Origin of the sequence: Nocardioides sp. CCNWLW216, assembly GCF_037120545.1 — a bacterium.
Lineage (GTDB): Bacteria > Actinomycetota > Actinomycetes > Propionibacteriales > Nocardioidaceae > Nocardioides > Nocardioides lianchengensis.
The window spans coordinates 589,691-645,988 of sequence record NZ_JBBBBJ010000001.1 but is presented as its reverse complement, the minus strand read 5'-3'; the positions used below and the strand labels follow the sequence as shown (position 1 = coordinate 645,988).

The 56,298-nt window shown below is 72.5% G+C and carries 55 protein-coding genes (2 of these 55 only partly in view); 26 read left to right on the top strand and 29 right to left on the bottom strand.

Going from position 1 to position 56,298, the window contains the following annotated elements:
- Window positions 1-497, bottom strand: partial view of a citryl-CoA lyase gene (locus tag V7S47_RS03000; RefSeq protein WP_336560188.1) — the 5' portion only. 298 nt of this gene lie to the left of the window's left edge; the window shows 497 of its 795 coding nt (coding positions 1-497); it begins with the start codon at window positions 495-497; the stop codon falls past the left edge of the window.
- Window positions 494-1,651, bottom strand: a complete 1,158-nt coding sequence (locus V7S47_RS02995) for a CaiB/BaiF CoA transferase family protein (protein ID WP_336560187.1) — start codon at window positions 1,649-1,651, stop codon at window positions 494-496. Before V7S47_RS02995 ends, V7S47_RS03000 begins: the two co-directional genes overlap by 4 nt.
- Before the next feature lie 161 nt (window positions 1,652-1,812).
- Here V7S47_RS02995 and V7S47_RS02990 point away from each other — a divergent pair, with 161 nt between their 5' ends.
- Window positions 1,813-3,258, top strand: coding sequence for an amidohydrolase family protein (locus tag V7S47_RS02990; RefSeq protein WP_336560186.1), 1,446 nt, complete (start codon window positions 1,813-1,815; stop codon window positions 3,256-3,258).
- Window positions 3,259-3,273: 15 nt separating this feature from the next.
- Here the strand turns inward: V7S47_RS02990 and V7S47_RS02985 are convergent, their stop codons facing one another.
- Complete coding sequence (locus tag V7S47_RS02985; protein WP_336560185.1) at window positions 3,274-4,065, bottom strand: IclR family transcriptional regulator domain-containing protein; 792 nt, start codon at window positions 4,063-4,065, stop codon at window positions 3,274-3,276.
- Between the two features lie 68 nt (window positions 4,066-4,133).
- Between V7S47_RS02985 and V7S47_RS02980 the strand changes: the two genes are divergently transcribed.
- Both V7S47_RS02980 and V7S47_RS02975 read left to right on the top strand, forming a co-directional pair.
- Window positions 4,134-5,069 carry a hypothetical protein gene (locus tag V7S47_RS02980; protein WP_336560184.1) on the top strand — a complete coding sequence of 312 codons (936 nt, stop codon included), beginning with the start codon at window positions 4,134-4,136 and terminating at the stop codon, window positions 5,067-5,069.
- A 55-nt stretch (window positions 5,070-5,124) separates the two neighbouring features.
- Window positions 5,125-5,487, top strand: coding sequence for a hypothetical protein (locus tag V7S47_RS02975; RefSeq protein ID WP_336560183.1), 363 nt, complete (start codon window positions 5,125-5,127; stop codon window positions 5,485-5,487).
- Between the two features lie 16 nt (window positions 5,488-5,503).
- Here the strand turns inward: V7S47_RS02975 and ilvA are convergent, their stop codons facing one another.
- Window positions 5,504-6,751 carry a threonine ammonia-lyase IlvA gene (gene ilvA, locus V7S47_RS02970; protein ID WP_336560182.1) on the bottom strand — a complete coding sequence of 416 codons (1,248 nt, stop codon included), beginning with the start codon at window positions 6,749-6,751 and terminating at the stop codon, window positions 5,504-5,506.
- Between the two features lie 34 nt (window positions 6,752-6,785).
- On the bottom strand, window positions 6,786-8,027 hold the full coding sequence (locus V7S47_RS02965; protein ID WP_336560181.1) for a DUF3500 domain-containing protein: 1,242 nt from the start codon (window positions 8,025-8,027) through the stop codon (window positions 6,786-6,788).
- A gap of 99 nt (window positions 8,028-8,126) precedes the next feature.
- On the opposite strand from V7S47_RS02965, the gene V7S47_RS02960 reads away from it, so the two are divergent.
- The 4 genes from V7S47_RS02960 (at window position 8,127) to V7S47_RS02945 (ending at window position 11,016) form a co-directional block, all read left to right on the top strand.
- Complete coding sequence (locus tag V7S47_RS02960; protein ID WP_336560180.1) at window positions 8,127-9,038, top strand: NAD-dependent epimerase/dehydratase family protein; 912 nt, start codon at window positions 8,127-8,129, stop codon at window positions 9,036-9,038.
- Window positions 9,039-9,095: 57 nt separating this feature from the next.
- Window positions 9,096-9,557 (top strand): MerR family transcriptional regulator, encoded by a 462-nt coding sequence (locus tag V7S47_RS02955; RefSeq protein WP_336560179.1) that lies wholly within the window; start codon window positions 9,096-9,098, stop codon window positions 9,555-9,557.
- Window positions 9,558-9,648: 91 nt separating this feature from the next.
- On the top strand, window positions 9,649-10,689 hold the full coding sequence (locus tag V7S47_RS02950) for an NAD(P)-dependent alcohol dehydrogenase (protein WP_336560178.1): 1,041 nt from the start codon (window positions 9,649-9,651) through the stop codon (window positions 10,687-10,689).
- A 57-nt stretch (window positions 10,690-10,746) separates the two neighbouring features.
- Window positions 10,747-11,016 carry a GlsB/YeaQ/YmgE family stress response membrane protein gene (locus tag V7S47_RS02945; protein WP_336560177.1) on the top strand — a complete coding sequence of 90 codons (270 nt, stop codon included), beginning with the start codon at window positions 10,747-10,749 and terminating at the stop codon, window positions 11,014-11,016.
- A gap of 61 nt (window positions 11,017-11,077) precedes the next feature.
- Here V7S47_RS02945 and V7S47_RS02940 read toward each other — a convergent pair whose 3' ends face one another.
- The gene (locus V7S47_RS02940) at window positions 11,078-11,476 is read right to left on the bottom strand and encodes a nuclear transport factor 2 family protein (RefSeq protein WP_336560176.1); all 399 of its coding nucleotides are present in this window, start codon (window positions 11,474-11,476) and stop codon (window positions 11,078-11,080) included.
- A gap of 17 nt (window positions 11,477-11,493) precedes the next feature.
- Between V7S47_RS02940 and V7S47_RS02935 the strand changes: the two genes are divergently transcribed.
- The gene (locus V7S47_RS02935) at window positions 11,494-12,093 is read left to right on the top strand and encodes a GNAT family N-acetyltransferase (protein WP_336560175.1); all 600 of its coding nucleotides are present in this window, start codon (window positions 11,494-11,496) and stop codon (window positions 12,091-12,093) included.
- 12 nt (window positions 12,094-12,105) lie between these two features.
- On the opposite strand, the gene V7S47_RS02930 is transcribed toward V7S47_RS02935, so the two are convergent.
- The 3 genes from V7S47_RS02930 to V7S47_RS02920 all read right to left on the bottom strand — a co-directional run bounded on the left by V7S47_RS02930 (window position 12,106) and on the right by V7S47_RS02920 (window position 15,222).
- On the bottom strand, window positions 12,106-12,906 hold the full coding sequence (locus tag V7S47_RS02930) for a resuscitation-promoting factor (protein ID WP_336560174.1): 801 nt from the start codon (window positions 12,904-12,906) through the stop codon (window positions 12,106-12,108).
- Between the two features lie 275 nt (window positions 12,907-13,181).
- The gene (locus V7S47_RS02925) at window positions 13,182-14,354 is read right to left on the bottom strand and encodes an acyl-CoA dehydrogenase family protein (protein ID WP_336560173.1); all 1,173 of its coding nucleotides are present in this window, start codon (window positions 14,352-14,354) and stop codon (window positions 13,182-13,184) included.
- Between the two features lie 16 nt (window positions 14,355-14,370).
- Window positions 14,371-15,222 (bottom strand): 3-hydroxybutyryl-CoA dehydrogenase, encoded by an 852-nt coding sequence (locus V7S47_RS02920; protein WP_442945328.1) that lies wholly within the window; start codon window positions 15,220-15,222, stop codon window positions 14,371-14,373.
- A gap of 79 nt (window positions 15,223-15,301) precedes the next feature.
- Here V7S47_RS02920 and V7S47_RS02915 point away from each other — a divergent pair, with 79 nt between their 5' ends.
- Window positions 15,302-15,979, top strand: a complete 678-nt coding sequence (locus V7S47_RS02915; RefSeq protein ID WP_336560171.1) for a TetR family transcriptional regulator — start codon at window positions 15,302-15,304, stop codon at window positions 15,977-15,979.
- On the top strand, window positions 15,976-16,383 hold the full coding sequence (locus V7S47_RS02910) for a CoA-binding protein (RefSeq protein WP_336560170.1): 408 nt from the start codon (window positions 15,976-15,978) through the stop codon (window positions 16,381-16,383). Before V7S47_RS02915 ends, V7S47_RS02910 begins: the two co-directional genes overlap by 4 nt.
- A 51-nt stretch (window positions 16,384-16,434) precedes the next feature.
- Here the strand turns inward: V7S47_RS02910 and V7S47_RS02905 are convergent, their stop codons facing one another.
- From V7S47_RS02905 to V7S47_RS02875, 7 genes are all read right to left on the bottom strand, one after another.
- Window positions 16,435-17,553 carry a heparan-alpha-glucosaminide N-acetyltransferase domain-containing protein gene (locus tag V7S47_RS02905; RefSeq protein ID WP_336560169.1) on the bottom strand — a complete coding sequence of 373 codons (1,119 nt, stop codon included), beginning with the start codon at window positions 17,551-17,553 and terminating at the stop codon, window positions 16,435-16,437.
- A gap of 5 nt (window positions 17,554-17,558) precedes the next feature.
- The gene (gene purE / locus V7S47_RS02900; RefSeq protein ID WP_336560168.1) at window positions 17,559-18,080 is read right to left on the bottom strand and encodes a 5-(carboxyamino)imidazole ribonucleotide mutase; all 522 of its coding nucleotides are present in this window, start codon (window positions 18,078-18,080) and stop codon (window positions 17,559-17,561) included.
- 1 nt (window position 18,081) lies between these two features.
- The gene (locus V7S47_RS02895; RefSeq protein WP_336560167.1) at window positions 18,082-19,242 is read right to left on the bottom strand and encodes a 5-(carboxyamino)imidazole ribonucleotide synthase; all 1,161 of its coding nucleotides are present in this window, start codon (window positions 19,240-19,242) and stop codon (window positions 18,082-18,084) included.
- A 2-nt stretch (window positions 19,243-19,244) separates the two neighbouring features.
- On the bottom strand, window positions 19,245-19,562 hold the full coding sequence (locus V7S47_RS02890; RefSeq protein WP_090850227.1) for a winged helix-turn-helix domain-containing protein: 318 nt from the start codon (window positions 19,560-19,562) through the stop codon (window positions 19,245-19,247).
- A gap of 106 nt (window positions 19,563-19,668) precedes the next feature.
- The gene (locus V7S47_RS02885; RefSeq protein WP_336560166.1) at window positions 19,669-20,664 is read right to left on the bottom strand and encodes an adenylate/guanylate cyclase domain-containing protein; all 996 of its coding nucleotides are present in this window, start codon (window positions 20,662-20,664) and stop codon (window positions 19,669-19,671) included.
- Window positions 20,651-21,157 carry a PH domain-containing protein gene (locus tag V7S47_RS02880; protein ID WP_336560165.1) on the bottom strand — a complete coding sequence of 169 codons (507 nt, stop codon included), beginning with the start codon at window positions 21,155-21,157 and terminating at the stop codon, window positions 20,651-20,653. Before V7S47_RS02880 ends, V7S47_RS02885 begins: the two co-directional genes overlap by 14 nt.
- Window positions 21,158-21,195: 38 nt before the next feature.
- Window positions 21,196-22,002, bottom strand: coding sequence for a biotin--[acetyl-CoA-carboxylase] ligase (locus V7S47_RS02875; protein ID WP_336560164.1), 807 nt, complete (start codon window positions 22,000-22,002; stop codon window positions 21,196-21,198).
- A 78-nt stretch (window positions 22,003-22,080) separates the two neighbouring features.
- Between V7S47_RS02875 and V7S47_RS02870 the strand changes: the two genes are divergently transcribed.
- The 4 genes from V7S47_RS02870 to V7S47_RS02855 all read left to right on the top strand — a co-directional run bounded on the left by V7S47_RS02870 (window position 22,081) and on the right by V7S47_RS02855 (window position 26,256).
- The gene (locus V7S47_RS02870) at window positions 22,081-23,700 is read left to right on the top strand and encodes an acyl-CoA carboxylase subunit beta (protein WP_090850219.1); all 1,620 of its coding nucleotides are present in this window, start codon (window positions 22,081-22,083) and stop codon (window positions 23,698-23,700) included.
- Entirely contained in the window at window positions 23,700-23,915 is a 216-nt protein-coding gene (locus tag V7S47_RS02865; protein ID WP_090850217.1) for an acyl-CoA carboxylase subunit epsilon, read from the top strand. The genes V7S47_RS02870 and V7S47_RS02865 overlap by 1 nt, the downstream gene beginning before the upstream one ends.
- A gap of 86 nt (window positions 23,916-24,001) precedes the next feature.
- Entirely contained in the window at window positions 24,002-25,486 is a 1,485-nt protein-coding gene (locus tag V7S47_RS02860) for a glycosyltransferase family 2 protein (protein ID WP_336560163.1), read from the top strand.
- 47 nt (window positions 25,487-25,533) lie between these two features.
- Window positions 25,534-26,256 (top strand): hypothetical protein, encoded by a 723-nt coding sequence (locus V7S47_RS02855; RefSeq protein WP_336560162.1) that lies wholly within the window; start codon window positions 25,534-25,536, stop codon window positions 26,254-26,256.
- Window positions 26,257-26,291: 35 nt separating this feature from the next.
- Here the strand turns inward: V7S47_RS02855 and V7S47_RS02850 are convergent, their stop codons facing one another.
- The 4 genes from V7S47_RS02850 to V7S47_RS02835 all read right to left on the bottom strand — a co-directional run bounded on the left by V7S47_RS02850 (window position 26,292) and on the right by V7S47_RS02835 (window position 31,280).
- On the bottom strand, window positions 26,292-27,323 hold the full coding sequence (locus tag V7S47_RS02850; RefSeq protein ID WP_336560161.1) for a hypothetical protein: 1,032 nt from the start codon (window positions 27,321-27,323) through the stop codon (window positions 26,292-26,294).
- Window positions 27,324-27,531: 208 nt separating this feature from the next.
- A complete protein-coding gene (locus tag V7S47_RS02845; RefSeq protein ID WP_336560160.1) occupies window positions 27,532-28,752 on the bottom strand; it encodes a winged helix-turn-helix transcriptional regulator in 1,221 nt (406 codons plus the stop codon).
- 49 nt (window positions 28,753-28,801) lie between these two features.
- A complete protein-coding gene (locus tag V7S47_RS02840; RefSeq protein WP_336560159.1) occupies window positions 28,802-29,821 on the bottom strand; it encodes a glycoside hydrolase family 6 protein in 1,020 nt (339 codons plus the stop codon).
- 34 nt (window positions 29,822-29,855) lie between these two features.
- Window positions 29,856-31,280 carry an MFS transporter gene (locus tag V7S47_RS02835; protein ID WP_336560158.1) on the bottom strand — a complete coding sequence of 475 codons (1,425 nt, stop codon included), beginning with the start codon at window positions 31,278-31,280 and terminating at the stop codon, window positions 29,856-29,858.
- Window positions 31,281-31,361: 81 nt separating this feature from the next.
- Between V7S47_RS02835 and V7S47_RS02830 the strand changes: the two genes are divergently transcribed.
- Complete coding sequence (locus tag V7S47_RS02830) at window positions 31,362-31,934, top strand: TetR/AcrR family transcriptional regulator (RefSeq protein WP_336560157.1); 573 nt, start codon at window positions 31,362-31,364, stop codon at window positions 31,932-31,934.
- 29 nt (window positions 31,935-31,963) lie between these two features.
- Window positions 31,964-32,569, top strand: a complete 606-nt coding sequence (locus V7S47_RS02825; protein WP_336560156.1) for a Maf family protein — start codon at window positions 31,964-31,966, stop codon at window positions 32,567-32,569.
- Here the strand turns inward: V7S47_RS02825 and V7S47_RS02820 are convergent.
- From V7S47_RS02820 to V7S47_RS02800, 6 genes are read right to left on the bottom strand one after another with little or no spacing between them, the layout of a single operon-like run.
- Window positions 32,508-33,101, bottom strand: coding sequence for a GtrA family protein (locus V7S47_RS02820; RefSeq protein WP_336560155.1), 594 nt, complete (start codon window positions 33,099-33,101; stop codon window positions 32,508-32,510). The genes V7S47_RS02825 and V7S47_RS02820 overlap by 62 nt on opposite strands.
- Before the next feature lie 37 nt (window positions 33,102-33,138).
- Complete coding sequence (locus V7S47_RS25675; RefSeq protein WP_425287096.1) at window positions 33,139-33,240, bottom strand: MFS transporter small subunit; 102 nt, start codon at window positions 33,238-33,240, stop codon at window positions 33,139-33,141.
- Window positions 33,237-34,631 (bottom strand): OFA family MFS transporter, encoded by a 1,395-nt coding sequence (locus V7S47_RS02815; RefSeq protein WP_336560154.1) that lies wholly within the window; start codon window positions 34,629-34,631, stop codon window positions 33,237-33,239. The genes V7S47_RS25675 and V7S47_RS02815 overlap by 4 nt, the downstream gene beginning before the upstream one ends.
- A gap of 51 nt (window positions 34,632-34,682) precedes the next feature.
- Window positions 34,683-35,915, bottom strand: a complete 1,233-nt coding sequence (locus tag V7S47_RS02810) for a glucose-1-phosphate adenylyltransferase family protein (protein ID WP_336560153.1) — start codon at window positions 35,913-35,915, stop codon at window positions 34,683-34,685.
- 28 nt (window positions 35,916-35,943) lie between these two features.
- Window positions 35,944-37,119 (bottom strand): acyl-CoA dehydrogenase family protein, encoded by a 1,176-nt coding sequence (locus tag V7S47_RS02805; RefSeq protein ID WP_090850196.1) that lies wholly within the window; start codon window positions 37,117-37,119, stop codon window positions 35,944-35,946.
- A 32-nt stretch (window positions 37,120-37,151) separates the two neighbouring features.
- Window positions 37,152-37,757 (bottom strand): TetR/AcrR family transcriptional regulator, encoded by a 606-nt coding sequence (locus tag V7S47_RS02800; protein WP_139175378.1) that lies wholly within the window; start codon window positions 37,755-37,757, stop codon window positions 37,152-37,154.
- Between the two features lie 58 nt (window positions 37,758-37,815).
- On the opposite strand from V7S47_RS02800, the gene V7S47_RS02795 reads away from it, so the two are divergent.
- Entirely contained in the window at window positions 37,816-38,994 is a 1,179-nt protein-coding gene (locus V7S47_RS02795; protein ID WP_336560152.1) for an oxygenase MpaB family protein, read from the top strand.
- Window positions 38,995-39,055: 61 nt separating this feature from the next.
- Here V7S47_RS02795 and V7S47_RS02790 read toward each other — a convergent pair whose 3' ends face one another.
- Genes V7S47_RS02790 through V7S47_RS02780 form a run of 3 tightly spaced genes read right to left on the bottom strand, consistent with a single transcriptional unit; the run spans window position 39,056 to window position 43,233 of the window.
- Window positions 39,056-39,946 (bottom strand): GAF domain-containing protein, encoded by an 891-nt coding sequence (locus tag V7S47_RS02790; RefSeq protein ID WP_336560151.1) that lies wholly within the window; start codon window positions 39,944-39,946, stop codon window positions 39,056-39,058.
- Window positions 39,943-41,484, bottom strand: coding sequence for a chemotaxis protein CheW (locus tag V7S47_RS02785; protein ID WP_336560150.1), 1,542 nt, complete (start codon window positions 41,482-41,484; stop codon window positions 39,943-39,945). The genes V7S47_RS02790 and V7S47_RS02785 overlap by 4 nt, the downstream gene beginning before the upstream one ends.
- Before the next feature lie 18 nt (window positions 41,485-41,502).
- Entirely contained in the window at window positions 41,503-43,233 is a 1,731-nt protein-coding gene (locus V7S47_RS02780) for a methyl-accepting chemotaxis protein (protein ID WP_139175377.1), read from the bottom strand.
- A 267-nt stretch (window positions 43,234-43,500) separates the two neighbouring features.
- On the opposite strand from V7S47_RS02780, the gene V7S47_RS02775 reads away from it, so the two are divergent.
- From V7S47_RS02775 to V7S47_RS02735, 9 genes are all read left to right on the top strand, one after another.
- The gene (locus V7S47_RS02775) at window positions 43,501-45,282 is read left to right on the top strand and encodes an acetyl/propionyl/methylcrotonyl-CoA carboxylase subunit alpha (protein WP_336560149.1); all 1,782 of its coding nucleotides are present in this window, start codon (window positions 43,501-43,503) and stop codon (window positions 45,280-45,282) included.
- Window positions 45,283-45,428: 146 nt separating this feature from the next.
- The gene (locus V7S47_RS02770; RefSeq protein WP_336560148.1) at window positions 45,429-46,604 is read left to right on the top strand and encodes a hypothetical protein; all 1,176 of its coding nucleotides are present in this window, start codon (window positions 45,429-45,431) and stop codon (window positions 46,602-46,604) included.
- Window positions 46,601-47,257, top strand: a complete 657-nt coding sequence (locus tag V7S47_RS02765) for a hypothetical protein (RefSeq protein WP_336560147.1) — start codon at window positions 46,601-46,603, stop codon at window positions 47,255-47,257. The genes V7S47_RS02770 and V7S47_RS02765 overlap by 4 nt, the downstream gene beginning before the upstream one ends.
- The gene (locus V7S47_RS02760) at window positions 47,248-48,408 is read left to right on the top strand and encodes a hypothetical protein (protein WP_336560146.1); all 1,161 of its coding nucleotides are present in this window, start codon (window positions 47,248-47,250) and stop codon (window positions 48,406-48,408) included. Before V7S47_RS02765 ends, V7S47_RS02760 begins: the two co-directional genes overlap by 10 nt.
- 41 nt (window positions 48,409-48,449) lie before the next feature.
- On the top strand, window positions 48,450-48,926 hold the full coding sequence (locus tag V7S47_RS02755) for a PH domain-containing protein (RefSeq protein WP_336560145.1): 477 nt from the start codon (window positions 48,450-48,452) through the stop codon (window positions 48,924-48,926).
- Entirely contained in the window at window positions 48,923-50,359 is a 1,437-nt protein-coding gene (locus V7S47_RS02750; protein ID WP_336560144.1) for a PH domain-containing protein, read from the top strand. Before V7S47_RS02755 ends, V7S47_RS02750 begins: the two co-directional genes overlap by 4 nt.
- Before the next feature lie 247 nt (window positions 50,360-50,606).
- Window positions 50,607-53,999 (top strand): pyruvate carboxylase, encoded by a 3,393-nt coding sequence (locus V7S47_RS02745; RefSeq protein ID WP_336560143.1) that lies wholly within the window; start codon window positions 50,607-50,609, stop codon window positions 53,997-53,999.
- Between the two features lie 205 nt (window positions 54,000-54,204).
- Entirely contained in the window at window positions 54,205-55,545 is a 1,341-nt protein-coding gene (locus V7S47_RS02740) for a metallophosphoesterase family protein (RefSeq protein ID WP_336560142.1), read from the top strand.
- Window positions 55,542-56,298: the 5' portion of a GTPase-associated system all-helical protein GASH gene (locus V7S47_RS02735; protein ID WP_336560141.1), read on the top strand. Its footprint extends 296 nt past the window's final position; only the first 757 of its 1,053 coding nucleotides appear in the window; its start codon is at window positions 55,542-55,544; its stop codon lies beyond the right edge, outside the window. The genes V7S47_RS02740 and V7S47_RS02735 overlap by 4 nt, the downstream gene beginning before the upstream one ends.

Genomic DNA, 56,298 nt, shown 5'->3' with positions numbered 1-56,298 from the left:
ATCAACCGCGGGGTGCGCGGGTCGCCGTCCTTGTGGACCGGGTGGCCGAGGCCCGGCACGAAGCGCCCCGCCTCTCGCTGGGCGCGTACGGCGGCCTCGGCGACCTCGTCCCAGCCCGCGTCGTCGGTGGGCGTCCGGTCGAGGCCGGCGAGCACGTCGGCGAGGAACCGGCCGGTGTCCTCGGTGACGCCGAGGAACCGCGAGCCGCCACCGAGCAGGCCGGCCGCGAGGGCGCCCTGGATCGAGTCGGGCGCGCTCAGGTAGGTCAGCCGGGCCGCGATCGCGGTCGGCGTGAAGCCGTGGTCGGCCAGGCCGAGCAGCACCGCCTCGAAGAGCCGCGCCTGCTGCGGGGTCGGACGCTCCAGCGTGATGAGCCAGTAGGCGAGCTCGCCGAACGACACCTTGCCCATCAGGTCGGTGGCGAGGTCCTGGCCGAGGAGCGTGATCGTGGTGCCCTCGGAGGTGCCCAGCGAGGTGGGGAAGGACGGGGTGCTCATGCGGTCTCCTGGGGGAAGCCGAGCCAGGCGCGGACCTCGGCGCCGTGCTCGTCGAGGGCGGGCGGGGGCAGGTCGTAGCGGGCGGGCGAGGCGCTGAGCCGGATGGGGTTGCGCACGGTCGGCACGTCGCCGATCGTCACGACGGGATCGAGCCCCAGCGACTCGGCCAGCTCGACGCCGCCGCGGACGTCGTTGATCGGCCCGCACGGGATCCCGGCGGCGCTCAGCTCCTCGAACCACTCCTGGGCCGTGCGCGTGGCGAGCCGCTCGAGCAGCAGCGGTCGCAGCTCCTCGCGCCGGTCGTTGCGGTCGCCCACCGTGGCGAAGCGCGGGTCGTCGGCCAGCTCGGGCAGGCCCATCGCCTGCACCAGACGGCGGTACTGCCCGTCGTTGCCCGCGGCGATGACCAGATCGCCGTCGCCGGTGGCCAGCGGCTCGTAGGGGAAGAGGCTCAGGTGGGCGTTGCCCATGCGCTGCGGGACCACGCCGCCGGCGACGTACGCCGAGGTCTGGTTGACCAGCGAGGACATCGCGGTGGAGAGCAGGTTGGTCTCGACGTGCTGGCCGGCGCCGGTCTCGTCGCGATGCCGCAGCGCGGCCAGGATGCCGATGACGGAATGGAGGCCGGTCATCACGTCGAAGACCGAGATCCCCGCGCGGTACGGCGACCCCTCCGGGTCGCCGGTGAGGCTCATCAGGCCCGACATGGCCTGGACCAGCAGGTCGTAGCCGGGCAGGTGGGCGCCGCCGGTCGATCCGAACCCGCTGATCGAGCAGTAGACGCTCCGCCGGTTGCGCGCCGCGACGTGGTCGTAGCCGAGCTCGAAGCGATCCATGCCGCCGGGCTTGAAGTTGTGGATGAAGACGTCGGCCCGGGCGGACAGCTCGTGGGCGACGGCGAGGTCGTCGGGGTCCTTGAGGTCGAGCACGATCGAGCGCTTGTTGCGGTTGATCGCCAGGTAGTAGGTGCCGGTGTCGCCGCGCCGCGGCGGGACCCAGTGCCGGGTGTCGTCGCCGGCGGGGCCCTCGACCTTGACGACCTCGGCCCCCAGGTCGGCCAGGAGCATCGTGGCGTAGGGGCCGGCGAGCACCCGGGAGAAGTCGGCGACCAGCACTCCCGACAGCGGTCCGGCGGTCACCTCGTCGGCGTTCACAGCAATCTCCCACCCTTTTGCGGACATGTGTCCGCCACTGTCTCCGGCGCTCGCGCCAGGTGTCAAGCGGTCTGATCGGACCCTTGACACGTGACCGGCGTTACAGCACGCTGGCACGAAAACGGACAGATGTCCGTCACGCCGTCCGGAGGTACGCCGAGATGCCCATGCCCGACCTGACCGCAGCGCCCGCGTACGTCTTCCGCGGAGGCACCGTGCTGACCATGGACGAGCGGCGCACCGTGCTCACCGATGCCGACGTGCTGGTCGTGGGCGACCGCATCGAGGCGGTCGGGCCGGCCCTCGCGGTCCCCGAGGGCACCGCCGAGATCGACGCGACCGGCGGCATCGTGATGCCGGGCATGGTCGACACCCATCGCCACATGTGGCAGACCGCCGTGCGGGGGTACGGCGCGGACTGGACCCTCACGCAGTACTTCGTCTGGAACTACCTCGAGCACGGGCGCAAGTTCCGCCCCCAGGACATCTACGCCGGCAACCTGCTCAGCGGCCTCGAGGCCCTCGAGGCCGGGGTGACCACCACCGTCGACTGGTCGCACAACCTGCACACCGTCGACCACGCCGACGCCGCGGTCGACGCCCTCGAGGAGGTGCCGGGCCGCTTCGTGTTCGCCTACGGCAACATCCAGGCCGGCCCGTGGGAGTGGACGGCGACGCCGGAGTTCCGCGACTTCGTCCAGCGCCGCATGACCCGCTCCGACCGGCTCGGCTTCCAACTGGCCTTCGACGTCACCGGCGACCCGGCCTTCCCCGAGAAGGCGGCCTTCGAGGTGGCCCGCGACCTCGGCGTCCCGGTGACGACGCACGCCGGCGTCTGGGGGGCGACCAACGACGACGGCATCCGACTGATGCACGAGCACGGCTTCATGACCCCCGAGACGGTCTACGTCCACGCGGCGACGCTGAGCGACGACTCCTACCAGCGGATCGCGGCGACCGGCGGCTCCGCCTCGGTGGCCGCCGAGAGCGAGGCGAGCTGCGGGCAGGGCTACCCCTCGAGCTGGTCGCTGCGCCGCCACGGCATCCCGATCTCGCTGTCGATGGACACCAGCGTGTGGATGAGCGCCGACATCTTCTCGGCCATGCGCGGCACCCTCAACGCCGACCGCACCCGCGAGCACCACGAGGCCCACGCCGGCAACGAGACGGTCACGCACCTCGCCGTGCGCTCCGCCGACGTCGTCGAGTGGGCCACCCGCGGCGGCGCCAGGGCGCTCGGCCTCGACGCGAGGATCGGCAGTCTCGAACCGGGCAAGAAGGCCGACGTCGTGCTCATCAAGAACGACGCGTCGCCGGTGATGTTCCCGATCCTCAACCCCTACGGTCACGTGGTCCTGCAGGCGCAGCGCGGCGACGTCCACACCGTCCTGGTCGACGGCCGGGTCGTCAAGCACGAGCACCGGCTCGTCGGTGCCGACCTCACGAAGGCCCGTCGGGCGATCGAGGAGACCGTGTCCTACCTGCAGGACCAGCTCGGCGAGGCCGACTGGGCCGGCGGCATGAGCCCCGACATCCCCGAGTCCAAGGTGCTCGACAACCCGTACACCTACACGGAGTACGCCGACGCCTCGACCCACACCCGCTGAGCCGTGGCCCGTCGTTCAGCCGACCTGCGGTCGGCCCTGCCACAGCGACCAGTCGGCGGCGACCTCGCTGGCCGCGTGCAGCAGCATCGGGAGGTAGTCGCCGGTCAGCGTCTCGACGCTGGTCTCGGCCGCGTGCACGGTGACGTTCATGGCGGCGCGGACCACGCCGTCGCCGTCGCGCACCGGGACGGCGACCGAGCGGATGCCGCGGGCGAGCTCCTCGTCGGCCAGCGCCCAGCCGCGGGCCCGGACGGTGCGGAGCTCGTCGGCCAGCGCCGCGGCGTCGTACTCCGGGGCCGGGAGGCCGGACCGGGTCGGCTCGGCGAGGACCGCACCGCGCGCGTCGTCGTCGAGCGCCGCGAGCAGCACCTTGCCCTGCGACGTGGGGACGGCCGGGAAGCGGGTGCCGATGTCGACGCGCAGCGCGATGATCTTCGGCACGGCCACCCGGGCGACGTAGACGATGTCCGAGCCGTCGAGCTGGGTCATCGACGACGACTCGCCGGTGCGGGCGACCAGCGTCTCCAGGTGGGGGCGGGCCATCTCCCAGAGGCCGAGCGAGGCGGCGTACGCAGCCCCGAGGCGCAGCACCCGCGGCGTCAGCGCGAAGCGACCGTCGCCGGAGCGGACGTAGCCGAGCTCGTCGAGCGTCAGCAGCAGCCGGCGCGCCGTGGGCCGGGCCAGGCCCGTCGCGGTCGCGATCTCGGCCAGCGTCAGCTCGCGCCGGTGGGCGTCGAAGCAGGTGAGCACGTCCAGCCCGCGGGCGAGCGCCTCGACGAAGTCGGGTCCTGTTCCACGGCCGGCCATGGCGCGATGGTCGCACAGCGGACGCTCAGACGACAGACTTCCCGGCAGGTTCGCCGGGATGCGGACAGATGTACGACGTACTCCACGCCGATCGAGAGGGCTGCCTGATGGCGAAGCTGGTGGCGATCCTCGCCACGACCCACCACCCGTTCTTCTACCGGACCAGCCAGCTGCCGGCCGAGGAGGCGCCGCCGTTCGCGGCCGAGTGGGTGCGCAAGGTCGAGGCCTACCGCGAGACCCTCACCCGGGCCCGGCCCGACGTGCTCGTCATGGTCGGCTCCGACCACTTCCACCAGCTGTGGCTCGACAACATGCCGCAGTTCCTGATCGGGAAGGCGCCGTTCTACGACGGCAACTGGGAGAACGAGATGCGGGAGTTCGGCCTCCCGAAGCTCCTCTTCAAGGGCGACGAGGAGCTCTCGGCCTACATGCTGCGCGAGGGCATCGACAAGGGCTTCGACCTGGCCTTCTCCAACGAGCTGCGGGTCGACCACTCGATCACCTGCCCGATCTTCACGGTCCGCCCCCAGAACGACCTGCCGATCGTGCCGATCTACACCAACATCTTCGCGCCGCCCCTCCCCCGGCCCGAGCGCTTCGTGCAGCTCGGGAAGACGATCCGCGAGATCATCGACGCCTGGCCCAGCCACCTGCGCGTCGCCGTGATCGGCACCGGCCACCTCTCGCTCGAGCTCGGGGGCCCGCGCCAGTTCGGCCCGCACGGTCCCGACCCGGAGTTCGACGCGCAGGCCGTGCGGTGGATCGCCGACGGCGACATCGACGGCTGCCTGTCCAGCGTGACCCTCGACAGCCTGCACGCGCCCGGCAACGCCACCCACGGCTTCATGGACTTCATGCTGATGATGGGCATCGCGGGCCACACGAAGGCCGACTACGCCGACAACCTCGACCTCTTCCACACCATGGAGGCCTACTTCACCTGGTATCCCGAGCCGGACCTGCTCGTCGGACCGCCGCTGGCCTCGAAGGGGGCACTGCTGTGAGCTCACCCCACGCCATCGCTCCACGAGCGCTCCACGATCCCGAGGGGACCCCGAGATGAGCAAGTACCTCGTCAACAAGTTCCTCTACACCGTCGACCGCGACACCGAGCTCACCGAGCGCTACCGCGAGGACCCGGTCGGCACCGTCGCGTGGTGGGAGGTGGAGGAGGCCAACCGGATCCTCAACTGCATCACCGCGGAGCGGACCACGTGGCTCGCCTTCACCGACGAGGAGCGCACCGCCCTCGCCACCCACGACCACGTCGCGCTGTTCGGGCTGGGCGCCCACCCGTTCCTCACCCTGACGCTGTGGATCGCCATGTTCGAGCGCGACTTCGACGAGCCGCTGGGCATGCAGCTCGACTACGCCGCCCGGCTCGCCCACCTCGGCCTGCCCTACCCGGACATCGCGACCTGAGGGAGGCCGTCCGCCGCTACTGCACGAAGCGGAAGAGGGGGCTGTCGGGCGAGACCGGCTCGACCCGCAGCGGCGAGGCCTCCATCCGGTCGAGCAGCGGACGGTAGTCGGCGCGGTCCTGCAGCTCGACGCCGACCAGGGCGGGCCCGGTCTCGCGGTTGGAACGCTTGACGTACTCGAAGAGCACGATGTCGTCGTCGGGTCCGAGCACCTCGTCGAGGAAGCGCCGCAGGGCGCCGGGCTCCTGCGGGAACTCGACCAGGAAGTAGTGCTTGAGGCCCTCGTGCACGAGGGCCCGCTCCCACACCTCGGCGTACCGGCTGACGTCGTTGTTGCCGCCGGAGAGCACGCAGACCACGGTCGAGCCGGGCGGCAGGTCGAGGCCCTGGCGCAGGGCGGCGGTGGCCAGCGCGCCGGCGGGCTCGGCGATGATCCCGTCGGACTGGTAGAGGTCGAGCATCTCCACGCAGACCATTCCCTCGGGGACGGTCGTGAGGTCCGGTCCGTGCCGGCGGACGGCCTCGTAGGGGTGGTCGCCGATGCGTCGTACGGCGGCGCCGTCGACGAACGAGTCGACGCTCTCCAGCTCGACCGGCCCGCCCGCCATGACCGCGGCCGCCATCGACGCGGCCCCCGCCGGCTCCGCCCCGAGCACGCGCGTCGCGGCCGCACGCTCGGCCAGCACGACGAGCATCCCCGCGAGCAGCCCGCCGCCGCCGACGGGCACCACCACGGCGTCCGGGGCGGTGCCGAGCTGGTCGAGCACCTCGGTCGCGATGGTGCCCTGGCCGGCGATGGTCCGGGGGTCGTCGAACGCCGGGACCGGGGTGGCGCCGGACTCGGCGGCCCAGGTCGCGCTGGCGAGCGCGGCGTCGTCGTACGTGTCGCCCCCGATGACCACGTCGACCCAGTCGCCGCCGAGCGCGGCGATCCGCTGCCGCTTCTGCCGCGGCGTCGTGCGGGGCAGGAAGATCCGCGCCCGGACACCGGTGCGCGCGCAGGCGAAGGCCACCCCCTGTGCGTGGTTGCCGGCGCTCGCGCAGGTCACCCCGCGCGCCCGCTCCTCCTCGGTGAGGGAGGCGATGAGCGTGTACGCGCCGCGCCCCTTGTAGGAGCGCACCTCGTTGAGGTCCTCGCGCTTGAGCCAGACCTCGAGGCCCGTCAGCGCCGACAGCCGCGCGCTGCGCTGCAGCGGGGTCGGCTCCGACACCTCCTCCAGGCGGGTCGCGGCCCGCTCCACGTCGTCCACGCCCGGCAGGTCCACGGCAGAACCGTACGGCGGGCGCCGCGCGGCGCCGCTACTGCCCGGCGTCGGCGGGCGGCGCACCCCCGTCACCGGGACCCCCGGCGCCGCCGCCCATCCCCGCAGCCGCCTGCTGCGTGACGCTGCCGGCGTAGTCGTTGGACGGGTCGCGGTAGATCGTGTGGACGTGGCCCCACCCCGAGGTGGTGACCCCCTCGACGTCCGCGCCGGCGGACCCCTGCTGGGCCTGGAAGGCGACGTAGACGTCCGGACCGGAGATCGAGAAGCTGATCCCGTCGCCGGTGGACATGTCGTAGCTGGTCTCCCCGGACCAGGCGATGACCGTGTCGTCGAGGGTGGCCTCGATCCCGGCCAGCGTGGTGTCGGTGGTCTGCTCGTCGGCCAGGCCGGCCCAGTTCGCGACCAGCTCGAGCAGCAGCTGTCGCTGCTCGTCGCTCAGGTCCGCGCCGGTGAGCCCGGAGCCGGTGGCGAAGTCGCAGGTGTCACCGGGCGCGCACATGGTGACCTCGCCCGAGGTCAGCGTCGCCTGCTGCTCCGCGGTCAGGCTGTCGAAGAACGCGAAGGCGTCGGTGTAGATGCCGTCGAAGGGCTGGACCTCCTCGCCGTCCTCGTTCGTGTAGACGGCCGGCTGGACCCCCAGGTGGGTCGGGGCGAAGGTGAGGGTGTCGGCCGTCCCGTCCATGGTGGCGTTGATGCCGAGGTGGTGGCCGCCGAACTGCACCTCCCAGGCGTCCGTCGTCGAGGGGTCGCCGAAGAGGGCGACGTAGTACTGCCCCAGGGAGTCCTCGGTCGAGCTGCTGTTCTCGGCGAGGTACTCGTCGCCGCCGATGATGGCCGTCACCGTCGCGTAGCCCTCGTCGCTGAGCAGCGCCTCGAGGACCTCCAGCGCCGCCGCCTGCTGCTCCTCGGTCAGGTCGGCCAGGTTGAGTCCCGCCCGCTGCACGAAGGTGACGGGGAAGTTCGACCACGAGGTCGTCCGGGTCTCGTCGTCGTAGTCGTAGACCACGGCTTCCCGCTGCTCGTCGGACAGCGTGGCCAGGAAGGCCTCGGCGGCGGCCGCGGTGTCGGAGATCGTCCCGGCGGTGGTGGTCGCGTCGGCGGTGGTCGCGGCCGAGGCGGCCGCGTCGGAGATGGTCGTGGCCGCGCTCGTGGAGCTCGACGAGCCGGCGGCGGAGGAGGACCCGGTGGACTCCTCCACGCTGCCACAGCCGGCGAGGGTGAGGGCGCCGACGAGCACCCAGGCGGACAGTGCGGTGAGGGACCTTCGCGTCTTCATGGGAGGAGGCTGGTCGCCGTTCCTGTGCACTCCCGGTGAGGTCCCTGTGCCCGCTCGACGAGTCGTGGGAGCCCACCACGACCGTGCCAGGCTGGCCGCATGAGCCACGAGAGCAGGACCCCGGTCGTCGTCGTCACCGGAGCGAACGGCCTGGTCGGGGCGCGGGTCTGCGCGGCGCTGGCCGCGCGCGGTGCCCGCGTCCGCGCCGTCGTACGACGGGCCGGGACGGCGCCCGCGCTGCCCGGGGTCGAGGAGCAGGTCGGCGAGTTCACCGACGCCGGCTTCGCGGCCGAGGTCGTCGCCGGCGCGGACGCCGCCGTCACCACGGTGCACCCGATGGGCAGCGACCTGGCGACCCAGCGTCGGATCGGTGTCGAGGGCACGACGACCTTCGCGCGGGCCGCCGCGGACGCCGGGGTCGCGCGCCTGGTGCACGTCTCCACCGGAGCCGTCTACGACCGCTCCCCCGGCGTCGGCGACGTCAACGAGGACGCCGCCCTGGTCGGCGACGACGCCGGCGACTACCCGGTGACCAAGCGGGACACCGACGCCGCCCTGGCCACGGTCGACGGGCCGACACGGGTGCTGCTCCGGCCGCCGGCGATCCTCGGCGCCGGTGAGAGCTCGGTCTGGAACACGCTGCGCCCGGAGGCCCTGCGCGACGACTCGGGCCAGCGGCGCGCCGTACCGGAGCAGAGCTTCGCGTGGGTGCACGTCGACGACCTGGCCGCCTTCGCGGCCGACGTCGCGTCGGGCCGGGTCGCGCCGTCGCCCGACGGCAGCACCGGCCCGGTCGAGGGCGCGTGCACCGCGGTCAACGTGGCCGCCGGACCGGCCACGGCCCGCGACTACTACGAGGCCGTGGCCGGTGCCCTGGGGGTCACGATGGACTGGGACGACCGGCCCGCGTGGACCGGCCGGATCGTCGCCGACCGTGCGCACGCCTGGGGCTGGACCCCGCAGGTCGACCTGGCCGCGGCGCTCGACGAGATCGTCGCCGGGCTCCGCTGACCGTGTGACCCAGGAGACCTTTGACTTCGAGCGCTCGAAGTTCTTAGCGTCGATGACGTGACCTCATCGACGACCGAGCGCGGCTACACGATCAAGGAGGCCGCGGCCCTGACCGGGCTGCCGGCCAGCACGCTGCGCTACTACGAGCAGATCGGCGTGATCGCGCCGATCAGCCGCGGCGCGAGCAGCCGGCACCGCGTGTACGACGAGGCCGACCTCGACCAGCTGATGTGGATCGCCTGTCTGGCCGCCACCGGCATGTCGGTCGGCGACATGCGCCAGTACGTCGCCAACGGCAGCATCGGTCCCGCCGCGGCGGCCGAGCAGGTCGAGCTGCTGGAGGAGCAGCAGCGCCGACTGGCCCACGAGGCGCAGCAGGTCGCGCTGCGCCAGCGGTACGTCGCGATCAAGATCGACTACTGGCACGCCGTCGAGGCCGGCGACGGCGCCCGCGCGGAGCTGATCTCCGCCGAGGCCCGCGCCCTCGCCGACGAGCTCCGGGACACCCGGACCCCCTGACCACCACCTGATCCCCGGGCGACCTGCCGGCGGACCCTCGCGGTCCGCGGGCTGCTGCTGCCGCCTGCCACCACCACCCGAAGGAACCCTGATGCGCGTCCACGCCTACGCGGCCCCCGCCGCCGGCCAGCCCCTGGCCCCCACCACCATCGAGCGCCGCGAGGTCGGCGCGAACGACGTCCTCATCGAGATCCGGTACGCCGGCATCTGCCACTCCGACATCCACACCGTCAACGGCGACTGGGGCCCGCAGCCGTTCCCCGTCGTACCCGGGCACGAGATCGTCGGCGTCGTCGCCGAGGTCGGCTCCGCCGTCACCCGGCACGCCGTCGGCGACCGGGTCGGCGTCGGCTGCATGGTCAACTCCTGCGGCAAGTGCGTGAACTGCACCAACGGCGACGAGCAGTACTGCCTCGACGGCATGGTCGGCACCTACGCCGCCACCGACCGCGACGGCACCACCACCCAGGGCGGCTACTCGACCCACGTCGTGGTCGACGCCGACTACGTCCTGTCCGTCCCGGACGGCCTGGACCCGGCCGCCGCCGCGCCGCTGCTCTGCGCGGGCATCACGACGTACGCCCCGCTGCGGCACTGGAAGGCCGGGCCCGGCACGAAGGTGGCCGTCGTCGGCCTGGGCGGACTGGGCCACATGGCCGTCAAGATCGCCCACGCCCTCGGCGCCGAGGTCACCGTGCTGTCGCAGTCGCTGAAGAAGCAGGAGGACGGGCTGCGGCTGGGGGCGGACGACTACTTCGCCACCTCCGACCCGGCCACCTTCGACCAGCTCGCCGGTCGCTTCGACCTCATCATCAACACGGTCAGCGCGAGCATCGACGTGAACGCCTACCTCCGCCTCCTCGCGGTCGACGGCACCCTGGTCAACGTCGGCGCCCCGGCCGAGCCGCTGCCGGTGCACGCGATGTCGCTGATCAGCGGTCGCCGGTCGTTCGCCGGCTCGATGATCGGAGGCATCGCGCTGACCCAGGAGATGCTCGACTTCTGCGCCGAGCACGGGCTCGGCGCCGAGGTCGAGGTGATCGCCGCCGACCAGGTCAACGAGGCCTACGAGCGGGTGCTGGCCTCGGACGTCCGCTACCGGTTCGTCATCGACACCGGCACCATCGCGTGACGACCGTCTCCTGACGCGGCCGAGGTCGAGACGGGCCGGGCGGGTACCGAACCGCTCATGGGCATCATCGGTTTTCTCGTCTTCGGTCTCGTCGTCGGCGCGCTCGCGCGCCTCATCAAGCCGGGTCGGCAGTCCCTCGGCTGGCTCGGCACCCTGCTCCTCGGCGTCCTCGGCTCGCTGATCGGCGGCGTCGTCGCCTCCGCGCTCGGCACCGGTGACGTCTGGGAGCTCAACATCGTGGGAGCGATCGTCGCGATCGTCGCCGCGGTCCTGCTCGTCGGCGTCGTCGAGGGCCTGATGGGCCGCAAGAAGCCCGCGCACCGCTGAGCTCCGTCCACCCGCACGGCCCCGCATCCTCGGTGCGGGGCCGTCGTCATTCCTCGGGCGCTCACCCCGCGTCGTACGACGCCGCGCGCTCCCGCACCAGGTCGAACTGCGCCCCCATCTGCTCCCCCAGCGCCGCGGCGGCGCTCAGCGGCCGCACCATGACCATCAGCTCGGCGATCCGGCCGTCGTCGTCGAGGCGCAGGAAGTCGCAGCCGGTGAGCTGCTTGCCGTCGACGGTCGCCTCGAAGACCAGGGCGTGGTCGACACCCTCGCCTCCGATCTCGCGGACGTAGCGGAAGCCCTCGAACACGTCGACGACCGTGCGCAGGATGGCCAGCGTCATCGCCTTGCCGGCGTACGGCGTGAACGCCACCGGGCTGACGAACACCACGTCGTCGGAGAGGAGCGCCTCGATGGCGCCGAAGTCCCGGGTCTCGACCGCGTCTCGGAAGGCTCGCACGGGCTTACCGTAGCCGGGTGGACGGCACCCGCATCGTGGCCCTCGGCCCGGACACCTGGCCGCTCTTCGCCGACCTGAACGAGCGGCAGGGCGGCAGCCTGTTCAGCCGCTGCTGGTGCACCTGGTTCCACCCCGACTGCGCCGGGCGCGAGCTCGACCCGGACCTGACCGGGCGCGAGGCCAAGGAGCGGCTCGTCCGAGCCGGCGAGGCGCACGCCGCCCTCGTGGTGCAGGACGGGCTGGCGGTCGCGTGGGCGACGTACGGCCCTCCGGAGGAGCTGCCGCGCCTGCACCACCTCAAGGAGTACGACGCCACCCACGTCGGCCCGCCCGCCGACTACCGGATCACCTGCATCCAGGTCGACCGCCAGCGCCGCAAGCAGGGCCTGGCCGAGGCCGCGCTGCGCGGCGCCGTCGAACTGATCGCGGCCGCCGGGGGCGGGCTCGTCGAGGGCTACCCGCACGACCTGGCCGAGAAGAGGGCCGCCGGGAGGAAGACGTCCTCGTCGTTCCTCTACAACGGCACCCGCACGATGTACGAGCGGGTCGGCTTCGCCTACGACCGCCCCAAGGGACTCGGCAACTGCGTGATGCGAAGGGTCGTCGCGCCGGAGTGAGGGGGCCTGCACTCAGAGCAGGCGACCGCAGTTCGGCCACGGCGAACGGCCACGGTCGCGGTAGAGCAGCTGGGCGCGGTGGGTCTGCTCGGCGGAGGAGGCCTGGTCGGCCGTGCCGCTCCCCCCGACGCTGTGCCAGGTGCCGCGATCGAACTGGTAGAGGCCGGCGTAACCCGCGGGGCTCACCGCCCGCGGGTTGCCCGAGGACTCGCAGTCCGCGAGGGCACGCCAGTTCAGGTGCCCGGTGCCGGGCACGGTGCCGAAGCGGGCGCCGACGACGACGCGGCGCGGGGCCGGCGCCTTCAGGACCCGGCGCGCCACCACGTCGGTGTCGACCGGGCGGCCGTTGCGGGACCAGCGGACCACGCGGACCTTGCCGATCCCGTCCCGTCCGCGGGACACGACGCGGCGCTTGCCCGGCTTGAGCTCGCTGCTGGTCCGGACGACGCGGCCCTTGTCGATGCTCACCCGGCGGGTGCCGACCTCGCGCGAGACCCGGATGACCCGGACGACGTCGCCGCTGCGGACGGGGAGCTTGGCCTTGCCGCGCACGACCCGGCCGTCGCGGATCAGGCGCACCCGGTCGTGCGGCGTCACCTTGACCCCGGCGGCGTGCAGCACCCCGACCGGTCGGGTGGCGGTGCTCGCGACCGTCCGGCGGGCCTGCAGGCCGTCCTTGACCTGGACCTGCTGGGCGGCACGCGGGGCGGCCGGTTCGGCGGCGTACGACGGGCCGACGCTCAGCGACGCCGCGGTGGCGGCAGCCGCGGCGAGGGCGACGGTGCGGGAAACGGGGGCAGTACGGAATCGCAAGAGTGAGAACCTCGTGGTGGGGGAACCCGGAACCGGTCCGGGTATCGGTCCCGCGCTGCGAGCGCGGCTGCGCACCTGATCGGCGCGCGTGTGCCCGGCCGACGGCCTCGGCACACGATCATCGACCGTAGAGGACCCACCCAAACCGACCCGGCGCGTCGACCCGGGCGGCGTCGTACCCGGACGGACACAAGTCCGCCCGATCGCATCGCCCCACGCTCAGCGCCGGGACCGCCGGGCGACTTGTGTCCGTCGGTGTACGAGGCGCCGCGACCTCAGAGCTCGCTCTGGACCCCCGCCAGCAGCTGCCGGGCCATCACGATCCGCTGCACCTGGTTGGTGCCCTCGTAGATCTGGGTGATCTTGGCGTCGCGCATCATCCGCTCGACCGGGTAGTCGCGGGTGAAGCCGTAGCCGCCGAGCACCTGGACCGCGTTGGTGGCGACCTCCATGGCGACGTCGGAGGCGAAGCACTTGGCGGCGGCACCGAAGAAGGTCAGGTCCTGGTCGCCACGCTCGGAGCGGCCGGCGGCGGCGTACGTCATCTGGCGGGCCGCCTCGACCTTCATGCCCATGTCGGCGAGCAGGAACTGCAGGCCCTGGAAGTCGCTGATCGGCTTCCCGAACTGCTGGCGCTCCTTCGCGTAGTCGAGGGCGTAGTCGAGCGCGCCCTGGGCGACGCCGACCGCCTGGGCGGCGATGGTGACGCGGGTGTGGTCGAGGGTCTGCATGGCGTAGGCGAAGCCCTTGCCCTCCTCGCCGATGATCCGGTCGCCGGGGATCCGGACGTTGTCGAGGTAGACCTCGCGGGTCGGGGAGCCCTTGATGCCGAGCTTCTTCTCCGGGGCGCCGAACGAGACGCCCTCGTCGGACTTCTCGACGACGAACGCGCTGATGCCCTTGGTCCGGGCGTCCGGGTCCGTGACGGCCAGGACGGTGTAGTAGTCCGAGACGCCGGCGTTGGTGATCCAGCGCTTGGTGCCGTTGAGGACCCAGTCGTCGCCGTCGCGGACGGCTCGCGTCTTCATGGACGCGGCGTCCGAGCCGGCGTCGGGCTCGGAGAGGCAGTACGAGAAGAGCCCCTCGCCGGCGGCGAGCTTGGTGAGGTACTTCTGCTTCAGCTCCGGGGACCCGCCGATCATCACCGGCAGCGAGCCGAGCTTGTTGACCGCCGGGATCAGCGAGGCGGACACGTCGACGCGGGCCACCTCCTCGATCACCAGGCAGGTCGCGAGCGCGTCGGCCCCGGCGCCGCCGTACTCCTCGGGGACGTGGGGGGCGTGGAAGTCGACGGCGCGCAGCGCGTCGGCGGCCTCGTGCGGGAAGCGGGCCTGCTCGTCGACGTCGGCGGCGTACGGCGCGATCTTGGCCTCGGCCACGGCGCGCACGGCCTCGCGGATCGCCTGGTGCTCCTCGGAGAGGCCGTAGAGGGGGAAGTCGTTGCTCATCTGGGTGGGTCCTCGATCAGTAGGTGTAGAAGCCGCGGCCGGTCTTGCGGCCCAGCAGGCCGGCGTCGACCATCCGGTTGAGGAGCGGCGGGGCGGCGTACAGCGGCTCCTTGAACTCCTCGTAGAGCGACTCGGCGACGGCCTTGGTGGTGTCGAGACCGATCAGGTCGGCGAGCGCGAGCGGGCCCTGGGGGTGCGCGGCACCGAGCACCAGGCCGCGGTCGATGTCCTCGGCGGAGGCGAAGCCGGACTCGTACATCCGGATCGCCGAGAGGATGAACGGCACCAGCAGCGCGTTGACCACGAAGCCCGCACGGTCCTGGCAGTCGATCGCCTGCTTGCCGAGGGTGCCCTCGACGAAGGAGCGGGCGCGCTCGGTGGTGTCGGAGCCGGTCAGCAGGCTGGGGACCAGCTCGACCAGCTGCAGCACCGGCACCGGGTTGAAGAAGTGGATGCCCATGACCTGCTGCGGGCGGGTGGTGACCACGCCCAGCTTCATGATCGGGATGGAGGAGGTGTTGGAGGCCAGGATGGCGTCCGGCGCGGCGACGATCCGGTCCAGCTTCTTGAAGAGCTCGACCTTGGCGGCCTCGTCCTCCACGATCGCCTCGACCACCAGGTCGCGGTCCACCAGCTCGCCGAGCGAGGTGGCGACCCGGATCCGGGCCAGGACGTCGGCCGCGCTCTCGCCGTTCGCGATCTTGCCCTTGGCCTCGGCGCGGGCCAGGGACTTCTCCAGCCGGGTGCGTCCGGCGCTCGCCGCGGCCTCGCTGGACTCGACCACGACGACGTCGAGCCCCGCCCGGGCGGACACCTCCGCGATGCCCGCTCCCATCAGGCCGCAGCCCACGACCCCGACGCGCTCCACCATGATCTGCTCCTCAGCTCGGCCACTTGATACCGCAATCATGGCACTCAGTACCATCGGTCCCGACGGAGGAGGTCTCATGACGGTGCGCGAACGGCTCTCGCAGGCCGCGTTCGAGCTGTTCGACGAGCGCGGCTTCGACGAGACGACGGTCGACGACATCGCCGCGCGCGCCGGCACCGGCCGGACGACGTTCTTCCGCGCCTTCGGCAGCAAGGAGGAGGTGGTCTTCCCCGACCACGACGGTCTCCTCGCCTCCGTGCAGGCCCGCCTCGACGCCGCCCGCCCCGGCTCCGAGCCGGCCGCCGTCGCCGAGGCGGCCCGCTTGGTGCTCCTGCACTACCTCGCCGAGGGCGACCTGGCGCGCACCCGCTACCGGCTGACCCGCCGGGTGCCCGCGCTGCGGGCGCGTGAGATCGCCGGTCAGCGGCAGTACCAGCGGGTCTTCCTCGGCTTCGTCCGCCCCTGGTTCCACGAGGGGTACGGCGAGGGCGCGCGGGCCGACCTGCGGGCCGAGCTCCTCGCCGACGCGGTCGTCACCGGTCACAACCACGTGCTGCGCCAGTGGCTCCGCGGCCGGACCGAGACGCCCGAGGCCGACTTCGACGCCGCGATGACCGAGGTGCTCAGCCTCTTCGCACCCGCGTCGGGCGACCCGACCGCGGGCATCGTCGTACTCCGGACCGACCGGGACCTCGACGCCGTCCTGCCGCAGCTGCGACGGGTCCTTGCCCCCGGTGCTTCGATGGAGCCATGACCGACTGGCAGGACCCCGAGGCCGTCCGCTTCATGCTCGACGACTGCGAGACCTGGGCCGTGGTCGGCCTCTCCGGCGACCCGACCCGCACGGCGTACGGCATCGCCCAGCTGCTCCAGGACCGCGGCAAGCGGATCGTCCCCGTCCACCCGGACGCACCGACGGTGCTGGGCGAACAGGGCTACGCGAGCCTGGCCGAGATCCCGTTCCAGGTCGACGTGGTCGACGTCTTCCGCCGCTCCGAGGCGGCCGGCGAGTTCGCCGACCAGGCGGTGGCGATCGGGGCCAAGGGGGTCTGGCTGCAGCTCGGCGTCATCGACGAGGAGGCGTTCGACCGGACGACCGCGGCCGGCGTACCGATGGTCATGGACACCTGTCCCGCGATCGAGTGGCGCCGGCGCTGACCCGTCGATCCGCGCCCGACACGCCGTAGGAACCGGACATTCAGTGACGGGTCAGCGGCGGAGGCGACCGGCGGCGGCCGCCGAGGCGAGGGTGACCACCCGCTCGAGCGGACCGCGGCGACGCAGGGCGGCGTACACCGCACCGATGCCGAGCAGCACCAGCACGTGCCAGACGTACGACGAGGGCTCCTCGCTCGGCCAGACCCGCTCGGTGCGCATGAGCACGTGCAGGCTGTAGAGGGTGAGCGTCATGGTGCCGGCGCCGAACAGCACCCGCACCGCCTCGTGCGGCAGGGCCGGCAGCCGCTCCACGACGAGCAGCGCCACGCCGATCACGAACAGCGAGGACCCGATGGTCTGCGCCAGGTCGAACGGCGTCGAGCTGTGCGGGGCGACCACGAGGAGCCAGGACCAGGGTCCGTCGGCGGGCACGTTGCCGAACATGCCCGTCTCGACCAGCTCGGGCAGCCCGTCGGTCGCCGGCCAGCGGTCGGTGAGCAGGTGCGAGGCCTGGGTGGCGACGACGGCCAGCACCAGGCCGCTGCCGGCGGCCCACGCGGCCACCCGGGCCGAGCCGAGGTCGGCGCGCCCCAGCGCCATCCCGACGAGGAGGTAGGCCAGCCACGGCAGCACCGGGTAGTAGCCGGTCAGCAGCAGCTCCGACACCAGGTGCCCAGGGTGCGCGAGCTGCTCGAAGGCCGGGCTGTCGTAGCCGCGCTCGGGCAGGTGCGGGCGCACCGCACGCGAGAGGACCGGCACCACCACGACCCAGGCCGCGGCGAGCAGCAGCAGCGTCCGGGTCCGCAGCCCCACGAACAGCGCGCCGACGCAGAACAGCACGCCGTAGTAGGTCAGGATCACCGCCAGCCCCGAGTCGACCAGGGCGAGCCCCATCCCCAGCACCGCCACCAGCAGCGCCCGTACGACGATCCCCGCCGTCCGCGCGGCCCGCTCGCGGCCGGCGACCGGCGTCCGGCCGCCGGTGGTCAGGGCCAGCGTCACCCCGGCCAGCACCGCGAACAGCGCGGAGGCCCGTCCGCCGGCCAGCCACTGCCCGAAGGTCAGCCCGCCGTCGGCGCCGCGCTCGTCGAGGACGTGCGTGGCGGCCATGCCCAGCAGCGCCACGCAGCGCGCGACGTCGAGCCCGACGAGCCGGGCCGTCCGGGCCATCGGCGTCAGAAGCCCAGGCGACGCGGCGCGACGTCGTTCCGCACGGCCGCGCCCTTCTCCTGCGCCTGCTGCTTCAACGACGCCTGGAAGTCGACCATCCGCTGCTGCAGCGCCGGGTCGGTGGCGGCCAGGATCCGCACGGCCAGCAGGCCGGCGTTGCGGGCGCCGCCGACGGCGACGGTCGCGACCGGGACGCCGGCGGGCATCTGCACGATGGAGAGCAGCGAGTCCATCCCGTCGAGGTACTTCAACGGCACCGGCACCCCGATCACCGGCAGCGGCGTGACGGCGGCGAGCATCCCGGGCAGGTGGGCCGCTCCCCCGGCGCCGGCGATGATCACCGACAGCCCGCGACCGGCGGCCTCCTTGCCGTAGGCCAGCATCTCCTCCGGCATCCGGTGCGCGGAGACGACGTCGGCCTCGTGGGCGACATCGAACTCGCCCAGCGCCTCCGCGGCCAGCTTCATCACCGGCCAGTCGGAGTCGGAGCCCATCACGATGCCGACCCGGGGTGCAGCAGTGGTCATCTCATTCGCTTTCGTTGCCGAGGTCGCCGCGGAACCAGGCGGCGGCGTGCCGCGCCCGCTCCAGGCAGTCGTCGAGGTCGTCGCCGTAGGCGTTCACGTGGCCGACCTTGCGGCCCGGCCGCAGGTCCTTGCCGTAGAGGTGCACCCGCAGGTGCGGATCCCGGGCCATCGCGTGCGGGAACCCGTCGTACAGACGGCCGACCTCGGGGTGGTCGCCGCCCAGGATGTTCACCATCACCGTCCACCGCGCCCGCGGCGCCGGCGAGCCGAGCGGCAGGTCGAGCACGGCGCGGAGGTGGTTCTCGAACTGCGAGGTGACCGCGCCGTCCTGGCTCCAGTGGCCGGTGTTGTGGGGGCGCATCGCGAGCTCGTTGACGAGGATCCGCCCGTCGGCGGTCTCGAACAGCTCGACCGCGAGGATGCCGGTGACGTCGAGGGCGCCGGCGACCCGCAGCGCGATCTCCTGGGCCTGCCCGGCCAGCTCCGGGTCGAGGTCGGGCGCGGGGGCGACGACCTCGTGGCAGATGCCGTCGCGCTGCGTGCTCTGCACGACCGGGTACGCCGCCGCCTGCCCGCTGGGCGATCGCGCGACCAGCGCGGAGAGCTCGCGGCGGAAGTCGACCAGCTCCTCGGCCAGCAGGCGTACGCCGGCCTCCGCGGCGATCCGGAGCGGCTCGGCGGCCTCGTCGGCGGACCGGACGACCCAGACGCCCTTGCCGTCGTACCCCCCGCGGGTGGTCTTGACGACGCACGGCAGGCCGAACGCCTCGACGTCGGCCACCGACGCGACGATCGCGTTGCGTGGGCAGGGCACGCCCAGCTCGGCCAGCCGCTCGCGCATCACGCCCTTGTCCTGGGCGTGGACCAGCGCGTCGGGCCCGGGGCGGACGGCGATCCCGTCGGCCTCGAGGGCGTGCAGGTGGTCGGTCGGGACGTGCTCGTGGTCGAAGGTGACCACGGCGCAGCCGGCGGTGACCGCGCGCAGGGTGGCCAGGTCGCGGTAGTCGCCGACCTGCTGGTCGGGGATGACCTGGGCGGCGGAGACGCCCTCGGCCTCGGCGAGGAGGCGGAGCGGCAGACCCAGCGCGATCGCCGGCTGCGCCATCATCCGGGCCAGCTGGCCGCCGCCGATGACGGCGAGGGTGGGAGCGTGGTCGGGCACCCTCAGACTCTAGTGGCGGGGGCTTCCGTCTCGAACCGCAGGCCCTTGCCGCGGATGGTGGTGATCAGGTGCGGGTGCCGGCTGTCGTCGCCGAGCTTGCGGCGCACCCACCCCAGGTGGACGTCGATGGTCTTCGAGGAGGTCCAGAACGTCGTGTGCCACACGTCGCGCATCAGCTCGTCGCGGGTGACGATCTCTCCGGCCCGGGCGACGAGGGCGTGCAGCAGGTCGAACTCCTTGCGCGACAGCGCGACCTCGTCGGCGCCCTTCCAGGCCCGACGGGTCGCGGGGTCGATCCTGATGTCCTGCACCTCCAGCACGGCACCAAGGTAGGAGCATCAGAGGGCCTGTGAGAGCGGATGGGACAAAATGACACTGTCCTCTTCGTGCCACTTCTCCCACCGGTGGGACGAGGAAGGAGGCCTCTCAGTGACGCCGTACGGCGAGCGGCTCCACCAGGCCGAACCCGCGGACCGGGCGGGCCGGCAGCCGACGGGTCTCGAACTCCTCGTCCGGCAGCAGCTCAGCGGTCCGCGCGTCGATGATGATCCGGTTGCGGCGGGCGACGGCGGTGAGCCGGGCGGCCATGTTGACCGGGGGGCCGAAGACGTCGCCGAGACGCATCACCACCGAGCCGGTCGCCAGCCCCAGCCGGACGTCGGGCATCCGCGGGTCGCGGCCGATGACGTTGATGATCCCCTCAGCGGTGTCGTAGGCCCGGATCGGGTCGTCGTTCACGAAGAGCACCGAGTCGCCGATGCTCTTGATCACCCGGCCGCGCTGGGCGGCGACGACGTCGGAGCACCGCGACTCGAAGAGCTCGACGAGGTCGCCGATCCGGTCCTCGCCGATCTGGTTCGACAGCGCGGTGAAGCTGACGATGTCGGCGAACCCGACGCTGAGCTGGGTGGTGTGCAGGTCCTCCTCGTTGGCGCCGAGCGCCTCGATCCGGGCGACGGAGGCGGCGAGGTGCCGGCGCCACACGTAGACCAGCAGCTTCTCGAACGGCGCCGAGAACTCCTCGAGCATCCGCATCGCCGAGGTGACCCGGCCGCTGTGGCCGCCGTCGTCGTCCTCGGTCGACATCTCCTCGACGCGGTGCAGCAGCGCGGTGGTCTCCCAGTCCGCGAGCCGGGCCATCGTCTGGCCGACCGCGCGGGTCAGGGTCACCGCGAGGTCGAAGTCGATCAGGCCGCTCTCGACCAGGCCGCTGACGATGCGGACGGCGTCGGTGTCGGCCTTGTTGAAGGCCGTCGCCGCACCGTGCTCCGGGAAGCCCAGCGCCCGCCACAGGCGGCGGGCCTGGTCGACGGTGATGCCGGTCTCGGCGGCCACCTCGGCGGCGTTGAAGACGGGCTCCTCGCCCAGGATCGCGCGCTCGAGGCCCTCGACACCGTCGGGGCCGGAGTCAGATTCCTTCATCGCGCGAGGAGGCCTCCGTGGCCTGGCCGTGGAGCAGCAGGTGCACCTTCCGCTTGGTCTCCTCGGCGTGCGGGATGTCCGGGAGGACCACCCGGCCGTGGGTGCTCGCGTCGCTGATGACCAGGGTGCCGCAGCCGAGCAGGCGGTCGATGACGTGCAGCTCGATCTCGATGTCGCTGACCCGCGAGAGCGGGATGTCGTGGCCGCGCCGGGTGAGGACGCCGGTGCGGGTGATCAGCCGCCGGTCGGTGAACGTGTAGTACGACGTCAGCCAGTCCAGGAACGGCCACACCGTGTAGCGCAGGATGCCGAGCCCGGCGACGATCCATCCGATGAGGGTCACGACCTCCTGGTCGATGAGCACCATGATCGCGACCCCGAGTGCCAGGAAGAGCACGAGCGCGAGGATCGGCAGCAGCAGGGCCTTGGGGTGCGTGCGCGTGCTGACGACGACGCTCTCGCCCTCGTTGAGCAGCTTCGGTGAGATGGGCACGGACGGATCATGTCACCAATGACCGGATGACACGACGCTCAAGCGACAGGTCGTACGTGGACGACGTCGCCCGCACCGACGGGCGTCTCCCCGTCGGGCCCGTCCACGACCAGCCGGCCGCCGGGATCGATCGAGGCGGCCCGGCCGACCAGGGCTTCGCCGCCCGGCAGCTCCACCCGCACGTCGCGCCCGAGCGTCACGCAGGCCGCGGAGTAGGACTCCAGCAGCCGCATCCCCCCGAGGTCGCCGCCGGCCTGCCAGGCGTCGTACGCCTCGCGGAACGTGCTGAGCAGGTCGACCAGCAGGTCGCTGCGGTCGGGGGTCTCCTCCCCCTCCAGGACCAGGGACGTGGCGGTCGGCACCGGCAGCTCGTCGGCGTCGAGGAGCACGTTGAGCCCCACCCCGACCACGGCCGCCGGCCCGTCCGGGGTCTCGACCCGCTCGACGAGGATGCCGGCGACCTTCTTCTCGCCGATCAGCACGTCGTTGGGCCACTTCACGCCGGCGTCGTACCCGCGGGCCTTGAGGGCCTTGTCGACGGCGTACCCGGTCAGGAGCGGCAGCCAGGGCCACGACCGGGTGGGCGCGGTCGGGCGCAGCAGCACCGAGAAGAGCAGGGCGGAGCGCGGCGGCGTCTCCCACACCCGGTCGAGGCGGCCGCGGGCCGCGGTCTGGTGCTCGGCCACGACGACCAGGCCCTCCGGCGCCCCGGCCCGGGCCCGGGCGACCACCTCGGCGTTGGTCGACGTCAGCTCGTCGACGACCTCCACGCTGACCCCCGGCACCCGGTCGGGGGCGAGGGCGCCGAGCAGCGCGCGGTCGAGGGACGGTCGGTCGCGTGACATGTGCCACGTCGGGTCAGGGCTCACGGGCACTACATTGACCCACGGCCCTGCACGGACGCCAGCGAGGAGACACCACCAGTGAGCGCACAGCCAGGCGAAGGCACCGACGTCCCGAAGGACCTCGACCTCCACACGACGGCCGGCAAGCTGGCCGACCTCGACCGCCGTCTCGACGAGGCGGTGCACGCCGGCTCCGCGGCCGCGGTCGAGAAGCAGCACGCCAAGGGCCGCCAGACCGCCCGCGAGCGGATCGAGATGCTCTTCGACGAGGGCTCCTTCGTCGAGCTCGACGAGCTGGCCCGGCACCGGTCGGTGGCGTTCGGCCTCGAGAAGAACCGCCCGTACGGCGACGGCGTGATCACCGGCTACGGCACGATCGACGGCCGCCAGGTGTGCGTCTTCTCCCAGGACTTCACCGTCTTCGGCGGCTCGCTGGGTGAGGTCTACGGCGAGAAGATCACCAAGGTCATGGACCTGGCCATCAAGACCGGCTGCCCGATCATCGGCATCAACGAGGGCGCCGGCGCCCGCATCCAGGAGGGCGTCGTCTCGCTCGGCCTGTACGGCGAGATCTTCCGCCGCAACGTGCACGCCTCGGGCGTCATCCCGCAGATCAGCCTGATCATGGGCAACTGCGCCGGCGGGCACGTCTACTCCCCCGCGGTCACCGACTTCACGATCATGGTCGACCAGACCTCGGCGATGTTCATCACCGGCCCCGACGTCATCAAGACCGTCACCGGCGAGGACGTCTCGATGGAGGACCTCGGCGGCGCGCGGACCCACAACACCAAGTCCGGCAACGCCCACTACATGGCCTCCGACGAGGCCGACGCGCTCGAGTACGTCAAGGCGCTGCTGTCCTACCTGCCGCAGAACAACCTCGACGAGCTGCCGTCGTACGACGAGGTCGCGGACACCGACTTCTCGGACCTGGACCGGACCCTCGACACCATCATCCCGGACAGCCCGAACCAGCCCTACGACATCCGCGACGTCATCACCGTGGTCGTCGACGACGAGGACTTCCTGGAGGTCCAGGAGCTGTTCGCGCCCAACCTCGTGGTCGGCTTCGGCCGGGTCGAGGGCCACCCGGTCGGCGTGGTGGCCAACCAGCCGATGCAGTTCGCCGGCACCCTCGACATCGACGCCTCCGAGAAGGCCGCCCGGTTCGTCCGCTTCTGCGACGCCTTCAACATCCCGGTGCTGACCTTCGTCGACGTCCCCGGCTTCCTGCCCGGCACCGACCAGGAGTGGAACGGCATCATCCGCCGCGGCGCCAAGCTGATCTACGCGTACGCCGAGGCCACCGTCCCGCTGGTCACGATCATCACCCGCAAGGCCTACGGCGGCGCGTACGACGTGATGGGCTCCAAGCACCTCGGCGCCGACATCAACCTGGCCTGGCCGACCGCGCAGATCGCGGTCATGGGCGCCCAGGGCGCGGCCAACATCGTGCACCGCAAGACCCTGAAGGCGGTCGCCGACGAGGGCGGCGACGTCGAGGCGAAGCGGGCCGAGCTGATCGACGAGTACGAGACCACGCTGGCCAACCCCTACATCGCGGCCGAGCGCGGCTACGTCGACGCGGTGATCACCCCCCACGAGACCCGGGTCGAGGTCGTCCGCGCGCTGCGGCTGCTGAAGACCAAGCGCGAGACCCTGCCCGCGAAGAAGCACGGGAACATCCCGCTCTGATGGGCCAGGACGAGAAGGCCCCGCTGCTCCGGGTCGTCAACGCCGACGCCACCCCCGAGGAGGTGGCCGCGATCGTCGCGGTCCTCTCGTCGCTCGGGGGCGCGGCGCCGGCGCCGCGCCGTCCGGTCCGCGCCTGGGCGAGCCCGGAGCGGCAGGTGCGTCGTACCCTCCCGCACGGGCGGGGCGGCTGGCGCTCCAGCGGGCTCCCGGGCTGACCGCCGGACTCATCCTCAAGGGCGTCTTGAGGAGAACTTCAGACAACGCCTGTCACTTCTTGATGGTCAGCCGTCAGGATTGACCCATGAACGCTCAGCACGGCGGGCCCGACGGGTACCAGGCCTCCGCCCCCTCGGATGTCGAGCAGCCCTACGTCCGCACCCAGGACCCGAACCTGGCGGCGTACGCCGACGAGTTCCTCGACGCCGTCGACGAGCTCCCGACGCTGCGGCCCACGGTCGGCTGCATCATCCCGGCGTACAACGAGGCCGAGACGATCGCCGGCGTGCTCGACTCGCTGCTGCAGCAGACCCGGCTCCCGGACGTCGTGCACCTGGTCATCAACAACACCAGCGACGACTCGGTCGAGATCGCGAGCCACTACGCCGGCCCGCACACCCGGATGACCCCGACGGGCGAGCAGAGCACCGTCATCTACGTCCACGACATCGGCAAGAACCCCGACAAGAAGGTCGGCGCGCTCAACTACGGCTACTCGCTGGTCGAGCACATGGACTTCCTGCTCGGCGTCGACGGCGACACCACGCCGGAGCCGGACGCGATCCAGCACCTGGTCGACGAGATCGCCAGCGACGACCGGATCGGCGGCATCTCGGCGGTCTACTCGATCGACGACAGCGCGGTGGACGGGATCGTCCCCAAGTTCCTCATCGCCGGCCAGCGCGCCCAGTTCTCCGCGTTCAACATGCAGAACCTCCTGAAGGGCCGCAACATGGCGGTCCTCGGCGGGCAGTTCTCCATCTTCTCCACCCAGGCGCTGCGCGACGTCATGCGCGACAGCCACCAGCGCACCCCGTGGGTCAGCGACTCCGAGGTCGAGGACTCCCTGCTCTCGCTGCAGATCAAGAGTGCCGGCTACCTCACCAAGATCTCCGCCCGGGCCCGCGCCCACGTCGGCGGCATGGACACCATGCGCTCGCTGGACGCCCAGCAGGTCAAGTGGAACTTCGGCGCGATCGACCTGATGTGGCCCGGCCAGCGCGGTGACACCAAGGGCCAGCCGTTCCACCCCAACCTGCGGCTGCGCTGGTTCGAGCACATGTCGATGGTGCAGAACATCATCACCCGCTTCGCGTTCGTGGTGCTGCTCGCCTGCTCGCTGTCGATCAGCGCGTTCGTGTTCTCGCCGTGGTGGGTGCTGCCGCCGCTGTGCGCGGTGTGGCTGAACTTCCGGGTCGCGCACTCGATGGAGTTCGCCAACCGGCGCGACTACCTGTTCGTGCTGCTGGTCTTCCCGGCGGAGCTCTACATGGTGATCCGGATGGGCCACTTCGCCCGTGCCTGGACCAAGTTCTTCAGCAACCAGCAGACCGACAACTGGGCCGCCCAGGCCAAGGCCGAGCGCGGCAAGGGCATCGCGTGGATGTACCCCTTCATCATCGCGACGTTCTTCTTCCTGGTGTTCATGGTCATCTGGTTCCAGCTGCCCATCGGCGCCAAGTCCGACGTCCTGGCCGCCTGCTGGCCAGTCCTCGGCGTCATCACCGTGCTGCAGACTGCCTGGATGATCATCAAGGCCAGCAAGCGCTACCGCGGCTACAAGGCCTGACCCTCCCCGCCCGCCCCCTCACCCCCCACTCGCACAGGAGACCCCCCATGCACCGCGCCCGCCGTACGCTGGTCGCCGTCGCTGCCGTCGCCCTCTCGGTCCTGCTCACGAGCTGCTCGGCCATCAGCGACCTCACCGGCGGCGGCGACGACCCCGTGCCCGCCGAGACGCCGTCCGCCTCGGCGACCGAGGCGATCTTCGACTCCCAGTTCACCCGCGACGGCACCTACCAGTCGCACGTGGACGTCAACGGCATCGACTTCGTCTTCAACATCTACCCGACGAAGGCCACGCCCCGCACGAACGAGTGGTACCCGCGCGGCAACAAGTTCTTCTCGTTCACCTTCAGCGCCTACGACCTCGACCGCGAGCTCCGCGACCCGTTCAAGACCAAGCGGAAGGTCTACCTCGACCAGGTCCGGGTGACCTCGCGGACCATCCTCAAGGACGGCTCCGAGGGCACCGAGCGTCCCTACGAGCTGAAGTCGGCGGCCAAGAAGATCACCTTCGACCCCGAGCCCGTCTCGACCAAGTACGGCATGCTCATCACCTCGCCCAAGGGCGCCTTCGAGCTGCGCAACCAGAAGATCCGCGAGATGTCGCTCGACACCCGCGGCGTCGAGCTCACCTTCCGCGCCACGGTCTTCTACGAGACGAGCGCCGGCTCGAAGGAGTTCACCAAGACCACCATCGAGCAGAAGGTGCCGATCGCCATCTTCGCCTCCGACAAGGAGACCGCGGTGGCGGACATCCCGGTCAACGCGGGCTGATCCGAGCGGGCGTCGTGCGCTGGCCCCGGGCGGCCTCAGGCCGCGGGACGGCGGCGTCGCTGGACGACGTACGGCGCCAGGTCGCTGATGTCGGTGCCGAAGCGCCGGTCGGTCTCGTCGGCCTCCCGCTGCAGCCGGGCGAGGACGTCCGGCTGTCCGAACGGCCACACGTCCGACCAGGTCAGCCTGCTCATCCCGGTCCCGAAGCCGCCGAGCCAGTCCTGCCGCTTCTTCTCCTCCCACACGACGTCCTCCGGGAGGAGGCCGTCGGACAGGCCGCGGTAGTACTTCAGCCTCCCGTCGAACTCGATGAGGTGCCGTCCCAGCCGGAGGTCGACGAACGCTGTCCGACCGTCCCGCGAGAGCCCGAACTGGGTCTGCGGTCGGCCGCGCCCGAGCTGCTCGGCCATCAGCCTCGACAACGTCTCACCTGACGACTCGGACCCCGGATCCGCAAGATCGACGGCCTGACGGACCGTGCTCACGTGCGGCCAGCACACCATCCGTTCGGGTGCGGCGGCCAGCTCGGCCGGAGTCACTCCGTCTCGCGGGGCCGCATCGGCCGCCACGACGCCCGGGACGAGTCCGTGCTCACGGGCGATGTCGGCCGCGGTCCGGGCGCGTCCCAGGACGCGAACGCCGTCCACCGTCGCCGGCTGGTCGCGGTCGTCGTACGGCGCGAGGTGGTGCTTGGCGCCCGCTCGGTGACGGCTGCGCTGGGGCATGCGGGTGCCGCTGGACGGGAGCGGCACCGTGAAGTGGGTGGTCGGCGCACTGTCGAGCAGCACGGCCATCCCCCACACCACGGCCGCGCTCTCGTGGCTGCGCACGTGCACGAGGGAGGTGGCCAGCGCGGCGGCGTCGTCGTACAGGCGCTGCCGGTCGGCGCGATGCGCCAGCGACTGCACGTGAGTCCGCTCGGCGTACACGCCCCGGCGCACCGCGACCCACTGGCCCCGACGGACCAGGTCGTCTACCTGCCGAGGCGTCATCAGGCACGCCAGCGCGAGCGAGCGCGTGACGAGGTGGGGAGCCGCCCGGAAGGCGGCCGCGATGCGCGGGTGCATGCCGCCACCCTCGGACGGCGCCGGCCGCCGGTGGAGCGGTCGGCCGCGCCCTGTGGACGAGCGATGCCTAGCGGCGGGTTGTGGAGACCTGGTGGCCCGCGCCGCTGCTGTAACGCGATGTTCGCCGCACTAGGTACGCGCTGCAGCGCGTACGGAGTGCGGCGAACATCGCGTTACAGCCGGGCGGACCCCGGGCGGACCCGCGCGATCAGTGCGTCTCGGCCATCCGGAAGCCGACGCCCTTGACGGTCTCGACGAAGCGGGCGGTGGCGCCGTCGTCGCCGAGCTTGCGGCGGATGTTGGCGACGTGGACCTCGACCGAGCGCTTGTCGGCCTCGTTGACGAAGTACGACGTGACGTACTGCTGGCCGCGCATGGTCAGCACCAGGTCGGCCTTGCTGCGCACGCGGCGACCGGTCTCCATCAGCGAGGCGAGCAGGTCGAACTCGGGGCGGGACAGGTCGACGGCGGCGCCGTTGACGGTCGCGATCCGGGTCTCCGGGTTGACCGCGAGGCCGTTGAAGCGCAGCCACCCTCCCCCGGATACGGCCGGCTGGGCGGGCGCCGGGGCCTGGTAGGCCGGCGCGGCCGGCTGGACCGGCTGGGTCGGCGGCGGCTGGTAGGCGGGCTGCGTCGGCGGCGGCTGGTAGGCGGGCTGGGCCGGCGGCGGCTCGTAGACGGGCTGCTGCGGCGGCGGCTGGTACGCCGGGGGCGGCGGTTCATAGACCGGCTGCTGCGGGGGCTGCTGGGCCGGCGGGTGCGGGGCCGGGGGCTGGGTGGCGGGCGGCGCCTCGTACGCCGGCTGCTGGGGCGCGGGCGGCTGGTAGGCCGGGGGCGGCGCAGCGGGGGCGGCCGGCGCGGCGGCCGGGGCCTCGGGCTCCGCGGCCCGACGCTTGCCGGCGCCGGAGTAGGTCCCGGCGGACCCGGAGGAGAGCTCGCGGGCGGCCGCGGCGGCCCAGGACTCCTCCTCGGGCTCCGGCTCGGGGGTGGGGGCCGGCGGCGGGGGCGGCGGGGCGGGCGCGTCGTTGGCGCCGTGCGGGACGTCCTCGCGCGAGCGCGGCCGGCGCAGCATGGAGTCGGCGCGGGCCCGGAGCTCGCGCGGGCGGAACGGCTTGACGAGGTAGTCGTCGGCCCCCGCCTCGAAGCCCTGGACGACGTCGATCTCGTCGCCGAGCGCGGTGATCATGATGAGGTAGGTGTTGCTGAACTCGCGCAGCCGCTTGGCGACCGCGAAGCCGTCCATGCCGGGCATGTTGACGTCGAGGGTGGTGATGAGCGGGTTGTTCGCCCGCACCGCCTCCACGCCCAGGTGCCCGTTCTCGGCAACGACCGTCTTGAACCCGGACTGCGTGAGCACGATGTCGATCAGGTCACGGACGTCCGGATCGTCCTCGATGATTACCGCGGTCCACTCGTTGCCCGCTTCCATGGCTGGAGCCTAACAACGCGGGTCACGTCGTGCGCCCGTGTGGTCAGCCTCACCAGCCCGATGCGGCCGCCAGCTCCTGCACCCGCTGCGCCCAGAACCCACCGGCGGCCGGACCGCCGTTGCACTCGCCGTCGCTCTCGCCGGGCGGCTTCACCCACAGGTAGGCGTCCAGCCGGGTGCTGTCGTCGACGTACCCGGGCTGGTCGCCGAAGGCCCGGCCGGACGGGTTGCACCACTCGTCGGAGGCTCCGTTGCCGTTGCGGCCCCGGTCGATGACGTAGTGGACGTCACCGCCCAGCAGCTCGACGAGCTCGTCGGCGAACGCGCGCTCGTCGGCGTCGGTCTGGAAGTTGGAGACGTTGGTCGCGAACCCGCGGACGGTGTCGACGCCGACCTCCTTCAGCAGCGGCGCCAGGTCCCCGGCGCGGATCCACGAGGAGTGGCCGCCGTCGACGTACGTCGTGACGCCGGCCTCGCGGAGGCTGTCGACCGCCGCCGCGATCAGGTCGACCCGCTCGGACCGGTTGTCGCAGTCGATCGCCGAGGCGAGCGCGTCGGGCTCCAGGACGACGACCGCCGCGTCTCCCCCACCCGCGGCCCTCGCGATCTCGTCGACCCACGGGCCGTAGTCCTCGTTGCTCAGGCCACCGGCCGAGAAGCCACCGGTGCAGTCGCGGTCGGGGATGCCGTAGACGACGAAGACCGGCAGGTCGCCCTCGTCGTCGGCCTTCTTCACGATCTCGGCCACGTGGTCGCCGACCTGGCCGCGCGGGAAGTCTTCCGGGGTCAGCCAGATGCCCTGCGGGACCTTCGCGAGCCGTTCGTAGATGGCGGCGTTCCCGTCGCCGTCGGCGGCCGCCTGGCGGGCGGCCTCGTCGGTGCTGCTGCCGGCCTCGACGTACTGCGGCCGGTCCAGGAACGGGTTGTCGAGCTGCGGGTCCGATGCGAAGGGTCCCCAGTGCTGGGAGCGGGCGGCGGTCACCAGGGCGACCCCGGCGACGAGCACGAGCACCACTGCCCCGGCGAGGAGTCGGGGCAGTCGGGAGGGTCGGCGGTCGGTCCGGTCCACCCCTCCATCATGCCGGGGTGGACCAGACCGCCCGTCAGGCCCGCGTCCGCCCGGGGGCGAACAGGGCGGCCACCAGCGCGACCGCGACCGCTCCCGCACCGGTGAGCAGGGCCGGACCGACGGCGCCGTCGTACCCCGTCGGGGAGATCTCGCCGCCGTACCCGAGGAAGACCGCGGTGAGCAGCGCGACGCCGAGCGCGACGCCGAACTCGCGGATCGTGGAGTTGGCCGAGCTGGCGATCGCGAAGTCGCCGTCGGGCAGGCCCTCGAGGACCGCGGTGGCGCTCGGCGCGAAGGTCAGGCCCATGCCGATCCCGGCCATGGCGAGCGGGACGACGAAGTCGGCGTACGGCTGGCCGTTCTCGGTCAGCCAGGCGAACCAGACCAGCGAGGCCGTCTGCAGCGCCAGGCCGGTCACGAGCAGCGAGCGTAGGCCGGTCCGGGCCGAGATCGCGCCGGCGATGGGGGCGACGACCATCGGCGCCGCGGTCCACGGCAGGGTCCGCAGGCCGGCCTCGAGCGGGCTGTAGCCCTCGACGACCTGGAGGTACTGGGAGAGCAGGAAGACCGCGCCGAACATGCCGATCGTGAAGGTCAGGCCGATGGCGTTGGCCACCGAGAACCCACGGCTCTCGAACAGCCGCAGCGGCAGCACGGCGTGCGCACGCCCGCGGGCCCAGACGAGGTACGACGGGACGAGCAGCGCCGCGACGACCAGCGGGCCGAGCACGGCCGGGTCGGACCAGCCGTCCTCGTTGCCGTGGACGATCCCCCAGATGCCGAGCAGGACCGCGCCGCCGAGCAGCAGCGTGCCGACCGGGTCGAGGCGCTGCCAGGCGCCGCGCGACTCCGGGACCGCCATCAGCAGCAGGGGCACGGCGACCACCGCGACCGGCACGTTCAGCCAGAAGATGGCCTGCCAGCTGACGCCCTCGACCACCGCTCCCCCGACGACCGGGCCGAGCGCGACACCGAGGCCGGACACGCCGCCCCAGATGCCGATCGCGACGGCGCGCATCGCGGGCGGCACCGCCGAGGCGAGCAGGGTCAGCGACAGCGGCATGATCGCCGCGGCGCCGAGGCCCTGGACCGCGCGGGCGGCGATCAGCGCCTCGCTGCTGGTGCTGAGCGCGCTGGCCACCGAGGCGAGCGTGAAGACGGCGATGCCGGCGAGCATCACCCGGCGCCGGCCGAGCCGGTCGCCGAGGGTCGCGGCCGGGAGCATGAACGTCGCGAAGGTGAGCGTGTAGGCGTTCAGGAACCACGACAGCTGGCTCACGCTCGCGTCCAGGTCGGCGCGGACGACGGGCAGCGCGGTCGTCATCACCAGGTTGTCGAGGGTGGCCATGAACATCGGCAGCGAGGCCGCGACGACGGCGACCCAGACGGGGACCCGGCGGCGGGCGGGGGCGACCGGCCGGTCGGCCCCACGGTCGGGGGCGGTGACGGTGGTGGTCATCGGTGGGCTCCTCACCCTTGGAAGGCATTGAATGATTACATACGACGCGACGCTAAGTAATCGAGTGATAATCTGTCAACCATGAACACCCGGATGAGCGCCGACGACCGCCGCGAGCTCGTCCTGCAGGCGGCCACCCGGGCGTTCGCGCAGGGCGGGTACGCCGGCACCAGCACCGACAAGGTGGCCCGCGAGGCGGGCGTCTCGCAGCCGTACGTCGTCCGCATCTTCGGCACCAAGCTGGAGCTGTTCCTGGAGGTCTTCGAGCGCTCGACGCTCCGCATCCGCGACGCCTTCGCCGAGGTCGTCGACGACCCCACCTTCGACCCGACCGCCGAGGACGCCCGCGAGCGGCTCGGCCTCGCCTACACCGCCCTGCTCGCCGACCGGGACCTGCTCCAGGTGATGATGCACGGCTTCTCCAGTGGCGGGCACGAGGAGATCGCCCGCTCCGCCCGCGCCTGCATGGCCCGGATCTTCGAGACGGTCCGTCGGACCGGCTGGAGCGACGACGACGTCCGCGACTTCGTCGCCCACGGCATGCTCATCAACGTCATGATCGCGATGCGCGCCCCCGAGCACGTCGACGAGGACCCGCAGATCGCCGCCCTCGCGGCCTGCGCCTTCGGCGACGCCCTCGAGTTCCTGACGTGAGGGGCCAGCACCCGCCGTACCCTCGGCCCGTGACCACGCTCGTGCTGGCCTCGGCCTCCCCCGCCCGTCTCGCCACGCTCCGCTCGGCCGGGGTCGAGCCGGTGGTGATCGTCTCCGGGGTGGACGAGTCGCAGCTGGTGGGACTGGCGCCGGGCGAGCTCGCGCTCGGGCTGGCCCGGCTCAAGTGCGGGGCGGTCGTGGGGCGCGACGACGTCCCGGCCGGGGCGCTGGTGCTGGGCTGCGACTCGGTGCTGGAGCTGGACGGCGAGGCGCTGGGGAAGCCGGCGGACGCCGCCGAGGCGACCCGGCGGTGGCGGGCGATGCGGGGGCGCAGCGGGGTGCTGCGCACCGGTCACTGCCTGACCGACACCGCGACCGGCCGGACCGCCGCGGCGACCGCGTCGACCACCGTCCACTTCGCCGACGTCACCGACGCCGAGATCGAGGCGTACGTCGCCACCGGCGAGCCGTTGTGGGTGGCCGGGGCGTTCACGATCGACGGCCTCGCCGGGGCGTTCGTCACGGGGATCGAGGGCGACCACCACAACGTGGTCGGGGTCAGCCTGCCGCTGCTCAGGGAGCTGACGGCGGAGCTGGGACACCCCTGGACGAGTCTGTGGTCGTCGGCTCGCTGACCGGCCCGCCGGGCAGCACCCGACCCTCGCCGTCGACCGGCGGCTCGTGGCCGTCCGGCAGCGCGTCCGGCAGGTAGAGGTCGTTGAGGTTGATCGGCCGGCGGAAGACGAAGGTCCGGAAGAGGTAGAACCGCGCGGCCAGACCGAGCACCAGGCCGATCACGTTGGCCGCGATGTTGTCGGAGACCGGGTCGTCGAGACCGAGCACGTCGCGGCTGATCGTCAGGCAGGCGATCGGGAGCAGCATCGTGACCACGTTGATGAGCACGAAGGCGGTCAGGCCGCCGTCGGCGTGCGTCGACGGCCGGTCGCGGAACGCGTAGGTGCGGCTGCCGTGGTAGCTGACGACCATGCCCACGCTGTTGGCCAGGACGTACGCCGGGATGGGCTGGTCGCCCAGCAGCGCGGGGACGCCCGGGAAGAGCCCGTGGACCAGCACGTTGAACAGGAACAGCGCCACCAGCGTGGCCAGTCCGCCGACGGCGAGGAACCGGCCCGCTTCGGCGAGGAGGCGCTGCCACCGGCTGGACACGGGCAAATGCTAACCGTCGCGCTCCTGAGAGCCGTGATCAGCCGGTGAACAGCGTGGCGGCCTTCCGCAGGGTCTCGACCACGCCGTACACGAGCGGGACCCCCACCAGGGCCCAGGCGACGACGATGCGGGCGGTCATGACGTGCTCCTCTCGAGGTCCCGATCGGCCGACGGTTCGTGGAACCGCTCGCTCACCGGTCGGACCAGCAGGTTGGCGACCGAGCCCACCGCGAGCAGCCCGACCATGACGAACAGGGCCGGCCGGTAGGCGTCGGCGGTGAGCTCCCCGGGCGTGCCCTGGGTGTCGAGGATCTGGTTGACGATGAGCGGTCCGGCCACCCCCGCCGCCGACCAGGCGGTCAGCAGCCGACCGTGGATGGCGCCCACCTGGAGGGTGCCGAACAGGTCCCGGAGGTACGCCGGGACGGTGGCGAACCCGCCGCCGTAGAAGGACAGGATGATCGCCGCGAACAGCACGAACAGCACCGTCGAGCTCGCCCCGAGGGTCGCCAGCAGGACGTAGGCGACCAGCCCGGCGCCGAGGTAGAGGACGTAGATCGGCTTGCGGCCGACCACGTCGGAGGTCGAGGACCACACGAACCGGCCGGCCATGTTGGCGATCGACAGCAGCCCCACGAAGCCGCCGGCGGCGGCGGCGCTCACGCTCGACGTCCCGTCCTCGCGGAAGAAGTCCTGGATCATCGGGGCGGCCTGCTCCAGGATGCCGATGCCGGCGGTGACGTTGCAGAACAGCACGACCCACAGCAGCCAGAACTGGGGCGTGCGGATCGCGTTGTTCGCGGTCACGCTGGCCGTGGTCACCAGGTCCTTCTGTGCGACCTGCGAGGGCTCCCAGCCGTCCGGCTTCCAGTCGTCGGCCGGCACCCGCACGGTGAACGCGCCGAACATCATGAAGACCAGGTAGACCGCGCCCAGGGTCAGGAAGAGCAGCATCACCGCGTGGCCGTCGGCGACCGAGGTCGGGTCGGTCGAGTCGTAGGCGTCGTCGTAGAGCGAGAGCAGCCGGCCGCTCAGCGGACTGGCGATCAGGGCACCGCCGCCGAAGCCCATGATCGCCATGCCGGTCGCGAGGCCGGGCCGGTCGGGGAACCACTTGATCAGCGTCGAGACCGGCGAGATGTAGCCGATGCCGAGTCCGATGCCGCCGATCACGCCGTACCCGAGGTAGACCAGCCAGAGCTGCTCGGAGGCGATGCCGAGGGCCGCGACCAGGAAGCCGGTCACCCAGAAGCACGCGGAGACGAACATCGCCGCGCGCGGCCCGTTGCGGTCCACCCAGGTGCCGGCGACCGCCGCCGAGAGACCGAGCATCACGACGGCGATCGAGAAGACGACGCCGACCGCGGTCAGGGTGCTGTCGAAGTGCTTCACCAGGGCGGTCTTGTAGACGCTGGTGGCGTACACCTGGCCGATGCACAGGTGGACGGCGAGCGCGGCGGGCGGGATCAGCCACCGGCTGTAGCCGGGACCGGCGACGGTCCGCTCACGGGCGAGGAAGGACGGGACCACAGGGACACCTCCGAGTCGGGTCTTCGCCCCGTTAACCCGACGTGACCCCACTCACACGGTGCTGCCCGGCTCGAGCCGACTCCCGGCCGCCAGGCGTACGCCGGCGCCGACCGTCGAGTCGCGTCCCAGGATCGTCACCGCGTCCGGGTCGTCCAGCGCGGGTACGGCGGGGTCGCCGACGACCGCGTCCACCTCGATCACGCAGCCGGTGTCGACGATCGCCCACGCCACCGTCGCGCCCGCCCCCACGACCGTGTCGGCGGCGACCACGGAGTCCAGCACGGTCGCCCCCTCCTCCACGACCACGCCGGGGCCGAGCACGCTGCGTCGTACCGTCCCGCCGACGGTGGCGCCGGGGCAGACCATCGCGTCGTCGACGACCGCGCCGCCGAGGACCCGGGCCGGGCTGCGCTGGGGCTGCCGGGTCAGGATCGGCCAGCCCGGCACGCCCAGCACGCCGTGGTCGTCGAGCAGCAGCTCACGGTGTGCCCGCAGGTAGAGGTGCGGCTGGCCGACGTCGCGCCAGTAGCCGTCGTACCGGTGCGCGACCACGCGGCCGCGCTCGAGCAGCCGCGGCAGCAGGTGGTCGCCGAAGTCGCCGAGCCCGGTGTCGCCCGCGGGGCTGTCCGCCGACAGCTCGACGTGCAGCGCGTCGAGCACCTCGACCAGCACCCGCGGGTCGTAGGCCATCACCTCGGCGGCGACCAGGTCGCCGTCCGGGTCGTCGGGCTTGTAGGCGAAGCCGGTCACCCGGCCGTCGTCGTCCACCTGGACGACGGCGTGGTCGGCGGGATCGTCGCCCTCCGGCGCCCGGGTGGTCACGACCGTGCACTCGGCGCCGGCGGCGAGGTGTGTGGCCACTACGTCGTTGTAGTCGAGGCGGTAGACGTGGTCGGCGCTCATCACGAGCAGGACGTCGGGCGCCGCGGCCGCGATCTGGTCGCGGATCCGGTACAGCTCGTCGGCGTTGCCCTGCGCGAACCCGTCCTCGTCGAGGCTCCCCGAGCCCTGCTGCGGCATCAGCAGCCGCAGCCCGCCGTGGTTGCGGTCGAGGTCCCAGGGCCGGCCGTTGGCGACCTGCTCCTCGAGCGTCGAGCCCTGGAACTGCAGGGAGAGCCAGACGTCGGTGACGCCGCTGTGGGCGAGGTTGGAGAGCGGGACGTCGACCAGCTGGAAGACGCCGGCGAGCGGCAGGGCCGGCTTGGCCCGCTCCCGGGTCAGCACGTCCATCCGGCCGCCGGCCCCTCCGGCCTGGATCAGGGCGAGCACACGGTCACGGGGCATGGCTCTCAGTGCCCGCAGCGGCCCGTGCTCACTCGACGGGCAGGCCGAGTCCGCGCGCGATCAGCATCCGCTGCACCTCGGAGGTGCCCTCCCCGATCTCCAGGACCTTGGCGTCGCGGTAGAAGCGGGCGACGGCGTACTCCTCCATGAAGCCGTAGCCGCCGAAGACCTGGGTGGCGATCCGGGTGCCGCTCACCGCCGCCTCGGTGGCGTGCAGCTTCGCGATCGCGGCCGCCTGCTTGAACTGCTTCACGGGCGCCCCCGCGTCCTTCATGGCGGCCGCCTTGTAGGTGAGCAGCCGGCTCGTCTCGAGCATCACCTGCAGGTCGGCGACCTGGAAGGCCACGCCCTGCTTGCGACCGATCGGGCCGCCGAAGGTCTGCCGCTCGCCGGCGTACTGCAGGGTCAGGTCGAGGCAGGCCTGGAGGCAGCCGACGGCCAGCGCGGCGATCGCGACCCGCCCGTCGTCGAGGGTGGCCAGGAACTGGGCGTAGCCCCGCCCCCGCTCCCCGAGCAGGTTGGCCTCCGGCACGCGCACGCCCTCGAAGGACAGCGGGTGGGTGTCGGAGGCGTGCCAGCCGAGCTTGTCGTACGGCGGGCCCGCGGTGAAGCCGGGCGTCCCTGCCGGCACGATGATCGCGCTGATCTCGGCGCGGCCGTCCTCGCGCTCGCCGGTGCGGGCCGTGACGGTCACGAGCGAGGTGATGTCGGAGCCCGAGTTGGTGATGAACTGCTTGGCCCCGTCGACGACCCACTCCCCGTCGGCGAGCACCGCCTTCGTGCGGGTCGCGCCGGCGTCGGACCCCGCACCCGGCTCGGTGAGCCCGAAGCCCGCGAGCCGCTCGCCCGCGACGAGGTCGGGCAGCCAGGTCGCCCGCTGCTCCTCGGTGCCGTACTCCAGCAGCGGGGTGATGCCGAGCCCGACCGCCGCCTCGAGGGTGATGCCCATCGACTGGTCGACCCGGCCGATCTCCTCGATCGCCACGCACAGGCTGGTGAAGTCACCGTCCTCGCCGGCGCCGCCGTACTCCTCGGGGGCGGTGAGCCCGAAGAGCCCGAGCTTGCCCATCTGGCGCACGACGTCGACCGGGAAGTGGTGGTCGCGGTCCCACTGGGCGGCGTACGGCGCGATCTCGGCCTCGGCGAAGTCGCGCACGCTGCGGCGGAACTCCTCGTGCTCGCGGGACAGCTCGAAGGTCGTCATCCCGGCATGCTAGCCCGCGAGGTTAGCGTTTGTTAACCAACGGTCAGTCCGAGCGTGAGGAGCTCGGCCGTCAGGTCGACCAGCCGGTCCTCGGAGACGCCGGCCGGCGGGTCGAGCGCGATCCGCAGGCAGGTGGTGAGCGCGATGCCCATCGCCAGGTGGATGCGGGCCTCCGCCTCGACCCGGTCGAGGTCGGGCGCGTGGCTCGCGACGAACATCCGGGTGAAGTGCGCCAGCTGTCGCTCGACCTCCGGCAGCACGTTGCCGTGCGCGCCCAGCGGCACCTCGTGGAGCAGGGCACGGGTGACGGCCCGGTGCCGCTGCAGGGCGGCCACCAGGACGGCCAGCACGTGCCGGATCGCGTCGCGGGTCGGCATCGTGACCGCGTCGGCCATGCCCTGCGAGAGGTCGGCCATCACGTCGTCGGCGCTGCGGCGGCGCAGCTCCTCGACCAGGTCGTCCTTGTCGTGGAAGTAGCGGTAGAGCGAGCCCACGCTGACGCCGGCCGCCGCGGCGACCCGGTTGGTGCTGAGCCCGGCGTACCCGCGCTCCTCGAGGACCCGGGCGGCGGCCGCGAGGACCCGCTCGACCATCTCGTGCGACCGCGCCTGCGACGGGGTACGACGGGCGCCCCTCACCGGGACGCCCCGAAACGCGAGTAGAACCTGAGCATTTGCTCACCTTATCGTCGGCCGCATGACCCAGCCCCCCGCCCGGTTCGGCTCCGCCAAGCCCTGGTCGGAGCGCGCGGCCCGACCGCTCCGCCTGACCGCCGGCCCCGGCGCCGCGCCGACCCCCGCCGAGGTCGTGGCCCTGCAGGCCGGGCTGCTGCGCTGCGACGAACCGGCCGCGGCCGTCGTACGGGCGGTGCGCGAGGAGCGCAGCCTGACCATGCGCGAGGTGCACGCGGCGCTCGCCACCGGCCGCGCCGACTCCCCCGGGTCGCTGCGCGACCTGCTCGAGCTGGCCGGTCGCCGGCCCGCCTGGGTGGACGACGACCTCCTGGCGCGCGGGGCGCGCGCCTGCCGCACCTACGGCGCGGACGCCGGCCTGGTGCTCGCCTACGGATCGCTGCTCGGCGGCTACCGCACCTCGGCGGCCGTGGAGCCGCTGGTGCGGACCGGCCGGCTGACCGGCGACGAGGCGCTGCGGCGGATCGGCGAGACCACCACCTGGTGGCGGGCGGTGACCGCACCCGGCGGGCTGGAGCCCGGCGCCGAGGGCCACCGGCTGGCCCTGCACGTCCGGGTGATGCACGCATTCGTGAACCAGCACCTCGCGCAGGACCCGACCTGGGACACCGCCTGGCACGGCGTCCCGATCAACCAGTACGACCAGGCGTCGACGCTCGGCGTCTTCTCCACCAGCTTCCTGCTGCACCTGCGGCTGCTCGGCGTCCGGGTCTCGCGCACCGACGCCGCGGCGGTGATGCATCTGTGGTCGTACGTCGGGTGGTTGATGGGCGTCGACGAGGAGTGGCTCCCGCGGACCGAGCGGCAGGGCCGCCGACTGCTCTACCACTTCCTGTCCCACGACCCGGGGCCGAACGCGAGCAGCCGCGCCCTCGCCCACGCCCTCGTGCACATGGCCGACCAGGCGCCGGTGCCGCGGGCCCGGCGGGTCTGGGAGCGCGAGCGGGCCCTGTCCGCCGGCACCTGGCTGCTGGGCCCGGCCGCGATGCGCGACCTCGGCCTCCCCCGGCGCCCGCCCTGGTACGGCGTGGGCCGGGTCGCGGCCAACCTGTTCTGGAGTCAGCTGGTCGGGCGGCTGCCCGGCGGCCGCGACGTGGTCGCCGCGCGCGGGGAGCGGGCCTTCCGGCGCCAGACCGAGCGCTGGTACGCCGGCGACTCCCCCGCGGTGCCGGCGGCGGGGTAGCGGCTCGGACGGGCCCGACTACCGAGTCACCGGGTTTCGAGACGGTTGCTGCGCAACCTCCTCAACCACCGATCGCGGACGCGCGGTCTTCCTTATCGGCCCGTCGCCGCTCCAGCTCGGCCACCACGTTCGCGGCCTCCTCGACGAGCACGGCGACGTCCTCGTCGGTGAAGTTGCGCGGGCGGACGTCGAGCACGCAGCAGGCGCCGAGCACCTCGCCGGCCGAGGTGATCAGCGGGGCGCCGGCGTACGCCCGCACGCCGTCGTGGAGGACGGTCGGGTTGATCCGGTGCATGACGTCCGCGCCGAGGTCGTTGACGACGTAGGGCTCGCGGGTGCGCACGGGGACCGAGCAGAACGACCACTCGATCGGCGCGCCGCCGGCGTCGTCCATCCAGGTGCCGGAGCTGCCGCTGCTGCCGACGACGCACTGCGCGTCGTCGAGGACGATCGTGATCCCACCCATGACGCTGCCGAGGCGCCGCGCGACGCGACTGGCCGCCTGGTCGAGGTGCGGGCGCACCTCGGGGGCGAACGGGTCGAGGGAGACCAGCTCCTGGATCCGCGCCTCCAGCGACACCCGCCCGCGGAGCAGGGTGTTCATGGCGACCCGGGCCCAGTCGAAGCGCGGGGCGGGGGCGTCGGCGCCGCGGAGCCCGAGCTCGCGGTAGACCGAGACCCGGACCCCCATCGCACGCCCGATCAGGCCGACGCGCCCCTCCTCCAGGGAGAGCAGGGCGATGACCCGGTCCAGCTGGAGCGGGGAGAGCGACTCGACGGCGGACACGCCCGCCTCGGCGCAGACCCGGGCCCACAGCCGCTCGGTGTCGATGGTGGTGTCGGCGCGCAGGGCGGCACGTACGTCGTCGGAGGTCGGCGCCTCGTAGGCGTGGCTGCGCAGCTTTCTCGGCGCAGTCGCGCTCGACTCCGAGCAGTCGAGGGGGGAAGTCATGCCGCGACCATCGGCTCCCGCTCGGAACCGCTGAGCAGTTCGGGCGATCCTGACGAGGTTTCCCTCAACATCTCATCCTCCTGGGTGGATCCCCGGACCGACCGGGCGATGGCCGGGAGGTCGAGATCGGGGACCAGCTTGTCGGAGCCGGCCACCTGCACCAGCGGGGCGTCGTGGGCCGCGCGGGCGACGTCGACCAGCAGGGGACGCTCGGTCGAGGCCGGGTCGGTCCAGGTCAGCGGCTCGATGCCACCGAGGGCATCGACGGCGAACGCGAGCGGCTCGTCGTCGACCTCGACGAGGAGCAGGCACGACGACGCGGCTCGGGACAGCGGCGGGTGGCCGAGCAGGGTGGACAGGCAGACCACCGGGACGACGCGGCCACGGTGCACGGTCAGGCCCAGCACCTGGTCGGCCGCCGTCGGGGTCAGCGCCTGCGGGAACGGCAGGATCTCGCTCACCTGCGTCAGCGGCGAGGCGAGGGAGATCCCCGCGGTGAAGGTGACGTACGACGGCCCGCGCCCCGATGCGACCTCGCCCGCGACCGCGGGCCCCGTCCCGACCGCACCCGCCGCGGGGTTCACGTCGGTGTTCACGGCGGCGAGGGACAGCAGCTGCGGGTCGGAGCGGAGCGCGGCACCGTCGAGGACCAGGCAGGCCGCCTCGTCGAGCTCGACCATGCCGAGCAGCAGCTCGGGCCGCAGCGCGCCGTACCCCGGGACGGGCAGGATGCCCGCACCGGTGCCGCGGAGCTCGACGAGCTCGGAGACGGCCAGCACGACCAGCCCGCGGCCGACCTCGAGGACGACGCCGGCCCCCAGGTCCTCCTCGGGCAGGGGCGGGAGCCCGAGCAGGGTGAGCGGGTCGACGACCGCGACCTCGCGGCCGGAGTAGACGGTCTGGCCGACGCAGGCGCCGCCGGTCAGCAGCGACGGGTCGACCTCGGCCAGCGGGATCGTGGTGTGGATGTCGCCCACCTCGAGGGCCAGCACCTGCGGGCCGCAGCGGACCAGGGTGATGCTGCGAGTGCCGGCCGGACCCGTGGCCGCCGCGGTGTCGACGACCGGCTCGCCCGCGGCCTGCTCGGCCACGGTCGGGACGCCGGGAAGGCTGAGCAGCACCTCGGCATCGAGGATGCTGATCGGGGTGGCGCCGTCCTCGTGCTGGAAGGCGTGGGTCACCAGGAGCCGGCCGTCCGCGGCGCTCAGGGGCAGGCGGTCCTCGTGCGGGACCCGGGTCACCCCGCGCACCTCGTCGGCGACCAGGCCGACCACGCGCCCGCCGTACGCGACGACCACGACCACCTGGTCGGGCAGCACGTCGTCGGGACGCTCGAGGAGCGGTCGGAGGTCGACCACCGGCAGCACCAGGGAGCGCAGCCCCATCGCCCCGACCAGGCCGGGCGCGACGACCGGCAGGTCGGTCAGGGTCGCCGGCCGCGGCACGACCTCGCGCAGCGCCGAGAGCGGCAGCGCGACGTCGATCCCGCCGAGCCGGAGCAGCCCGTAGACGTCCGCGTCGGAGGCCGGATCAGGCACCGAGTCAGGCACCGTCGGTCACCGGATGACCGGCGCGGCGTTCGCCGTGGCCGACGAGAGCTGGTCGATGAGGCTATTGACGTGCTCCGAGGCCTCCTGCTGGACCCGGGTCGAGGCGGAGATGGTGCGGATCGCCTCGTTGGTGCGCGACACGCTGGTGACGATCCGCTCGAAGGCGGCCTCGGCCCGCTTGGAGACCTCGGAGCCCTGGTTGACGCGGTCCGCCGACTCGTCGATGAGCCGGCCGATCTGCTGGGCGGCCTCGAAGGAGCGCTCGGCGAGCTTGCGGACCTCGCCGGCGACGATCGAGAACCCGACGCCGTGCTCGCCGGCACGGGCGGCCTCGATGGAGGCGTTGAACGCGAGCAGGTTGGTCTGGCTGGCGATCTCGCCGATCACCTTCACGATGTCGCTGATCGACGTCGACGACTTCTGGATGAGCGAGATGGCCTCGATGGACGCGCGCAGCGCCTCGACGCCCTGCTCGGCGTTGCCGTGCGTCTCGGCCGCCAGCTCGGTCGCGGTGCGCGACTCGGAGGCGATCTCGACGATCGAGGTCGCGAGGTCGCGGACCGAGGAGGTCATCTCCTGGGTGCCGCTGTCGATGCGGTGCTCCCGCTCGACCTCCGCGGTCACGTCGTAGGCGTACTTGATGACCTTGACCGGCTTGCCGGACAGGTCCAGCACCGGGTTGTAGGTGGCCTGGATGTAGACGTCGCGGTCGTACTTGCCCTTGCGGTGGAACCGGCCGGCGATGACCTCGCCCTTGCCGAGCCGCAGCCAGAAGTCGCGGTACTCGGTGGAGCGGGTGTACTCGGCGTCGCAGAAGGTGCTGTGGTGCTGGCCGACGATCTCGCGCAGCGAGTAGCCGATGGTGCGCAGGAAGTTCTCGTTGGCGTCGAGGACCAGGCCGTCGAGGTCGAACTCGATGACGGCCTGGGCCCGGTCGACCGCGTTGACGCGGGCCCGGATCTCGGCGTTGGCGAGCTTGGAGGCGGTCACGTCGGTGGCGAACTTGACCACCTTCATGGGGGCGCCCTTGGCGTCCAGGATCGGGTTGTACGTCGCCTGCAGCCACACCTCGCGGCCGCCCTTGCCGAGGCGCCGGTACTCGCCGGCCTCGAACTGGCCGGCGCCGAGCCGCTCCCAGAACTCGGCGTACTCCTGGCTGGCGGCGAGCTCGGCGTCGACGAACATCCGGTGGTGCTTGCCCTGGATGTCGGGCAGCGCGTAGCCGACGACGTCGAGGAAGTTGCGGTTGGCGTTGAGGATCGTGCCCTCGAGGTCGAACTCGATGACGGCCTGGGCGCGCTCGATGGCGTCGACCTTGCCGAGGAAGTCGGCGTTCTGGCGCTTGGCCTCGGTGATGTCCTGGGCGAACTTCACGACCTTCGTGGTCACCCCGTCCTCGTCGAGGATCGGGTTGTACGTCGCCTGCAGCCACACCTCGCGGCCACCCTTGGCGACCCGCAGGAACTCACCCGCCTCGAAGTGCCCGGCCCGGAGGCGGTCCCAGAAGTCGGCGTACTCGCTGCTCTCGGCGTAGTCGCCGGGGCAGAGCAGGCGGTGGTGCTGGCCCTGGATCTCGCGCAGCGTGTAGCCCACGATGTCGAGGAAGTTCTGGTTGGCGGTGATCACGGTGCCGTCGATGGCCAGCTCGATCACGGCGAGCGAGCGGTCGAGGGCGGTGACCAGCCCGGACTCCTCGGAGAACGGGCGGTCGGCGTCGGACGAAGCGGAAGCGGGCATCAGGGTGGTACTCCTCAGGGGTCTCCGGAAACGCGGGGAGGGATCGCGCGCACGCCGGAGCGGGCACATTCCGCCTCACCGTGCCCGGGGTACTTCGGCCCGCGGCGCCCCGGTCTGAGGAATTCGCCCAGGCCCGTGCACAGGTTCCGGGTCGCGATGTGTGAGATCCGTGACGGCGGCCACTCCCCAGACCGGGCTAGCCTCCGCTGTCGGGCGGAGTAGCCTGCCCGCGACTCGAAGTGCCGTACTCGAACCAGGAGTGTCACCGTGCCGGGAACCAAGCCTCTGCAGAAGGTCCTCATCGCCAACCGCGGCGAGATCGCGGTCCGCGTGATCCGGGCCTGCAAGGACGCCGGCATCGGCTCCGTCGCCGTGTACGCCGAGCCCGACCGCGACGCGCTCTTCGTGCGGCTGGCCGACGAGGCCCACTCGCTGGGCGGCGCGACGCCCGCGGAGTCCTACCTCGACATCGCCAAGATCATCGCCGTCGCCGAGAGGACGGGCGCCGACTCGGTGCACCCCGGCTACGGCTTCCTCGCCGAGAACGCCGACTTCGCCCAGGCCGTCCTCGACGCCGGGCTGACCTGGATCGGCCCGCCGCCCGCGGCCATCGAGGCGCTGGGCGACAAGGCCAAGGCCAAGCACATCGCCGACAAGGCGAACGCCCCGCTGGCCCCCGGCACCAAGGACCCGGTCAAGGACGCCGACGAGGTCGTCGAGTTCGCGAAGGCCAACGGGCTCCCCGTCGCGATCAAGGCCGTCTTCGGCGGCGGCGGCCGCGGCCTGAAGGTCGCCCGCACGCTCGAGGAGATCCCCGACGCCTACGAGTCGGCCGTCCGCGAGGCGGTCACCGCCTTCGGCCGCGGCGAGTGCCTGGTCGAGAAGTTCCTCGACAAGCCGCGCCACGTCGAGACCCAGTGCCTCGCCGACCAGCACGGCAACGTCGTCGTGGTCTCCACCCGCGACTGCTCGCTGCAGCGCCGCAACCAGAAGCTGGTCGAGGAGGCCCCCGCGCCGTTCCTCACCGACGCGCAGCTGACCGAGCTCTACGAGTCCTCCAAGCGGATCCTGAAGGAGGCCGGCTACTACGGCGCCGGCACCTGCGAGTTCCTGGTCGCCCAGGACGGCACCATCTCCTTCCTCGAGGTCAACACCCGCCTCCAGGTCGAGCACTGCGTCTCCGAGGAGGTCACCGGCATCGACCTGGTCCGGGAGATGTTCCGGATCGCCGCCGGCGAGGAGCTCGGGTACGACGACCCGGAGATCCGCGGCCACTCGATCGAGTTCCGCATCAACGCCGAGGACGGCGGCCGCAACTTCATGCCCGCCCCCGGCACCCTCTCCGCCTGGAGCCCGCCCAGCGGCCCGGGCGTCCGCCTCGACGGCGGCTACGAGAACGGCGAGACCATCCCCGGCTCGTTCGACTCCCTCATCGCCAAGCTCATCGTCACCGGCCGCGACCGCACCCAGGCGCTGGAGCGCAGCCGCCGCGCGCTCGGCGAGTTCGTCGTCGACGGCATGCCCACGGTCATCCCGTTCCACCGCGCGGTCGTCACCGACCCGGCGTACGTCGGCGCCTCGACGCCGTCCGGCGAGGGCGAGTTCACCGTCTACACGCAGTGGATCGAGACCGACTTCGACAACCGGATCGAGCCGTTCTCCGGCGACGCGGCGGAGGCCGAGGAGGCCGGCGAGCGACAGACGGTCGTCGTCGAGGTCGGCGGCAAGCGTCTCGAGGTCGTCATCCCCGCCGGGCTGGGCGGCCTCGCGGCCGGCCCCGCTGCCGGTCCCAAGAAGGCGAAGCGGAAGTCCGGGGGCAAGGCGGCCGCCGCCTCCGGCGACGCGGTCACCAGCCCGATGCAGGGCACGATCGTGAAGATCGCGGTCGAGGAGGGCCAGGAGGTCGCCGAGGGCGACGTCATCGTCGTCATGGAGGCCATGAAGATGGAGCAGCCGCTCAAGGCCCACAAGGCCGGCACGGTCACCGGCCTCACCGCCGAGGTCGGGGCGACCGTGACCAACGGTGCCGTCATCTGCGAGATCAAGTGAGCGCGCGTCGAAGCCAGGACTGACCTCCCTCCCCGCCGAGTCAGCAGCAGTTGCGGGCCGAGTCAGCACTACTGGTGCTGACTCGACCCTCCCTTGCCGCTGACTCAGCGGTGTGGACCCGGCACCTGTCGGGTAGGACCGAGGGCGTGACAGACGCCGACACCGTCGAGGCGATCGCGGCGGCGCTGCGTGACGACCCGGTCCTGGTCCACGAGCTGCTCGGCAACGGCCGCACCGACGAGGTCGACGACGCGCTGAGCGGGCTGGTCGAGGATCTGGCCGACCAGGGCGTGCCGGCGTACGTCGCCCTCGTCCAGACGCCCGACGCCGACCTCCCGTCCAACGCCAGCGACGCGGGCGACACCCTGCTCCGGCTGATCCACCAGGAGCTCGGCGAGCCGGGCCTCTACGTCGTCGCCACCCAGGACACGCTCACCGCGGTCGCGACGTACGACGTGCCGCTGGACGCGACGAGCATCAGCCTCGGCCGGTACGACGCGGTGCAGGCAGCTCGGAACGACCTGCCGGAGGGCGAGTTCGTCCCCGCCGCCGGCGAGGCTGCGGTGCTGCTGAGCGTGGCGGCCGACGACGACCTGTCCCTCACACCGGGCGAGGTCGACGACCTGATGGACAGCGGCCCGTGGGTCGCGGCGTACGGCGACGAGCCGATGTCGTATGAGCTCGACGACGCCCGCGGCGAGCCGGAGACGCCGCTGGTCTTCGCCGTCGCCTTCGCCCTGGTGGCGCTCGTCGTCGGCTGGCGGCTGCTGCGGGCCCGCACGGCCTGGGCGGGCGGGGCCACCTCCGCGCCCCGGCCCCGACGGGCCCGTGCGGACGACCCGCTCCCCCAGCCCCGGACCCGGCCGCAACCCCGGATCGACACCACGCGCAAGCAGGCCCGCAAGGCGCTGACCGCGCTGCGCCGCGAGGTCGACGGCAGCCTGCAACCGGTGACCGACGAGGTGCACGGCAGCCTGGAGGCGGCCGAGGACCTGGTCGACTCCGAGTCGAGGATCGAGGTGGTGGCCGCCCTGGTGCTGGCCGAGCAGGGCGCGGCCCGGCTGCGGGGCGACGAGATCCCGGTGCGCTGCTACTTCGACCCGCGGCACGGGCCGACCGAGCGGCGGGTGGTCGTCTCCGACGTCTCGCTTCCGGCCTGCGACGCCTGTGCCGAGGCGGTGGCGGCCGACGTATCGCCGGCCTCGCTGACCACCGACGACGGCAAGCGGCCCTACTGGCGCGCCGACTCGATCTGGGCCGCGACCGGCCTCGGCTCGCTCGACCCCGACCTGTGGCGCCTGGTCGCGGAGCGTCAGCGGTGATCGGGCGGGTCCGCGACCTGGTCCTCGCGTTGCTGCTGGCCGCCCTGGCCGCCGCCGCCGGACTCGGCGCGCACGCCCTCCTCGTCGACGTCCGCACGCCGGAGCCGACCGTGATCGGCGACCGGGTCCAGCGAGCGGCCGACGCGTTCGCGGCCGGCGAGCACGTCTATGTCGCCGCCGACGCCCACGACCTGCTCCCCCCGGACGCCGCGGCCCGGCTCGAGGAGCTGGCCGCCGGCTCCGAGGTCCCGGTCCGGGTCGCCGTCTGGGAGGACAGCAACGACGCCGGCTACCGCGGCATCTGGGACGCGGTCGGCCAGCTCCAGCGGGTGGCCGACGACGAGGGCGTCTTCGTCCTCTACACCGGTCCCGGCGACGGCGTCGTGGACGACAACCTGGAGGGCCCGTTGGAGGGCGACATCCCCTCCGACTTCAACGGCGACCCGGAGCGGCGGCTGAGCGAGATCGTCACCGCGGTCGCGGCGTCGAGCGAGGGGCCGGTGAGCGACTGGTCCTACTGGGGTGGGACCGGGGGCGCGATCGCCGCCGGCCTGCTCTACGGCGGGCTGGCCATTCCGGTCCTGCTCCTCGTGATCGGCCTGGTGCGGCTCGCGCTCGGCCGCCGGTTCCGGATGGTGGGGGGATGGACGTGAGCGAGGACCTGCTGGCCCAGATCTGGGCCTCTCTGGAGGAGACCGGGGTCTGGGTGGCCCCCGAGGCCGCGGCCGAGGTGTCGGCCGAGGAGCTGGCCGAGCTGGAGTCGGCGGTCGCCGAGGTGCCGACCCCGACGTACGTCGTCGTGCAGCCCGACCTCGACGACTTCGCGGGCGAGCCGGCCGAGCTGCTGACCCAGCTGCACGACCGGTACGACGCCGACGGGCTCTACCTCGCGCCCCAGTTCTACGGCGGCCTCGACCGTCTCAACCTCACCGACCGCGCGTGGGGCACCGAGGTCGACCCCTGGCAGGCGCTCGCCGTCGCTCGTGCCCGGCACACCGACGACGACGGGCGGGTCGACGACCTCGGCGCCTACCTGGTCGAGGCGGCGGAGCTGCTCACCGACGACGCCCTTCCCCAGGCCTACGAGGACGAGGTCGCCTCCAGGTCCAGCACCTCCACCCCGTCGTCGGGCGACGGCCGGGGTGACGACCCGGTGGGCGGCACGCTCGTGGGCGTCGCGCTGGGGCTGGTGGTGGTGGCCGCGGTCGTGGGCGCCCTGCGCCGCCGGCGCCGCCCGCGGGCCTTCGCGCTCCCGAGCTCGGTGGTGGCGCAGGTCCGCGAGGCGCAGGCCGACCGGCTGGAGCAGGAGGCCCGCTCGGGCCTGCTGGTCCTCGGCGACGCGATCCGCACCCACGACCTCGACCCCGGTGACGACAGCCAGGCCTGGCAGGCCGCCCTCGACCACTACGACGCCGCGGCCCGGGTGCTCGACACCGGCGGCAGCGACCTCGGCGTGCTCGACGCGGTCGGTGCGGTGGTCCTGGTCCGCCGCGGCCGTGCGGCCCTGGACGCGGCCACGGCCGGGAAGCCCTACCGTCCCGTCGCCGGCTGCTACCTCAACCCGCTGCACGCTCCCCCGACCCGCAAGCGCACCCGGCTGGTGCAGGACGGCCACACCGGCGACGTACCGCTCTGCCCGGACTGCCGGGCCGACCTCAAGGCCGGGCGCGCTCCCGACGCGCTCCGGGTCGACCGCGGGGGCAAGGCCGTCCTCTACGTCGACTCCGGCGTCGAGCCCTGGGCGTCCACGGCGTACGGCGCCCTCGGCGGCGACCTGGTGGGCGCGCTGCACCGGCTGCGCTGAACCGGCTCCGCCGGCCTCCGGACGACCCGTAGGGTCGTGCCGTGAACCTCCGTGAGCCCGCGCAGCAGGTGAGCCCGCGGGCCCGCTGGCTGTGGGCGGGCGGAGCCCTGGCGCAGGTCGTGGTCGCGGCCGGCGCGCTGGTGGTCGTCGAGTGGGTGTCGCCGCTGGACCTGCCCTGGTGGGCGTGGGTGCTGATCGGCGTCGCGCTGGCGTCGTACGTCGTGGTGGTGCCGCAGTGGCGCTACCTCGTGCACCGGTGGGAGGTCACCGACACGGCCGTCTACACGCAGACCGGGTGGTGGGCGCGCGAGCGGCGGATCGCGCCGATGTCGCGGATCCAGACCGTCGACCACGCCGAGGGCGCGCTGGCCCGGCTGCTCGGGCTGGCGACCGTCACCGTCACCACCGCCTCGGCCGCCGGGGCCCTGGAGATCGCCGGCCTCGACGCCGTCCGGGCCCGGCAGCTGGTCGACGAGCTGACCCTGAAGGCGGATGCCGTCGAGGGGGACGCGACGTGAGCGACTGGCAGCGTCTGGACCGCCGGATGCTGCTGGTCCACCCGATCCGCGAGGTGGTGAAGTTCCTGCCGGCGCTGATCGCCCTCTTCCTCGCCGGTACGGCGTCCGGCGGCGCGGCCTGGCACTACCTGCCCGTGCTGGTCCCGATCGCGCTCGGCCTGCTGCGCTACCTGACCACCAGCTTCCGCATCGACCAGGGCCGGGTCGAGCTGCGGCGCGGGCTGCTGAGCCGGCACGTCCTCTCGACGCCGGTCGACCGGGTCCGCACCGTCGACCTCACCTCGCCGCTGACCCACCGGCTGCTCGGGCTGACCACGGTGCGGATCGGCTCCGGGACCGGCGACGACGACGGCGCGCTCGACCTGGACGGGCTGCCGGTCGAGGTCGCCCGGCGGCTGCGGGCGGAGCTGCTGCGCGAGGCGCCGGCCGCTGCCGCGGACGACCCGACGCCCGTCGTCGACACCCTTCGCCTCGACCCGCGCTGGGCGCGCTTCGCCCCGCTCACCAGCACCGGCCTGGTGCTCGGCGGCGGTGTCGTCGGTCTCGCGGTCCAGGGCTGGAACACCGTCGGCGGTCCCCGGCTGGTCGACCTCGACGACCTCGCCGACGGGGCCGCGCGGGCCTCCGTCTGGATCGCCGTCCCGGTCGTGGCGGTCATCGCCCTGGTGGCCATGTCGTTGCTCGCGGTCGGCAGCTACCTGGTCAGCAACTGGGACCTCACCCTCCGCCACAGCCAGCGCTCCTGGCACCTCTCGCGCGGGCTGTTCACGACCCGCGAGACGACCCTCGACGACGTCCGGGTCGCCGGCGTCTCGCTCGGCGAGCCGATCGGCCTGCGGCTGGCCGGCGGCGCCCGGCTCGGCGCGATCGTCACCGGCGTCGACCGCAGCGAGCGGGGCAGCTCGGCGCTGGTCCCGCCCGCGCCGTACGACGTCGTCGCGGGGGTCGCCGCCCGCGTGCTGGGGTCTTCCGCCCCGGTCGCCGGCCCGCTGGTCCCCCACGGTCCCCTCGCCGTACGACGACGCTGGACCCGCGCGCTCGGTCCGGTGCTGGTCTTCGCGCTCCTCGCGGCGGTCGGGGTCGTGGCCGACGCGGCACCGGCCTGGGTCCTGGTCCCGCCGCTGCTGGCGCTGCCGGTCGCGGCGCTGCTGGCGGCCGACCGCGCCCGCTCCCTCGGCCACGCGCTGAGCGACGGCCGGTTGGTCGCCCGCTCCGGCAGCCTGACCCGGCGCCGCGAGGTGCTCGGCACCGACCACGTCATCGGCTGGACCTTCCGCGACACCTGGTTCCAGCGCCGCGCCGGCCTGACCACCCTGGTCGCCACCACCGCGGGCGGACGCCAGGCGGTCACGCTGCCCGACGTACCCCTGCCGGTCGCGGTGCGGCTCGCCGACGAGGCGATCCCCGGGCTGGTCGGGTCGTTCGCCGACTGAGGGCTCCGGTCCCCCGGGGCGGCGGTGAGCTGTCCACCGAATCGACCCGTCGCATGGTGGATCCGCCACCGCCCCGCCGGCGTTTCCTGCGGGCGCGCCGGGGCGGCGGTGAGCCGTCCACCGAACCTCGCGCGGAGACGGTGGACAGCTCACCGCCCCACCCCGCACGAGCGGCCGGTTGCACGTCACGTGAGACGGAGCACAACACCGGGCGGTAACCCCCGAGCGTCCGCATATCGTGGCGCCCATGTTCTCCAAGGTGCTGGTGGCGAACCGTGGCGAGATCGCGGTCCGGGCGTTCCGGGCGGCGTACGAGCTGGGCGCGCGGACGGTGGCGGTCTTCCCCTACGAGGACCGCTGGTCCGAGCACCGGCTGAAGGCCGACGAGGCCTACGAGATCGGCGAGCGCGGCCACCCGGTGCGCAACTACCTCGACGCGGAGTCGATCGTGGCGACCGCCGTACGGGCGGGCGCGGACGCGGTCTACCCCGGCTACGGCTTCCTGTCGGAGAACCCCGGCCTGGCCGAGGCGTGCGCGAACGCCGGCATCACCTTCGTCGGCCCGAGCGCCGAGGTGCTGGAGCTGACCGGCAACAAGGCCCGGGCGATCGCGGCAGCCAAGGCGGCCGGCGTCCCGACCCTGAAGTCGGTCGAGCCGGGCACCGACGTCGACGCGCTGGTGGCGGCGATCGAGGACAGCGACATCCCCTACCCGCTCTTCGTGAAGGCGGTGGCCGGCGGCGGCGGTCGCGGCATGCGCCGCGTCGACGAGCCGAAGGCGCTGCGCGAGGCGATCGAGACCTGCATGCGCGAGGGCGAGGCCGCCTTCGGCGACCCGACCGTCTTCGTCGAGCAGGCCGTCGTCGACCCGCGCCACATCGAGGTGCAGATCCTGGCCGACGGCGCCGGCAACGTGATCCACCTCTACGAGCGCGACTGCTCGGTCCAGCGGCGGCACCAGAAGGTCGTCGAGATCGCCCCCGCGCCCAACCTCGACCCGGAGCTACGCGACCGCATCTGCGCGGACGCCGTACGGTTCGCCCGCGAGATCGGCTACCGCAACGCGGGCACGGTCGAGTTCCTCCTCGACCCGGCCGGCAACTACGTCTTCATCGAGATGAACCCCCGCATCCAGGTCGAGCACACGGTGACCGAGGAGGTCACCGACGTCGACCTCGTGCAGTCGCAGCTGCGGATCGCCGCCGGCGAGACCCTCGACGACCTGGGCCTCTCGCAGGACGGCATCGTGCTGCGCGGCGCCGCGCTGCAGTGCCGGATCACCACCGAGGACCCGGCCAACAACTTCCGCCCGGACACCGGCGTGATCACGACGTACCGCTCCCCCGGCGGCGGCGGGGTCCGCCTCGACGGCGGCACGGTCTACACCGGCGCCGAGGTCTCGGCCCACTTCGACTCGATGCTGGCCAAGCTGACCTGTCGCGGCCGCACCTTCGACAAGGCCGTCGAGAAGGCCCGCCGCGCGGTGGCCGAGTTCCGGATCCGCGGCGTCTCCACCAACATCCCGTTCCTGCAGGCCGTGCTCGACGACCCCGACTTCGCGTCCGGGAACGTGACGACCGCGTTCATCGAGACCCACCCGCAGCTGCTCCAGGCGCGCGGCTCGGGCGACCGCGGCAGCAAGCTGCTGACCTACCTCGCCGAGGTCACGGTCAACCAGCCGCACGGCCCAGCGCCGGTCAGCATCGACCCGACCTCGAAGCTGCCCGCCGTCTCGCTCGACGTCCCCGCGCCCGACGGCACCCGCCAGCTGCTGCTGGAGCTCGGTCCCGAGGAGTTCGCCCGCCGGCTGCGCGCGCAGACCGACGTCGCCGTCACCGACACGACCTTCCGCGACGCCCACCAGTCGCTGCTGGCCACCCGGGTCCGCACCAAGGACCTGGTCGCCGTGGCGCCGTACGTCGCGCGCACGCTGCCGCAGCTGTGGTCGCTGGAGGCCTGGGGCGGGGCGACGTACGACGTCGCGCTGCGCTTCCTCTCCGAGGACCCGTGGGAGCGGCTGGCCGCGCTGCGGCAGGCGGTGCCCAACATCCAGCTGCAGATGCTGCTGCGCGGGCGCAACACGGTGGGCTATACGCCGTACCCGACGAAGGTCACCGACGCCTTCGTCGAGGAGGCCGCGGCCACCGGGCTCGACGTGTTCCGGATCTTCGACGCCCTCAACGACGTCGAGCAGATGCGCCCCGCGATCGAGGCGGTGCGGGCCACGAACACCACGCTGGCCGAGGTCGCGCTCTGCTACACCGGCGACCTGTCCGACCCGGGCGAGAAGCTCTACACGCTCGACTACTACCTGAAGCTGGCGGAGCGGATCGTCGAGGCCGGCGCCCACGTGCTGTGCATCAAGGACATGGCCGGCCTGCTCCGCGCGCCCGCCGCCCGCACCCTGGTCACCGCGCTGCGCTCCGAGTTCGACCTGCCGGTGCACCTGCACACCCACGACACCACCGGCGGCCAGCTGGCCACCCTCACCGCCGCCATCGAGGCCGGCGTCGACGCCGTCGACGCCGCCACCGCCTCCATGGCCGGTACGACGTCCCAGCCCCCGCTGTCGGCGCTCGTCTCGGCGACCGACCACGGCGACCGCGAGACCGGCCTCGACCTCGCCGCCGTGAACGCCCTGGAGCCGTACTGGGAAGCCGTCCGACGCGTCTACGCGCCCTTCGAGTCCGGCCTGGCCTCCCCGACCGGCCGCGTCTACCGCCACGAGATCCCCGGCGGTCAGCTCTCCAACCTGCGCCAGCAGGCGATCGCCCTCGGCCTCGGCGAGAAGTTCGAGCAGATCGAGGACATGTACGCCGCCGCGAACGACATCCTCGGCAACGTCCCGAAGGTCACCCCGTCCTCGAAGGTCATCGGCGACCTGGCCCTCTCGCTGGTCGCCGTCGGCGCCGACCCGGCCGAGTTCGCCGAGAACCCCCAGGCCTACGACATCCCCGACTCCGTCATCGGCTTCCTCAACGGCGAGCTCGGTGACCCGCCCGGCGGCTGGCCCGAGCCGTTCCGCTCGCGCGCGCTCGAGGGCCGGACGTGGACTGCCCCGGCCGAGGAGCTCGCGCCCGAGGCGGCCGAGGGCCTCGCCGGGTCGTCCGAGACGCGCCGCCGTACGCTCAACCAGCTGCTCTTCCCCGGCCCCACGAAGTCGTTCCTCGAGGCCCGCTCCGCGTACGGCGACGTCTCCGTCCTCCCGACCGTCGACTACCTCTACGGCCTGCGCCGCGGCGACGAGCACGAGGTCGAGCTCGACGAGGGCAAGACCCTCCTCCTCGGCCTCCAGTCGATCAGCGAGCCCGACGAGCGCGGCTTCCGCACTGTCATGACCCTCCTCAACGGCCAGATGCGCCCCGTCAGCGTCCGCGACACCAACATCGCCGCCGAGGTCGCCGCCGCCGAGAAGGCCGACACGTCCAAGCCCGGGCACGTCGCTGCGCCGTTCCAGGGGGTCGTCACCATCGTGGTCGCCGAGGGCGACAAGGTCGCTGCTGGTGACACTGTTGCCACGATCGAGGCGATGAAGATGGAGGCGGCGATCACCGCGCCTGTTGAGGGCGTTGTGGAGCGCGTCGCTCTGTCTGGCACGCAGGCGGTTGATGGCGGGGATCTGGTGCTCGTCCTCGGCTAACTCGAACTCATCGCGACGGCGCCTCGACCCTCAGGTCGGGGCGTCGCTGCGTTTCGGCCAGGTCCTGATGGCTGCTGCTTGTGCGTCACTTCGCCCACTATGGGCTACCCGAGAGGGGCGGTCTCTCGCCCAGAATGTGCTTCAACACGTCGCGGCAACCCTTACCGTGGTGTCGCCGTCCCCCACTTCCCCGAATCGAGCTGCAGTGGTCCTTCGCATCCTCCACGTAAGTGACATCCACTTTCACAAGGATGCCTACGGCTGGGACCCCAACCTGGACCAACGTGGCGAACTCGTTCGCGACCTCGCCGCACGGGTCGCCAGCGGCGGCCAGGTCGACGCGGTGCTCGTGGGGGGTGATATCGCTTTTGGTGGGCACCCCGACGAGTACGCGACCGCCGAGGAATGGCTCACGACCCTGGTGGCCGCCTGCGGCGGCATCGGTAAGGACCGGGTGTGGACGGTACCCGGGAACCACGACGTGGACCGCAATGTCCTCAGGGCAAGCATGCCCGCACAGGTGTTCCGCGAGCAGCTCAGGGACCTACCTTCCGCCAACTACGTCGACGAGTACCTGCGCAAGCGCGTGACCGCGGATCCGACCGCCGAGGCGTATTTTGAACCGTTGCGCGCGTATAACGAGTTCGCACGACCGTACATGTGTCACAGCGAACCACCCAAGCCACACTGGGTCGAGGACAGCACGTTGTTTCTGGACGGGCAGCCGGTCCACATCACCGGGCTGAACTCCTCCTTGAACAGCGACGACCAGGACGATGATTTCCGGGACGCCGACGGTAGGCGACAGCTCGCGCTCGGTCTCCTGCAGTGTCAGCTCTCTCGCGAGAACAACCCAGTTCACATCGTCATCGCTCACCACCCGCCGAACTGGATCAGGGACTGGGAGGTGGTCGCTCCCTACCTGCGGCGCGGACACGTGTGGATCTTCGGTCACGAGCACAGATACATGTCTTCGCAAGAAGTCGACCGTGGATCGCTCCAACTGTCTGGCGGCGCTGTCGGGCCGGAACGTCGCGCCGACGGTGAGAAGGACCCTTATGTACCGGCGTACCTACTACTGACACTCAGTTTCAACGCTGACGGCGACCTCGCAATCCACGTCGAGCCCCGGTACTGGTCGATGTCGGAGACCCGATTCATCGAACACCCCGACGGCGCGCAGGACTTCGTCGTGGGCCGTACCCCGGCGGTCCCGAAGGCCGACGCGACCGGGGTCGCACCGACGGTGCCGCCGGCGGCAGAACCGCAGCCCATCGCAGCGGCCAGCGCGTCGCCGATCGGTGACGCCGCAACGTCGGACCTGGCTCCCGGGCCCTCGCCGACCGCCGAGATCAACCGCCGCGAACTCGCGAGGCAGTTTGGGGCGCTTCCGCCGACTAAACGCCTCGCCATCGGCCTCGCCCTTGAGGTGCTCGACGAGACCGACCTCGCACCCGGGGCACACAAGGACCTGGCCCGGCTAATCCTGAGGCGTGTGGGGGAACGGGGCCTGGTCGATCAACTGCAAGCAAAGGTGACAGCATGACGACCCACGAGCCCGCTTCCACGATGCTCGCTGCGTGGCTGCAGCCGGTCCTGCCGATCGTGAACGAGGGCACCATTGAGCTTGCTCGTTCATGGGTGACCGCACTTGCGGTCGCCGAGGATGCCTACATCGAGGATCTCGCCCGAGCAGCGTTCGGGAAGGCTGACCCTGCCCAGGTTCGGACTCTGGAGACCAGTCTTGCGGCAGCAACCTCGACCTACGCGCCGGAGGGCAAGACCGAGCTGATCGCTCACCTGTCTGCCGCGGCCCTGATTCATCTGCTCGAAGAGGAGAGCGCCGCGTCGGCCGCCATAGCTAGCCGCTGCGAGTCGCTGCTCTTCCTCGGCTGGACGCCCGTGCTCGCCGCGCTGCCTGAGAGGGTTCGCGCTACCACAGAAGCAAGCGCCCGCAAGGTCCGCGAACGTGTGGTTCTCGATGCGACTATCAGAGCTCCCCGAAAGCGGTCAGCGGAGGCCGGGGCCGAGCTCGACGAAACCGACAAGCTCGCTGCCACCCTGAACGACGTCCACAACTGGGTCGGACGGGTCGTCGATCGTATCGACGCGGTCGTCGGACAGTTCAACGAACGCCTCGACCTGCTTGACGAGGAGGTCGACGCACTGTGGTGGGCCCGGTCCGGTACCTCCTCGACAACCGGCGAGGTGTGGACAGACCTGCCTGCGCTGCGACGAACGGTTATGGCCACGACCGAGGTGACGACGATCGTCGGGCCCCATCCGCCGACCGCTGGAA

Excerpts from the sequence above, each read along its gene's own strand:
- V7S47_RS02990 (WP_336560186.1), top strand. The coding sequence starts at position 1,813 with ATGCCCATGCCCGACCTGACCGCAGCGCCCGCGTACGTCTTCCGCGGA.
- V7S47_RS02985 (WP_336560185.1), bottom strand. The coding sequence starts at position 4,065 with ATGGCCGGCCGTGGAACAGGACCCGACTTCGTCGAGGCGCTCGCCCGC.
- V7S47_RS02980 (WP_336560184.1), top strand. The coding sequence starts at position 4,134 with ATGTACGACGTACTCCACGCCGATCGAGAGGGCTGCCTGATGGCGAAG.
- V7S47_RS02975 (WP_336560183.1), top strand. The coding sequence starts at position 5,125 with ATGAGCAAGTACCTCGTCAACAAGTTCCTCTACACCGTCGACCGCGAC.
- V7S47_RS02965 (WP_336560181.1), bottom strand. The coding sequence starts at position 8,027 with ATGAAGACGCGAAGGTCCCTCACCGCACTGTCCGCCTGGGTGCTCGTC.
- V7S47_RS02960 (WP_336560180.1), top strand. The coding sequence starts at position 8,127 with ATGAGCCACGAGAGCAGGACCCCGGTCGTCGTCGTCACCGGAGCGAAC.
- V7S47_RS02950 (WP_336560178.1), top strand. The coding sequence starts at position 9,649 with ATGCGCGTCCACGCCTACGCGGCCCCCGCCGCCGGCCAGCCCCTGGCC.
- V7S47_RS02945 (WP_336560177.1), top strand. The coding sequence starts at position 10,747 with ATGGGCATCATCGGTTTTCTCGTCTTCGGTCTCGTCGTCGGCGCGCTC.
- V7S47_RS02925 (WP_336560173.1), bottom strand. The coding sequence starts at position 14,354 with ATGAGCAACGACTTCCCCCTCTACGGCCTCTCCGAGGAGCACCAGGCG.
- V7S47_RS02915 (WP_336560171.1), top strand. The coding sequence starts at position 15,302 with ATGACGGTGCGCGAACGGCTCTCGCAGGCCGCGTTCGAGCTGTTCGAC.
- V7S47_RS02910 (WP_336560170.1), top strand. The coding sequence starts at position 15,976 with ATGACCGACTGGCAGGACCCCGAGGCCGTCCGCTTCATGCTCGACGAC.
- V7S47_RS02905 (WP_336560169.1), bottom strand. The coding sequence starts at position 17,553 with ATGGCCCGGACGGCCCGGCTCGTCGGGCTCGACGTCGCGCGCTGCGTG.
- purE (WP_336560168.1), bottom strand. The coding sequence starts at position 18,080 with ATGACCACTGCTGCACCCCGGGTCGGCATCGTGATGGGCTCCGACTCC.
- V7S47_RS02885 (WP_336560166.1), bottom strand. The coding sequence starts at position 20,664 with ATGAAGGAATCTGACTCCGGCCCCGACGGTGTCGAGGGCCTCGAGCGC.
- V7S47_RS02875 (WP_336560164.1), bottom strand. The coding sequence starts at position 22,002 with ATGTCACGCGACCGACCGTCCCTCGACCGCGCGCTGCTCGGCGCCCTC.
- V7S47_RS02865 (WP_090850217.1), top strand. The coding sequence starts at position 23,700 with ATGGGCCAGGACGAGAAGGCCCCGCTGCTCCGGGTCGTCAACGCCGAC.
- V7S47_RS02860 (WP_336560163.1), top strand. The coding sequence starts at position 24,002 with ATGAACGCTCAGCACGGCGGGCCCGACGGGTACCAGGCCTCCGCCCCC.
- V7S47_RS02855 (WP_336560162.1), top strand. The coding sequence starts at position 25,534 with ATGCACCGCGCCCGCCGTACGCTGGTCGCCGTCGCTGCCGTCGCCCTC.
- V7S47_RS02850 (WP_336560161.1), bottom strand. The coding sequence starts at position 27,323 with ATGCACCCGCGCATCGCGGCCGCCTTCCGGGCGGCTCCCCACCTCGTC.
- V7S47_RS02845 (WP_336560160.1), bottom strand. The coding sequence starts at position 28,752 with ATGGAAGCGGGCAACGAGTGGACCGCGGTAATCATCGAGGACGATCCG.
- V7S47_RS02835 (WP_336560158.1), bottom strand. The coding sequence starts at position 31,280 with ATGACCACCACCGTCACCGCCCCCGACCGTGGGGCCGACCGGCCGGTC.
- V7S47_RS02830 (WP_336560157.1), top strand. The coding sequence starts at position 31,362 with ATGAACACCCGGATGAGCGCCGACGACCGCCGCGAGCTCGTCCTGCAG.
- V7S47_RS25675 (WP_425287096.1), bottom strand. The coding sequence starts at position 33,240 with ATGACCGCCCGCATCGTCGTCGCCTGGGCCCTGGTGGGGGTCCCGCTC.
- V7S47_RS02810 (WP_336560153.1), bottom strand. The coding sequence starts at position 35,915 with ATGCCCCGTGACCGTGTGCTCGCCCTGATCCAGGCCGGAGGGGCCGGC.
- V7S47_RS02805 (WP_090850196.1), bottom strand. The coding sequence starts at position 37,119 with ATGACGACCTTCGAGCTGTCCCGCGAGCACGAGGAGTTCCGCCGCAGC.
- V7S47_RS02795 (WP_336560152.1), top strand. The coding sequence starts at position 37,816 with ATGACCCAGCCCCCCGCCCGGTTCGGCTCCGCCAAGCCCTGGTCGGAG.
- V7S47_RS02790 (WP_336560151.1), bottom strand. The coding sequence starts at position 39,946 with ATGACTTCCCCCCTCGACTGCTCGGAGTCGAGCGCGACTGCGCCGAGA.
- V7S47_RS02780 (WP_139175377.1), bottom strand. The coding sequence starts at position 43,233 with ATGCCCGCTTCCGCTTCGTCCGACGCCGACCGCCCGTTCTCCGAGGAG.
- V7S47_RS02760 (WP_336560146.1), top strand. The coding sequence starts at position 47,248 with ATGGACGTGAGCGAGGACCTGCTGGCCCAGATCTGGGCCTCTCTGGAG.
- V7S47_RS02745 (WP_336560143.1), top strand. The coding sequence starts at position 50,607 with ATGTTCTCCAAGGTGCTGGTGGCGAACCGTGGCGAGATCGCGGTCCGG.